The following is a 57,002-nucleotide window of genomic DNA, read 5'->3' as shown; positions in this document are numbered from 1 at the left end:
CTGGGCAAAGTCAATATGGACGAATTTGCGATGGGTTCATCGAACGAAACCAGCTTTTACGGCCCGGTACGCAATCCTTGGGACACGCAAACCGTGCCTGGCGGCTCGTCCGGCGGCTCGGCGGCGGCGGTCGCGGCTGGCTTGGCGGTCGCCGCGACAGGGACTGACACAGGCGGCTCGATCCGCCAACCCGCCGCGTTTTGCGGCATCACAGGCTTGAAACCGACTTACGGGCGCGTGTCCCGTTACGGTATGATCGCCTACGCTTCCAGCCTGGACCAGGGCGGGCCGATGACGCGCAGTGCCGAAGACGCGGCAATCTTGTTACAGACGATGGCGGGGTTTGACCCTAAAGACTCCACCAGTGCCGATGTCGCCGTACCGGATTATCTCGCCAGTCTCGACCAACCATTGGCAGGTTTGAAAATTGGCTTGCCGAAAGAATTTTTCGCGGAAGGTCTGGATAACGGCATTGCCAGCGTCTTGCAAACCGCGTTGGCGGAATACCAAAAACTGGGTGCGGAATTGGTGGACATTTCCATGCCCAATCTCAACGTCGCCATCCCGACGTATTACGTCATCGCCTGCGCCGAAAGCTCGGCGAATTTGTCCCGCTATGACGGCGTGCGTTTCGGGCATCGCTGCGAAAACCCTGCCGACTTGACCGATTTGTACACCCGTTCACGCGGCGAAGGCTTTGGTAAAGAAGTCAAACGCCGGATTTTGATGGGCACTTACGCGCTATCTGCCGGCTATTACGATGCTTACTATCTAAAAGCGCAAAAAGTCCGCCGCCTCATCAGCGACGATTTCCAAAAGGCTTTGGCGCAAGTCGATGTCATCATGAGTCCGGTCGCGCCCACCACCGCATTCGGTATCGGTGCGAAAATGGACGACCCCATCGCCATGTACCTGGCGGACATTTACACCATCGCCATCAATTTGGCCGGTTTGCCCGCCATGTCCATCCCCGCCGGATTCAGTGGCGGAATGCCCGTGGGTTTGCAACTCATCGGCAAGCATTTCGCCGAAGACCGTTTGCTGAATATCGCCCACCAATATCAACAAGTCACGGATTGGCATCAACAAACACCTAAACTATGAGGTAGCAACTATGGCGCAGATCACCGAGCTTTCGCAATTGGACATGGATGGCACTTACAGCTACGCCGATTATCTGACGTGGCAGTTTGAAGAAACCGTCGAGCTGATACGCGGCAAGATTATGCTGATGGCGCCGGCGCCAAATCTAAAACATCAGCGGATTTCACGCGATTTGTTACGCCCGATCAGCAATTATTTCCACAAACACCCTTGCCAAGTTTTCCATGCTCCCTTCGATGTCAGCCTTTACGACAGCCGCAAATCCAAACTGGCGGATCGGGAAATTTTCAGCGTCGTACAGCCGGATTTATGCGTGATCTGCGATCCTGACAAGCTCACCGTGCAAGGCTGTAGCGGCGCACCGGACTGGGTGATAGAAATCCTCTCGCCCAACAATTCCAAACGCGATGCCCGTATCAAATTCGATTTATACGAAGAAAACGGCGTGAGCGAATATTGGCTGGTTTACCCCTACGAGCAATCGGTCTACCAATTTGTGTTAAACGACGACAGCCAGAAATACCAATTACATGGCATGTACGCGCAAGACGGGTTGGCTGTGCCTTATTTGTTCCCCGATTTGCCGATTGATTTGGCGGATGTGTTTGCGGAGTGAGCCGCGTTATTGCCGCAAATCCCATCAAGTACGCAGCAAGATTATGGTGAAGATGCCATGACGGGCAGTGTCCGCATCGCCACCCGCCGCTACCAAGACCCATTGGCGCGGGTGTGGCTGGCTTGTGCCGAACAAATCGGTTTCCGCGTCCGGCGCACCACCGGGGCGTATGCGTCCAGCGACGGGCGCGGCACATTATTGATCGCTGACGACGGCTTATTCGACCCTGACGACTCGCTCGCACAAATGCTTTTCCACGAGCTTTGCCACGCGCTGGTCGAAGGCGATACGGGCGAAAGCCGCGAAGACTGGGGGCTAGGTTACGGAATTGGCAGCAACCCGTGGCGGGAACATGCCTGCTTGCGCCTGCAAGCCTATCTGGCGGGCGGCGTCGGCTTGCGTGATTTTTTCGCCCCGACTACGGACTTCCGCGTCACATTTTGGAATAGCCTACCAGAAGACCCGTTCGCCGCCGCCCAAGCAGTGGGCGGACGAAGAGAGCGCAGTTGCATCGCCGCGCGTATCGGCGCATGGCGGGCCTCCTTGCCGCGCTGGCAACCATTGCACCAAGCGTTGGCGGCGAGTTCAGCGATAGCCTCCGCCGTCACTCCGCGCCAACTTGCCGATGACCGCCGCACAGATTCAGACACATTGCCGTTGCCTTCTTTATGGACTGATGCCGCCTCGCCATCCGCACTACATCCGGCAGGCCACGCCCCCATCGCCGAGTATTTTCAGGGCCACGGTTGCGCTGACTGCGCCTGGCGTTTTACCGACGGCCCCCATCAGCATTGCCAGCACGCACCGGATGTGGCACTGCCCGACACCGCCCCCGCCTGCCGCCGCTGGGAAGCCGCCGCCGAACTCGATTGCCTTACCTGTGGCGCCTGTTGCCGCGAAGCCTACGATGCCGTCGAAGTAACCGATGACGAAGCCGTCAACCACTGCCATCCCGAATTGATCATCACCGACGGTAGCCGCCGCAAGCTTCGGCGCACCGGTTCGCGTTGCGCCGCCCTGTCAGGCGGTCACAACGCCCACGAAATCTACGCATGTACCATCTACCCTGGCCGCCCGCGCACCTGCCGCGACTTCACCTTGGGCAGCGAAAACTGTTTGGATGCCAGAAAACGGGTTGGGTTGTCGTTGTGAAATGGCAGTTCCTTAGCGTTGTTCATCCGCTTCTAAACGGTCAAACTTAAAATCCGCAGGTAATCGCCCACGAAACTGGCGTAATCGTGCTAGTAATTCGGCGGTATCGGATTTCTTTGCCAATGCGAAAAGCCGTTCTCCGGCGATTTGGATTTCTATGTCGTCCCCTTCTTTCAGCCCAAGGGCTTCAACAACGGCAACAGGTAATCTGACAGCAAGGCTATTGCCCCATTTGGCGACTTGCATGATGGTCTCCTAAAAAATAGACAAGGCGCATTACGTTATCGCTAATGCGCCCTACCTATAAAATCGCTATTTAATTATGCGATTGGCAATAATCTCCTCCACCACCGACGGGTCGGCCAGCGTGGAAATGTCGCCGAGATTGTCCAGCTCATTGCTGGCGATTTTGCGTAAAATGCGGCGCATGATTTTGCCGGAACGGGTTTTGGGTAAGGCGGGCGCCCATTGCACGGCATCGAGCGTGGCGATGGCGCCGATTTCGTTCCTGACCAGGGCGACCAATTCTTTTTTGAACTGCTCGGATGGCGCGACACCGACTTGCAAGGTGACAAATGCGTAGATGCCTTGGCCTTTAATGTCGTGCGGAAAACCGACGACGGCGGATTCGGCGACAAATTCATGCAAATCCAGCGCACTTTCGATTTCCGCCGTACCCAAGCGGTGACCTGAAACATTCAACACATCATCAACCCGTCCGGTTATCCAGTAATAGCCATCGGCATCACGCCGTGCCCCGTCGCCGGTGAAATAATAGCCTGGATAGGTTTTAAAATATGTGTCGATAAAGCGCTGATGGTCGCCGTAGACGGTACGCGCTTGCCCGGGCCAAGGGTGGCTGAACACCAATGCGCCTTCGGCAACCCCGTGCAACACTTGCCCGTTGCTATCGACAATGTCCGGTCTCGCACCGAAAAACGGCAAGGTTGCCGAACCGGGTTTTAATGCGGTTGCCCCAGGTAGCGGGGTGATCAGGATGCCGCCGGTTTCGGTTTGCCACCATGTATCAACAATCGGGCAACGTCTTTCACCCACGGTGTGGTAGTACCACTCCCACGCTTCCGAGTTGATCGGTTCGCCGACACTGCCCAAAATCCTTAAGCTGCTACGGTCGGTCCGCTCCACATAATCATTGCCTTGCGCCATCAGGGCGCGGATCGCGGTCGGGGCGGTGTAGAAAATGTTGACTTGATGTTTGTCGATGACTTGCCAAAAACGGTCGGCTTCGGGATAAGTCGGTACACCTTCAAACATCAGTGTGGTCGCGCCATTACACAACGGCCCGTAAAGCACATACGAATGTCCGGTAATCCAGCCGACATCGGCGGTGCACCAGTACACATCGCCATCATGATAATCGAAAATATATTTGTGCGTCATCGCCGCATAGAGCAAATACCCCCCCGTACTGTGTTGCACACCCTTGGGTTTGCCAGTGGAGCCGGAGGTGTAAAGGATGAATAGCGGATCTTCGGCATCCATCATTTCGGGTTCGCAGTCGGCGGAAGCTTCCGCCATTGCTTCGTGATACCAAACATCGCGTGAGTCCTGCCAGGCAACGGCTTGTCCGGTATTTCGGATGACGATGATTTTTTCCAATGCCGGGCAGTGGCTGGCGGCCTTATCGACCGTGGCTTTTATCGGGATGATTTTGCCGCCACGGTAGCCTTCATCGGCGCAAATCAAATAATGGCAATGCCCATCCAGGATGCGGTCTTTTAAGGATTCGGCGGAAAAACCGCCAAACACCACCGAATGCACCGCGCCTATACGCGTACAAGCGAGCATCGCCACCGCCGCTTCAACGATCATCGGCAGATAAATGCACACATGATCGCCTTTCTTTACGCCTTGTGTTTTTAAGACATTGGCAAATTTGCAGACTTCCCTATGCAGTTCGTTGTAGGTGATTTTTTTGTCCTGGTCTGGATTGTCGCCTTCCCAAATAATCGCCACTTGGTCGCCGCGTTCCGCCAAATGCCGATCTAGGCAATTGGCGCTGACATTGAGCTTGCCGCCTTCAAACCAGCGGATGTAAGCCGTCGGATAGTCATAGTCCATGACCTTGTCCCAACGTTTCTGCCAGGTCAAAAATTTACCCGCCTGTTCGTCCCAAAAGGCTTCTGGCTGGTCTATCGACTGTTGATAAAGTGTCTGGTAAGTTTCGGCAGTGATGTGCGCCCGTGCCGCGATTTCGGGTTTGACGTGGTAAATATGGGGGTCTGACATGGCTTTTTCCTGGGATTTAGACTGTAGTTGCAGGCTACGCTGCGCGTGGCTTTTTAAAGTACACCGACCCAAAAAGGTACGCACAGCATAGCAGCCTACAACACGACAACACGGGTTGGTTTGTCATTTACGCATAACGCGGCACGGAACTGTCGCAATACAAAGACCAGGCGTCAATACCACCTTCGAGATTGGTGACATCGTTAAATCCTACGCTGACCAAATAATTGGCGGCGCGTTTGCTGCGCATGCCATGATGGCAAATCACGACTATGGCTTGGCCCGCATCCAGTTCATTGATCCGCTCAGGGATTTTGTTCTGCGGAATCAACACGCTGTTGGGGATGCTGGCATATTTATATTCGTAATCTTCCCTGACATCGAGCAGAAACAGCGGCTCGCCTTGCTCAAGTCTGGTTTTTAATTCAATTGCAGTGATGGTTTTGACGGTCATAGATATTTATCCTTTGTTGATGAATCTTTCCAGGCGTTGCATGGCGACAGCCATTTTATCGACAGTCGTGGTATAGGCAAACCGTAAATTATGATGGGCGTGATGGCTGCCAAAATCTTTGCCGGGAGTGATCGCCACGGCTTCTTGCTCGAGAAAATCCAACGCGAATTGGTAACTGTCATCGGTAAAGCGTGAACAATCGGCGTAAATGTAAAACGCGCCTTCGGGTTTGACAGGAATCGTAAAACCCAAACGCAACAACTGCGCGTAGAGAAAATCACGCCTTGCCGCCAGTTCTGCGCGGCGGCATTCCAGTTCCGCCAGCGTTTCAGGGTCAAACGCGGCTAAGGCGGCGTATTGGGAATGGGTGGACGTGGCGATAAAGATATTTTGCGCCAATTTTTCCGCCGCTTCGACAAATTCCTCTGGCACGACCAGCCAACCGATACGCCAGCCGGTCATGCCAAAATATTTTGAAAAACTGTTGATGACAAACACATCGTCACTGTATTGCAGGGCGGTGGCGACGGTTTGCCCGTAAACCAAGCCGTGATAAATTTCATCGGAATAAAAACAGCCACCTAAAGCGTTGGTTGTTTGGACTACGGCTTGCAAGGCTTCTGGAGAAACCAGGGTTCCGGTGGGGTTGGATGGCGACGCAATCAACACGCCTTTGCTGTTACCGCGCCAGTGGTGTTTTATCTGGGCGGCAGTCAATTGGTAGGCACTGTCCGCATCGACCGGCAAGCTACGCGCAATTGCACCATACAAGCTGGCAAAATTGCTGTTGCAGGGGTAACAAGGGTCAGCCATCAGCAGTTCTTCGCCTGGATTCAAACTGATGCCCAAGGCCAGTAAAAATGCCCCGGATGCGCCAGGCGTAATAAAAATCCGTTCGGCGGCGACGTCCACAGCGTATTGGCTTTGATAAAAACAGGCGATTTTCTGCCGTAATTCAGGCAATCCAGCGGCGGGCGTATATTTCACATCGCCAGTTTGCAATAAGTTGATACCTGCGGCGATTATCGTCGGTGGCGTGGGGAAATCCGGTTCGCCGATTTCCATGTGGATCACGTCCCTGCCCAAGCTTTCCAGTTGTTTCGCGCGATTGAGCAAAGCCATCACATAAAACGAAGAAATGTCTTGCATACGCTTGGCGATTTTTGAACTCATGTCGGGATTAATGAAAAGCTGGATTTATTAAAAGTGCGGATGATACCAATAATTCTTGCTAACGGCCTGCTATTCTGCTAAAAATGCGCGGTTTTATTTAATCTTGTAGGAGTTAATGGATGGCTACTGGTTCTAACGTGGTTGCGTCGCCTTTTACCTTTACGCCTTATGTGCCAGCAGAAGGCGAAGAGTACATGAATGAAGCTCAATTGAAACATTTTGAGAATATTTTAAAAAACTGGAAAGCCGAACTGATGCAGGGCGTGGATCGTACTGTAAACCACATGCAGGACGATGCCGCCAATTTTCCTGACCCTAACGACCGTGCCACCCAGGAGTCTGAGTTCAGCCTTGAATTACGGACCCGTGACCGTGAACGCCGTTTAAGCAAGAAAATTGATGACGCCCTGAAAGAAATTGAATCCGGCGATTATGGTTATTGCGAGTCTTGCGGCATCGAAATCGGCATCCGCCGCCTTGAGGCACGGCCTACTGCAACACTTTGTATTGATTGCAAAACTTTGGACGAAATCCGCGAAAAACAAATGGGTTAAAGCCATTTGTTAGCCCGATTGCCGTGCCAGAAAAGCAAACTGTCATAGGCCGGTTTGCACCTTCGCCGACCGGCCCTTTGCATCTAGGCTCCCTCTACACCGCGCTTGCCAGTTTTCTGCAAGCCCGTTCCCAACAAGGCCGCTGGCTGCTGCGCATAGACGACCTGGACACCCCGCGCAACCGCCCCGGTTCGGTTGCTTCCATCCTCGACACCTTGGACAAACTCGGTTTGCATTGGGATGGCGGCATCGCCTATCAAAGCCGGCAACTAGCGTGTTATCAGGATAAGCTCGACTATCTCTTACAAAACCACTGGCTATACCGTTGCGGCTGTAGCCGGAAAATGCCCGGCTCTGAAAATTATTCAGGACATTGCCGAAACCATCATGTTTCCCCTGGCATCCCCCATGCCTTACGGTTAAAAACCGACACATGGCAGGTTATTTTTGATGATTTGCTGCAAGGCTTGGTCACTGAACAACTATCCGGGCCGCATAGCGATTTTATCGTCAAACGCAAAGACCATGTCATCGCCTACCAATTTGCCGTCGTTGTTGATGACCATCTGCAACAAGTCAACGAAATCGTACGCGGTTGCGATTTGCTTACCTCCACGCCCAAGCAAATCTATTTGCAGCAATTATTAGGCTATCCGACGCCACGCTATGTGCATGTCCCGGTGATAATTGACCGATACGGTTTCAAACTCAGCAAACAGACCCTCGCGACTGCGGTGGACACCCATAATCCGTCAGCACTTATTTTTAATTTGCTGGACTTGTTGAAACAACAACCACCAAAGGCATTGACGGGGGCTTCAGTTACTGAGTTATTGAATTGGGCGGTTGCACATTGGCATCCAGAAGCATTGAAAAATACGCAAACGCTTAGTATTTCTTAAACCAGTTTTTTCTGCCAAAACATGGCCTTGCCCATTTTCGGATGCAATTCATAAGCGTCGAAACCACAATCTCTATAGACTCTTTGGGCAACCGTGTTACCTTCCAGCACTTCCAGCGTCAGTTTGCAACAGCCTAAATTGATGGCGGTTTCTTCGGCTTTTGCCAGTAGCCGCCTGGAAATACCGCGCCCCCTATAGTTTGCAGAGACGATCATATCGTGGACATTCAATAGCGGTTTACAGGCAAACGTCGAGAAGCCTTCAAAGCAGATCGCCATGCCGACCGCTACATCGTCCTGCATCGCGATAAACACATGGGCGTCTTGACGTTTTCTCAGTTCGGCAATCAAATTGGCTTGGACGAACGCGGGCAATCCAGCACCGCCACCCATCGGATCTTGGGCGTATTCATTCAAAAGGGAAACAATGGAATCCGCGTGGGCGGGCAAAAACAAATCCGCCAAGACAATAGTCGTCATGATTGGCCCTTTTGGGTTGATGGGGACATAAACGCAAAGGAATAATAATCTGTCCTAGCCGACGTCAAACCATCCCGTTTTAACAAACCGCACGGTTACTCCGCCAATGCCAATACCCGCAAGACGCTATCATAGTCCGGCTCATTCGCCAGCTCGGCGACCAGTTCGGTATAGACGACCTTGTCGTGTGCGTCGATCACCACCACCGCCCGTGCCGTCAATCCTGCCAGGATGCTATCAGTCAGGCGTACGCCGTAATCATCGGCAAAACTGGAGCGGAAAGTCGATAAGGGAATCACATGTTGCAAGCCTTCGCTAGTGCAAAAACGGCATTGCGCGAACGGCAAGTCGGCGGAAACAAGCAGCACCACGGTGTTGGCAAGGCTGGCGGCTTTTTGGTTGAACAGGCGGGCGGAAGCGGCACAAGTGGGCGTATCCAGGCTGGGTACGATATTCAGCAGTTTTCTTTTACCTGCGTAAGCCGCCAGACCTACGTCTTTTAATTTACCGTTGACAAGTTTGAAATCGGGGGCCGGGCTGCCGATGCTAGGCAACTCGCCGCTGGTGTTAATGGGTTTGCCTTGGAAAGTGATGCTTGCCATGATGTAGATTTGCCGTATTGAAAATCGATTTAGGGTGCTGGCTTTGAAATGGTTTGGTTTTTAACATCTAATCGCTTAAGGACGGCTCATCTGAAACCGCCAATAAATCTGAATTCCGTAATTTTTTAGGCCTGTAGGGAATAATTTCTTGCAGATTGATCTTTTCTTCAAGCAGTGCCAACTGCTGTTGAATGTCGGAAGCCATGTCAATGCCGCGAAAATCCGGGAAGGCATAATTCCACCAACCAATACTCAAAAGTTGTTCAATTGTCTGTTCGGGAAACCTATATCTGATAAGGCGGGCGGGTGCGCCGCCAACGATGGCATAGGCGGGGACATTTTCAGTCACTACGGAGCCGGCGGCAACCACAGCCCCATTCCCTATCGTAATGCCCCGTCCGAGCAACACATCGGCGCCTACCCACACGTCATGGTTGATAATTGGCGCCAGATTTCTTGTGGCGGGGACGATAGGGTCACCAGCAGATTGAAAACCTATCCCAAGATCCTCACAGGCTTGGCTAAATATTTTATGCGTTAAATCATAAGTAAAAGGCGATGAAGACAAACGATTTAAGGGATGGTTTTCCCCGATCACTTTAACGCCTGTCGCTATGGAACAGTATCTCCCCACCTTCGTATCAGTAGGTAAAAACGAAAATGAGTACGAAAAAGCACCCATAGGCCAAAGTGCGTATCCGCCAAGATGTGCATCAGGCCTTACCTCCACATGAAGATAGGCTACGTAAGGCTCCACTTCCACATTCGGCAACCAACTGAGTTTCTGATTAATATTGGGCCGCGTACCGCTTCTGTAGAAATAGATGTGCTTAGCTGCCAGCCAGTTTAGTTTAGCCTCGTCCAAAACGATTACTGTCATAGTAATTCCTAGCTATTAAGTGTTACCAAAATTGTACCAAGAAGTTTGGAATGTAATGGAGGTTTGATAACAAAATCTAACCCTTTACTTTATGGCTTTGTAGTGACCGGACTGTCTAAGGCAGACCCGTCTGAAACCGCCAACAAATCTGAATTCCGTAATTTTTTAGGCCTGTAGGGAATAATTTCTTGGCTCTCGATCTTTTCTTCAAGCAGCGCCAACTGCTGTTGAATGTCGGAAGCCATGTCAATGCCGCGAAAATCCGGGAAGGCATAATTCCACCAGCCAGTACTCAACAGTTGTTCTATTGTCTGTTCTGGAAATCTATATCTGATAAGGCGGGCGGGTGCGCCACCAACGATGGCATAGGCGGGGACATCCTTAGTCACTACAGACCCGGCGGCAACCACCGCACCTGTCCCAATGGTAATGCCCCGTGCCAGCAAAACATCGCTACCTATCCACACGTCATGTTTAATAATTGGAGGTGCTCTTCTTTTGGGAGGGATAGAAGTGTCTCCGGCAGCTTTAAAACCCATTCCAAAATCTTCGCAGGCCTGGCTATATATTTTATGCGTTAAGTCGTAAGAAAAGGGCGAGGTGGAAAATCGATGCAAGGGATGATTTCCGCCGATCACCTTGACACCCGCCTCTATGGAACAGTATCTACCCACCTTCGTATCGGGAGGTAAAATTGACCATGAGTAGGAAAAAGCCCCCATATGCCATAGTGTGAATCCGACAAGATATGCGGCATAAGGCTCCACCTCCACATGCGGCAACCAACGGAGCGACTGGTTAATCTTAAGCCGCGTACCGCCTCTGAGTTCGAAATAGATGCGGTTGGCCACCAGCCAGTTTAGTTTAGCTTCATCCAAAGCGATGACTGTCATAATGATCTCCAATATTAAGCATCACGGAATTGTAAATCACAAGATTTTTAGCACAAGGGCAATTTGACAAAAAAGTCGTCCAGCCTTTTGCTTTTAATAGCGTTTACTTTTTACTTTTAACCCGCTTCATCAAACGCTCTTTACGTTGCACTTGCCAATCGGTGACTTTCTTTTTCTGCCCGCTAAAGGGATTGACCGGCGATTTGAATTCCAAACGTATCGGTGTGCCGGATAATTTCAGTTTTTCGCGGTAATAATTGGTCAAATAGCGTTTATATGAAATTGGCAAGGCATCGGTTTGGATGCCGTGGATTATAACAATCGGCGGGTTACGTCCGCCTTGGTGGGCGTATTTCAATTTAATGCGGCGACCATTGACCAACGGTGGCTGATGGGCATCGGTGGCTTCCTTGAGGATGCGCGTCAAGACGGGCGTTGACATATTGATCATCGCCGACTCGTACAAGGTATTGACGACATCGAACAACTTGCCGACGCCACTGCCATGCAACGCGGAAATCGGATGTTTTTCGGCAAATTCCATAAAGCTTAACTTAACTTCCAGTTGCCGCTTGATGGTGTCTTTTTGATGTGCGTCCAGGCCGTCCCATTTATTCAAGCCAATAATCATCGCCCGTCCGGCTTCGATGATTAAGCCTAATAAATGCGCGTCCTGGTCGGTCACGCCTTCACTGGCATCAATCAGGTAAATCACGACATGGGCTTTTTCAATCGCTTGCAGGGATTTGATGACGCTGAATTTTTCGATGGTTTCGGCGATTTTTGAGCGGCGGCGCATACCGGCGGTGTCGATCAAGGTAAATTGTTTGCCATTGCGCTCAAAGGGAATATAGATGCTGTCACGGGTGGTGCCGGGCTGGTCATAGACGATGACCCGCTCTTCGCCGAGCAGTCGGTTGACTAGCGTCGATTTGCCGACATTAGGACGACCCACGATGGCGATGCCTACGCCTTTACGCTCGCCTTCATCGTCCACCAGATCAGCGGCGGCGGGCAGCAATTTATTGACGCGCTCCAATAATTCTGGGACACCACGCCCATGCGAGGCGGCAATGGGTGAGGGTTCACCTAATGCCAACGAGTAAAAATCGCTGGCGGCAAGATTGGCATCCAGACCATCGACTTTATTGGTCACTAAAATGATGGGCTTCGCCAGTTTCCGTAAACTTTCGGCAATGGCCTTATCAGACGCGCTCAAACCTTCACGGGCATCAACCATGAACAAGACAATATCGGCTTCTTCCAGCGCGACTTGCACCTGCTTTCTGGAAAAGCTTTCTATGCCTTCGGCATCATCGGCGATACCGCCAGTGTCAACGACCAGGCAAGGCCGGATGCCATGTTTGACGCGCCCGTATTGGCGGTCACGGGTCAAGCCAGGAAAATCGGCAACCAGGGCTTCGCGGCTGCGCGTCAGATAATTGAACAGGGTGGATTTGCCGACATTAGGCCGTCCGACCAAGGCGATGACAGGTAGCATGATTATTGGACGGTTAAAGCGGCAAGTGTGCCGTCTTTTGCGTAAACGTAAACCGTGTTGTCCACGACGACCGGTTTCGCTTCGATGGGGCTGTCAGAAATTTGCACACGCCCCAACTGATGGCCGTCGATGGTGCTTAACCAGTGGACATAACCTTCAAAATCACCGACCACGACATAATGGTCATAAACCGCAGGTGCCGATGTGCGCCGCTGGTGCAAATCTTTTTGTTTCCACAATGACGAACCGCTACGCAAATCCAATTGCCACACATCACTTTCGGTGTCGGACAAATACAAATACCGCCAATCGTTGCTCAAGCCCGTGTATGACGATACGCTTTCATTGCGCCAGACCACTTCGCCATCGACTTCTGATATGGCGCTGACCCCCCCGTGATAGGCGGCGATATAAACCGTACCCGCCGCTTCCAGTGGATCGGTATCCAGATCGACCAGCCTTTCCACTTCGGAACGGCCCTTAGGCACAGCGACGCTGCTTTCCCAAATATATTTGCCGTCTTTCAATTGCAAGGCCATCAGTTTGCCATTGTCATAACCGCTGATGACTTTATCTTCGATGATCACAGGCGTAGCCGAGCCACGGATGCTCAGGGCGGGGACGTTGACCTCATAACTCCACAATTTGGCTCCGGTACTTTCGTTAATGGCAATGACTTTGCCATCGGCGGTATGCACCACGACGATGCCATTGGCAACGACCGGAACCGCCAGCACTTCGCTGGAGACTTTGATTTTCCAAAGCTGGCTGCCGTTGTCGGCACTGAGGGCCACCACTTCGGCATCGCTGGTCCCCAGTATCGCAGTGTTCCTGCCGACCCCTGGCCCTGCCGAAAACGGCAGCCCGGTTTTTACTTCCCAGATTTCATCACCGCTAATCAAGTCCCGTGCCTGGACGATACCGTTCCTATCGGCCGCTATGATCCGCGCGCTACCGATGGCGGGCACCAGTTTCAGCATTTGTTCGTCGGCACCGTCTCCAACCGATTCTTTCCAACGCACGTCGATTTTTATTTCAGGAGTGTATTCGACCAAAGCATGGGGGGGGTCGGCATTGTCTTCACCGCCACCAAAATAATCGCTAATGCCGGAAAAGGATTCGCCAAGGGTATCCCAGGCGGCACAGCCCGCCAAACTCAAACATAACAATAGCAGCGTAATTAAGCGCATTATTTCTTATTTTCTATCTTTTCAGGAGGAGTCAGATCATCAAGCTTCATTTGCAACAATGGCGATTGCTGGCCATTACGCAACGCATTTTGATACGAGGTACGTGCCTGATCAACACGGTCCAAAGCGACATATAAATCACCGGTCAATTCGTCATACTGGCCCGAAAAACTGGCCGATGTGGCGGGATCTATGTCGTTGATCAATTTCAAGCCTTGTTCGTATTCCTTATTCGCCATCAGCAAACGCACCAATCTAATCTTGGCGATATTGCCCAATTCCTTATTCGACGCCTTGGCAACTTTTTCAAGGATTTGCCTGGCAGCCGCCAAATCGCCTTGATCAACCTTAACTTTAGCCGCCATCAACTCACCAAATAAGACATAGTCACTGCCTTTGAACTGGGTTTCCATTTGTTCCGCCAGTTTAGTGACCGAGTCTTTTTGATCTGACGCTTGTGCTTTCAGCAGTTGGGCATATAAACCAGCGGCTTGCCCGGCTTGTCCGTGTTGATAATCCTGCCAGTAATTCCAGCCCAAAATCACGGCAATGCCCAGACCTAGACCGATCAAGGTTGCTTGCCCGTTTTCCTTCCACCAAGCTTTGAGGGCCGCAACCTGTTCTTCTTCTGTTTCGTAAATTTCCACGCTATTTCTCTTGTTCGTTTATTAACTATTTGTAACTTAAGATTATTTGCGGCTTGCCAGATAATTTTGAAAAAACGCAATCGCCAAACTGTTGGGCAGGGTTTGTTGGCCTTGCTCGTCCCGCAGGGATTTAATGCTGACTTCACCTCGACCAGCTTCGTCATCTCCGATGATAATCGCATAATCAGCCCCGCTTTTGTCGGCTTTTTTAAATTGGCTTTTAAAACTGCCGCTGTCGATGTTGACTTGTATTTTCAAGGCCGGAACCGCTGTCCTCAAGGCTTCGGCAAACTGCAAACCCGCCCGTTCGGCTTGTGTGCCGACCCGTACCATGTAGACATCAACCGGTTTGGCAAGCACGATGGTGTCCAAGGTTTCCATCAAGGCCAACAAGCGTTCCATGCCCATCGCAAAACCGACGGCGTAGTTGGCTTTGCCGCCTAGCTGTTCGATCAGGCTGTCATAGCGGCCACCGGCACAGACCGTGCCTTGTGAGCCTAGCTCATCAGTAACCCATTCAAATACGGTTTTGCCGTAATAATCCAGACCACGCACCAAACGCGGATTGATTTCATAGGGGACGCCCAAGCCTTCCAAAACCGACGTAATCCCCTGGAAATGCTGGCGGCTGCCGTCGCCTAAGAACGCCATCAATTCCGGCGCTTTGGCGACCACGTCCTGCATTGCCGGATTTTTGGTGTCAAGGATGCGCAACGGGTTGGTGTGCAAACGGCGTTGGCTGTCTTCGTCCAGTGCGTCCAGATGTTGCTGGAAATACACCACCAGTTCTTCACGGTAAGCTTTGCGCTCTTCTATCGTCCCTAATGAATTCAGTTGCAAGCGGACTTTGTCACGTATCCCCAAGCGTTTCCATAAGCGGTCCATTAACAAAATCAATTCGGCGTCAATATCCGAACCCGCCATACCATAAGTTTCCACGCCGAGTTGGATGAATTGGCGGTAACGGCCTTTTTGCGGACGTTCATGGCGGTACATCGGGCCGTAATACCACAGTCTATGCACTTGACCGTTCAACAGGCTATGCTCCAGGCAAGCCCTGAGGCAACCCGCCGTACCTTCGGGACGCAAGGTCAACGAATCGCCGTTACGGTCATCAAAGGTGTACATTTCTTTTTCGACAATATCGGTGACTTCACCGATGGAGCGTTTGAACAATTCGGTTTTTTCAACTATCGGCAAGCGGATTTCGCTATAGCCATAAGCCGCCATGACATCCCTGATTATGGTTTCCGCGTATTGCCACAGTGGAGTTTGTTCAGGAAGCACGTCGTGCATCCCGCGTATTGCTTGTATTGTGTTTGCCATGCTGATTAAGGTTGCTTGGTTACTACCGTACGTTTATTGGACAGACTCGACTTTTTTTGCTTCATTGGAAAGGGGGAAGTTTTCCAGCAACAGATTTTTATATTCCTGCGCCAGGCCATCATTGCCTAAAGCGCGTTCGGTCTGCATCCCATACCACAAGGATTCGGCAGTATGTTGGGCAGCCTCCAGATAACGTTGTAAAAAGGCTTTGGCGGGCCAGTATTCGCGGTTTTGATAACTGATTTTCTGCATTTCCAGTAAAGCCGGCGCATAATTCGCGTTCATCATCAATGCCTGCTTAAAATAAGCCTTGGCGCGTGTTTTTTGCCCTGCCTTCATCTGGCAAAGGCCGGCATTGGTCAACGCCATCCACGGACGTTCATTCAGCAAATTGGCAATCGCCTTGTTCAACAGCTCCATGCCCCCCCCAACTTCGTCGTGTTCGCAAAGAAAACGCCCGTAGTTGTTAAGCGCCCCCAAATCTTCGGGAGCCAATTTCAAAGCCGTCTCATATTGCGCTTTTGCTTCAGGGATTTTTTCAATCTTTTCGTACAAAAACGCCAAGGCATTATGCACCTGGACATTGCCGGGATCATTGTGCAAGGCTTTTTCCAAATTTTCTTTGGCAATTTCCAAGCGGTTCATATTCATATAGCGCACACCCAATTGCAAATATGTGTCCGTTTTTTCATTTTTTTCCGCCGTGGTCGCACAAGCAGCCAAGACCAAAACAGTGCTTAGGATAAAAGGAAGCCTAAGTAATTTTGCAATTTCAAACCACACTTTCAGCACCTGCTAGTTTGAGCTTAAGATGACGACGGCTTTTGTCCTTAACTTGTCCGACCAGTTGCCCGCAAGCGGCATCAATATCTTCACCACGGGTTTTGCGGACGGTCGTGACTATCCCCGCATCGTTCAGCAAGGTTTTAAACTGGTGGATACGGTTGTTGCTGGAACAACGATAAGACGACAACGGAAAAGGGTTAAACGGTATTAGATTGATTTTCGCAGGGACGGTGCTTAACAAATCAACCAAACCATGTGCATCTTCCAGGGAATCATTGACACCATCAAGCATGACATATTCAAACGTGACAGTGCGGCGGGGTGCGAGCTTGGCATTTGCGCGGCAGGCTTCCATCAATTCCTTTAACGGGTATTTTTTATTGATGGGCACCAGTTCATCGCGCAATTCGTCCGTCACCGCATGTAAGGACACCGCCAGACTGACATCACAGACTTCAGTCAAACGGTACATGGCGGGGACTACGCCCGACGTGCTGACGGTCACACGGCGTTTGGAGAGGCCATAAGCAAAATCATCCATCATCAGGTTCATGGCGGCGACCACATTGTCGAAATTCAAGAGCGGCTCGCCCATACCCATCATGACCACATTGGTGACCCTGGCCTCTTTTCCCAAACGGTTTTGCGCGACATAGACCTGACCAATAATTTCAGAGGTGCTTAAGTTACGGTTAAAGCCTTGTTGTGCGGTCGAACAAAACGTACAAGCCAAAGCACAACCAATTTGCGACGATACACATAAAGTACCTCGCCCTTCTTCGGGGATGAACACCGTTTCAACGCGATTGCCGCAATGCGTTTGCAAGGCCCACTTGTACACGCCGTCACTGGCATGTTGTTCAACGACAATTTCGGGAGTTTCCAAGCAGCAGTTCTCGGTCAAAAAATTGCGTAAGGGTTTGCTTAAATTGGTCATCAGGTCAAAGTCAGTGAGCCCTTCCTGATAAATCCATTTCAGCAATTGCGTCGCCCGAAATGGTTTTTCACCTAAATCGACAAAAAAAGCCGCGAGGCCTTTTCTGTCGAAATCGAGCAAATTGGTTTTTTTAAGCTTAGCGGGTTCTGGCACAGAGTTCATCGGCTGGGAAGAAGTAAGCTATTTCACGCTCGGCAGTTGCCAATGCGTCTGAGCCGTGGACAGCGTTTTCATCAATGCTGTTGGCAAAGTCGGCGCGGAGTGTGCCTGGAGCGGCATCTTTAGGATTGGTTGCACCCATGATTTCACGGTGTTTGAGAACGGCATTTTCGCCTTCCAATACTTGCATGATGACTGGGCCGGAAATCATGAAAGCCACTAAGTCATTAAAAAATCCACGTTCGCTATGTTCTGCGTAAAAACCTTCCGCTTGTTCTTTAGTCAAATGCAACATTTTGGCAGCAACGATTTTCAGGTCATTTTTTTCAAAACGGCTGTAAATTTCGCCAATGATGTTTTTTGCCACTGCATCTGGTTTAATGATTGAGAAGGTACGTTCGATTGCCATTGTTTCTAAAACTCCAAGGGATTGATAAAAAGTGATTGTCAATTATAGCCGAATAAAATGACAGGTGTTGTTAATCGTGCTTTACGCAGCCTTTGCCGCTTTAAATGAATTGGATGTCCACGAAATACACGAAAATGCGGCAGTTGGCTTTTTGGCTGTCGCGTATGATAACCCGCAAAGTGGCGGACAAGATGTCCGCGCTCCAGACAAAAACCGCTGTCTACGTACTTGGTTTTCGTGTTTTTCGTGGACAATAAAACGGAGTTAAACAACCAGCGGCTAAGGCAAATTGTCCAGATGCTCTGATTTCGCGGCAGGAATCAAATCTTGTGGGCTGACCCCCAAAATCAAGGCCATCGGGCTGGCGATGAAAATGGATGAATAAGTGCCGAAAAATACGCCGAACAACAGCACGACCGCAAAACCGTGGATGACTTCACCACCTAAGAAAAACAGCGACGCCAACACCAGGATCACTGTCAACGATGTCATGATCGTGCGGCTCAAGGTCACATTTACAGAAATATTCATCATTTCTTCGGTAGTTTTATTCCGTAGCAAGATGAAATTTTCTCTGATCCGGTCATAAACCACGATGGTGTCGTTCAGCGAATAGCCAATCAAGGCCAACACCGCCGCCAACACCGTCAGGTCAAATTCCATGCCCAGCAACGAGAACATACCCAAGGTGACGATCACATCATGCAAGGTCGCAATGATCGCGCCCAAAGAAAATTTCCATTCAAACCGCCACGCAACGTAAATCAAAATGCCGATAGTGGAATAGAGCAGGGCTAAAAAGCCGTCTTGTGCCAAATCGTCACCGACTTGCGGGCCGACAAACTCAACGCGTCGCAAACTGGCGGGTTCGGCGGTATGTTTGTTGATCGCATCCAATACTTTGGTGCTTAAATCGGCACTACTGACGCCTTCTTGCAACTTCAAGCGAATCAACACATCCTTCGCCGTGCCGAAATTTTGTACAGTCGCATCAGGAAAGCCGGATTCGTCCAGCGTGGCGCGTAACACGGTCAAGTCCGCCGGTTTTTGGTAACCGACTTCAATCAGTGTGCCACCGGTAAAGTCGATGCCCATCTGCAAGCCCTGCACGGAGAGCGCGACGATGGAGATGAGCGACAGCAAGCCGGAAAAGATCAGGGCTATGTTGCGGTTGCCTATAAAATTAATATTGGTTGTTTTCATCGTTTGTTTTTAACAGTTTTCAGGTGAAAATTCAAAATCGTGTGGATTTAAAGGGATTTTTATGCCGCTTGCTTGTCCAGTCCAACAGCTAACATGCTGGCGATGCTCAAATGATAATCCAATCCAGGCCATTCAATACCACTGCCCTTGCAGATAAATTGAAAATCCGCAAGTTGCTTTAAGGAAGCTTCTTGCAATTCTTGGTACCAAGACATGGGCGTTGAGATGATCCGTCCGTCTTCAAGTTCAACATGCAAATAACGGTCATCAAAATGGACAGATTTACCTTTGGCTAAAATAGTCATCCCATTTCCTTGCAAATTCTTCTTTGTGGTCGGCGATAATATCCAGCGCTTTCTTAAGGTCTTTTGGTTTCATGCAGTTTTGGACTACCCGCATGGAGGCCAATTCAACCTTGGCAAAGTCACCACCTTTCATAACGTGAATATGTTTTGGCTCATGCTCATTGGCATAAAAGAAAAACTTAAAACCATCAACTGTCAATAAGGTAGGCATTGCAGAGGCAAGTTGCTAAATCGATAATTTCTCAACCCGACGGTCGCCATAAATCCAGTTGATGACCATACGTGTGCCAGTAATCGCCGTGAACATGGAAGACAAGATACCGATAATTAAGGTCACGGCAAAACCCTTGACCGAACCGGTACCAAACGCAAACAACACCACGGCAACAACGAGGTTAGTGACATGGGAGTCCAAAATGGTCGCAAAGGCTTTTTCGTAACCGATAAAAATACTCGCGGCCGGCGAATTGCCGTTCCTGATTTCTTCTTTAACCCGCTCGAAAATCAAGACGTTGGCATCGACCGACATACCTACGGTCAGAATGATCCCGGCAATGCCCGGCAAGGTCAATGTCGCCTGAAGCATGGATAAAATAGCGACGACGATGACCACGTTAAACGCCAACGCGAAATTGGCGATCAGGCCGAACAAACGGTAATACACCGCCATAAACAAGACGACCAAGACAAAGCCGACGACAAATGACAAAAAGCCTTTGTCAATATTGTCCTGACCTAAACTTGGGCCAACAGTACGCTCTTCAACAATATCCACCGGAGCCGCCAACGCGCCAGCCCTTAGTAGCAAGGATAAATTGCGGGCTTCTTGCGGGCTATCCAGACCAGTGGTTTGGAAACGCTTGCTGAACACGCCCTGGATGGTCGCGACACTGATGACTTTCTCAACCTTTTCCTTATGGCGGACTTTTTCACCATTAATTGTTTTGGTGTCAACTTTATATTCGATAAACACGACCGCCATCGGCTTGCCGACATTGGCCTGGGTCAGCTTGCCCATTTTTGCCGCACCGACGCCATTCAATGAAATAAACACCGCCGGACGGCCATCCTGGTCTATACCCGAAGACGCATCGACAATTTGGTCACCGGTGACAATAATCTGGCGGTTCAACAAAATCGGCTGACCATTTTTATCGTAATACAAACGGCTGCCGACGGGCGGATGGCCTTCGACGGCTTTTTGCACATCATGTTCGACATCGACCAAACGGTATTCCAGGGTCGCCGTCGTACCCAAAATTTCTTTGGCGCGAGTGGTGTCCTGAACTCCGGGCAATTGCACCATGATGCGGTTTTCACCTTGCTGTTGGATCACCGGTTCGGCAACACCCAATTCGTTGACACGGTTACGCAAGGTGGTCATGTTTTGTGCGACGGCGTTCTTTTTGACTTCCTTGACTTCGCGTTCGGTGATTTTCACCCACACTTCATCCTTGGCTTCCGGCTCGGTCACTTCGAGCGAATGGAAATCCTTGTCCAATAGGCTCAATAATTTGGGTTTCTCATCAGCTATTTTCAGCTTGATCTTAATAAAGCCGTTGTCTTTGGCAACCGATTGGTAACGCAGGTTCGCGCCTCTTAATGCCAGGCGCAAATCGTCGTTATAACGCTCTTCCGATTGTTTCGCCGCCGCGTCCATATCGACTTCGAGCAGAAAATGCACACCACCGCGTAAATCCAGGCCCAGATACATCGCGTCCGCACCCAAGGCGCGTAACCAGCTAGGCGTGGTGGGGGCCAGGTTTAACGCCACCGTGTAATCACTGCCCATTTTGTCGCGGAGCAAATCGGCAATTTTCAGTTGCTCATCGGTATTGCCGAACCTTGCCAGCACACGGCCATCTTTAAATTCAAAACCTTTTAATGGGGTGTTTGAACTTTTGATCGCTTCCTCAATTTCGCTCGCCTTGGTTTGCGCCAACGGTGTCGCGCGGTTTGATGACACCTGGACAGAAGGGTCTTCGCCGTATAAGTTCGGTAATGCGTAAATAATGGCGACCAGAAAGATCAGCAGGATTAAGGCATTTTTCCAAAGTGGGTAACTGTTTTGCATTATGTTCTTCCAATCATTAAACCGCGCCGGAAGTCGTCGGCGGTGTTGCCCTTAAGCAGGCGATTATTCTTTTGTTATGGATATTTTTTTGGTGACCGCTTTGTAAGTGCCTTTCGGCATCATGTTCTCAACGCTTTGGCGTTGCACTTGGATGAAGGTGTTGTCGCAAATTTCGATTTTGACGAAATTATCATCCAGATCAACCACTTTCCCTAAAATGCCACCGGACGTGACGACTTCGGTGCCTTTTTTTAAGGTCGCCATCATTTCTTTCTTTTCTTTAGTGCGCTTGGCTTGGGGGCGCAAAAATAAAAAGTAAAAAAACACCAGGATACCCAGCGGGAACAGCATCCCCTCAATACCCGGTTGGGAGGCGGCAGGCGCGGCTTCAGCCAGTGCGTCGGAAATAAAGAAACTCATGATTGTCCTCAATGTAATCGTTAAATAAAAAATTTCGCCATTATGCCATAGTCGGCAGACGTTTTCCTTTTAGTTGGAAAATTTCTAGGGCGACAACATGGTCTTATACTACCCGCCCTATTATCACGAAATAATTGTGGTTTTAGGGGTTACAGCCATTTAATCATTCAAGCAGTAAACTTTCGCCAACAGTTTTTCGACACGTTGCAAATCTTCCAAGGTATCGACACCAGCAGGCGGCGTTTGCGCGACGGTTTGCACCCGCACCGCTTCGCCTTGCCACAAGATCCTAAGCTGTTCCAACGACTCCACGGTTTCCAATACCGAGGCGGGCCACTGGCAATAGCGTTGCAAAAAGGCAACCCTGTAGGCATATATGCCGATATGGCGCAGATAAGGCATTTTTCCTGATGGCGTACCGCCCGTAGCAGAAAAGTTGCCGCGTTCCCACGGAATCGGCGCACGGCTGAAGTACAAGGCGTAGCCGTGTTGATCCAGTACGACTTTGACGGCGTTGGGATTGAAGATTTCGTCCGCGTCGATAATCCCGGCGGCTAGCGTGGCGATTCCGGCGTGTTGCTGTCCGGCGAGGGCGGCGGCGACATCGCGGATGTAATCGGGCGGAATCAGCGGTTCGTCACCTTGCAAATTGACGATGACCGTATCCTCCGCCCAGCCGCGTTGCTGCGCCACTTCGGCAATGCGCTCCGTACCGCTTTGATGGTCGGTACGGGTCATCACGGCATTGAATCCGAGATCCTGCACGGTTTGCATAATCCGCCCGTCATCGGTGGCGACGATAATCTCTTCCGCCCCCGCTTCACTGGCACGCTTGCAAACATGGGCGATCATCGGCAGCCCGGCGATGCCCAGCAAGGGCTTGCCGGGCAAGCGGGTGGACGCGTAACGGGCGGGGATGACGACTTTAAACGGCTGGCTCATTGATATAAGGCTTCGGTTTCTTCATAGCTTAAAGTACGCGCTTCGTCTTCAAGCATGACCGGGATGTCATCGCGGATGGGGAACGCCAAACGGTCGGCTCGGCAAATCAATTCTTGCTGTTCCTTTTTATAACGCAAAGGGCTTTTGCAGATCGGGCAAGCGAGAATGTCTACTAATTTTTTATCTATCATGGGTTTTGCTCTGGATTAAGTTTATTTGCTCTGGATTAAGTTTAAAAGTTGCACGGCAAAATCAGCGTCAGGCACGGCCTGTACGGGAACAAACCAATGCTGTGAGGTGGCGAATGCGTTGCATTTTACCGCGTCTTTTTCGGTCATAAACACAGGATGCTGGTCGGCGAAAACAAGGTCGCTTTGTTGGTAAAAATAATGGTCAGGGAAAGGATGGTTTTTACAAACCAAACCAGCTGCGGCAAGTTGCTTGAAAAACCGTTCGGGATTGCCTATACCTGCAACCGCATGGCAAGGGCTGCCTGCAAAACCGGACAACGGCTTGCTGGCACCTGTGGCCAGATTGACGGCCTTATCACCTTGCAGGTGCATGGCATATTCATTTTCTTCTGCTTTTTCGCCATTGACGATGACGAAATCTACGCTTTGCAAGCGATGGATAGGCTCGCGCAAAGGCCCGGCGGGTAGGCAATAGCCATTGCCAAAACGCCGCTCACCATCGACCACGGCAATTTCAATGGTCCGGCCCAGGGCGTAATGTTGCAGGCCGTCATCGGACAAAATGATGTTGCAATCATGATGCGCCAGCAAATACTGGGCAGCAGCGACCCGTTTTGGGGAAACGACCAAGGGGCAAGCGGTTTGTCTGACGATCAATAAGGCTTCATCACCGACTTCGGTGACGGGGCTGTCCGGCTGCACAGCCTGAGGTGCTTGGGATTGTCCGCCATAACCTCGGCTGATGATGCCCGGGCGAAAACCTGCCGTTTTCAGCATCTGTGCCAGCCAGATTATCAACGGTGTTTTACCAGTCCCACCCACGGTGATATTGCCAACGACGATGACCGGAACGGGCAGTTTGTGGATTTTCAACACCCCAATCCGGTACAACCAGGCACGAAAACGCGCGATGTCGCTGAACAGAAAACCTAAGGGCATCAGCCAAGTGCCGATAAATTGGTCTTTATACCAAATTGTTTCGATACAGCGGGCAAGTCTTTTTTTCATGGCACGGGCTTAGCTTCGGTGGCGAAGCTGATGTGGCTGAATCCGGCGGCACTGGCGGCTTCCAAGGCGGTTATGACGGCCTGGTGGGGGGTTTTGCCATCGGCATTGATGATAAAAGGCACCGGGCTAGCCTGGTTATTGCGTTTGCGTAAAGCCTGTAGCAAGGTTTCCCGTTTTTGGTTGAGCAATTCATGCGTCATGCCGTCATTATCGTCAAGATAATATACCCCCCTGGCGTCAATAGTCAGTTTGACGGTGTCAATAGCGGCCTCCGTTTCTGCACCATTCGCTTCGGGCAATTTGATCTTAACCTGTGTTTGTTTGTTAAACGTGGTGCTGACCATAAAAAAGAACAGCAATAGCAACACCACATCCACCATCGACGTGACGGAAATATCCTGCAAAGGGCGTTTTTTACGATGGAATTTCATAACGCCGCCTCACGGTCACCGTGCAGGATCTCGATCAGTTTAAGGGCTTCCGCTTCCATGCTGACGACATATTCATCGACCAGCCTTTCAAAATACCGATGGAAAATCAGGCTGGGAATCGCGACGGTCAAGCCCGTCGCCGTGGTGATCAGGGCCACGGAAATTCCGCCCGCCAGTATGGTCGGATCGCCCACGCCCTGCTCGACTATCGCCGAAAATGCCTGGATCATCCCCACCACCGTACCAAGCAATCCCAATAGCGGGGAGATAGAGGCGATGGTGCCCAGCGTGTTCAAAAAACGTTCCAGCTCATGCACCACTTGGCGGCCCGCTTCCTCGACACACTCTTTCATGACATCACGGCCATGATGGCTATTAGCCAGCCCCGCCGCGAGGATAAAACCCAGTGACGAGCTACTTTTTAGGCGGCGCAGGGTAGTGTCGTCCAGTTTATTGTCGCGGGCAATGCGCCAAACTTGCGATACCAGCTCAGGCGGCAACACTTTCTTTTTCTGTAACGACCAGAATCGTTCGGCAATGATCGCCATAGCGATGATGGAACACAAAATGAGTGGCAGCATCAACCAGCCACCGCTTTTTATAATTTCAAACACGGGATGTCCTGATGGGGGAAAGTTAAAATACAAATGACCCTAAACTGCTATTAATTTTCCAATTGGTTCTTGCATGACCGCCTATAAAACCCAGGCTAAAACTTATGGAACAATGAATATATTACCACCTTCCCTACCTATCCAAAGATAAGCAATCAGCAAGGCCAATGCACAACAAAACGCGGCGGCGGTGTAAATGCCGGTGGCTCCGATAGCGTCGAAATAATAGCCGCTGGCATAGCTGCCGACCATGCCGCCTAATCCGGCACTAAAACTGTTATACAAAGCCTGGCCTTTGCCTTGGTGTTGGCTGCCGAAGTAGCGATGGACCAGGTGTATGGACGCGATATGCGTCCCGCCGAAAGTCATCGCATGCAATAACTGCGCGGCCAGCAGCCACACGGTTGAATCGGCAAGATAGGCAATCAGCAACCAACGCACGATGGCTAGGCTGATACTGGCCAGCAACAAGGCCCGCAGGGAACAACGCGCCAATAAGCGGCGCATGAAGATGAACAAGACAATCTCTGCAACCACACCCAAGGCCCAAAGTCCGCCAATAATGGTTGATGAATAATGGTGTTGTTTCAAGACGATGGAATAAAACACATAGTAGGGCGAATGCGCGGTTTGCAACAACATACAGACGACAAAAAACGCAATGACTTCGGGGTTTTTCAGGATGCGCCAAAGCTTTAACGGTTGGTTGTCATGGCTAATCGCCCGCGCTTCAGGCACGATTAAAGCCGCAGCACCTATGCCAGTCAACAGCGCGATCATGATGGCGGGCAATATTGTCAACGGCTGCCAGTCGATCAATGCACCGAGGCCCAGCACGGCGGCAATAAAGCCTACCGAACCCCAGAGCCGGATTTGGCTGTAACGGTGCGCTTCGGTCTTCAAATGCGCCAGCGTCGCCGCTTCAAATTGTGGCAAAGCGGCACTCCAGAAGAAACTGAACACCAGCGTTGCCGAGATATATTCACTGTAATTGTGGGCGTATAAAAACCCGCAAAATCCCAAGGCGGCTAAAAAAGACGCCAGACGGACAAGTGGCAAGCTCTTACCCGTATGGTCGGCAAGCCAACCTAAACAATTCGGTGCGACTATCTTACAGCCCACCAGCAAAGCCGAAAGCTGGCCTATCTGTACAGTATCGAATCCAGCCTGTTTAAGATACAGCCCCCAGTACGGGATAAAAGCGCCTAAGGCGGCAAAATAAAACCAGTAAAAGCTCGAAAGCCGCCAATAAGGTATGGACATAGGATACTGCTTGCGCTAATAGGCACTTATTCGCCAAACCGCTCTATCATTTTCTCCACTTGCTCTGCAAACTCTTCCAGATTGCCCCTCTTGACAGTTTCAACCGGAATCACCAGCGCGGTGTCCAAGCTGAGATAAAGGTATACATACGCTTTGCCATATTCGACCCTAAGCAATTCTTCCCAAGCCATCTTATTTTTGCCGCTAGGGGATTTTTCCAAGAGATACTTGGGATTGGCAGGGTCTATAGTCAAAATATACATGCCAAACAAATTGGCTTTTTCACTTTCCGAGTAGCTTTTTAAAATCTGCCGATGTAAATCCAGCTTCATGATTTTTGGCGATAGCACAGCCCACAACAAAGCGATCACCAAGACATAAGCCGTTGCCTGCACATCGTGGTAGTAAAAATAATAAAAAAAGCCAATCAAAAAAATCACGCCAGGGACGATGATGCGGTTCTTTTTTATGTTGTGTTGAATCTCGTCATTTTTAGCGAACTGTAATTCGTTAAAATGGATCAGGTCGCGTTCGCGGAATTCGTATTCGATTTCAAACATATTGTTATTTTTTTTAATTGGTTGTTATTTTTCTAATTGTTATTAAGGAAATGGTTAGTGCATTTTTATTTTGATATAAACGCTGCGTCTAAAGGCGTTGGACAATGTCAACATGGCGGTGCGGAAATAGCCGTGTATGGCAATCTGGTGCATTTTATACAACGATAGGTAAACGACTTTGGCGATAAAGCCGCCGATACTGACCGTACCCATCAAGTTGCCCATCAAATTGCCGACCGTGGTGTATTTGCCCAAGGACACCAGCGAGCCGTAATCATAATACACAAACTCCACAGGCTTACCGCCCTGCAAGCGGTTGATGATGGTTTTTCCCACGGCGGTGGCTTGTTGGTGTGCGGCTTGGGCGCGGGGCGGGACATTGCCTTTATGTCCAGGCCAGACACAGGCGGCGCAATCACCTATCGCAAAAATGTCGTCATCGTTGGTTTTTAAGCTGCTATCGACAACCAGTTGGTTGATATGGTTGGTTTCCAGGCCATCGAGGTTTTTTATCCAGTCAGGTGCCTTGATGCCTGCCGCCCACACTTTGATATTGGCTTCGATGAATTCACCATCGTGCGTGGTGATGCCTTCGGGCGTGACTTCGGTCACCCGGCGTCCTAGTTTCAAATCGACACCCAGCTTGACCAATTGTTGCTGCGTCGCCAAAGCCAGTTTATCGGGCAAAGCCGGCAACAGGCGCGTGGCGGCTTCAATAATCGTAAGCTTGACATCGCTGGTTTCATTTAAGCCATAAATCGCCAGCACGTTGGTCACTTCATGCAATTGCGCGGCAAGTTCCACACCCGTTGCCCCCGCGCCGACTATGGCAATTGACAGCGGCTTAACATTGCCGCTTTCTTTACCGATATAATTTTTTATATACGATTCAAATAATTGTTTTTGAAATTTAAACGCTTGTGACGTGGTGTCGAGAAACAAACAATGCTCGGCGACACCTTTAATATTAAAAGTATTGCTGACACTGCCGACCGACATGACCAAGGTATCATAGGCAAACGTGCGGCGTGGAATCAGCTCTTCGCCAGCATCATTAAAGGCCGGGCTGACATAAATTGCTTTGCTGGCACGATCCAAACCTTCCATCTTGCCCAAACGGAAACGGAAATGGCTGCGGTGCGCCTGTGCCAGATATTCCACTTGTTCCGACTCATCCAGCGTCCCTGCCGCCACTTCATGCAGCAAAGGTTTCCAGATATGCGTGGTCGTGGCATCAATCAAAGTCACTTCCGCCAAACCTTTTTTGCCCAGCTTATGCCCCAATGCGGTCGCCAATTCAATTCCTGCGGCACCGCCACCGACGATGACTATTTTATGTTTGGTGTTGATTTCATTCGCCATAACCCTATCCCCTCAATCTGTGATTACCTACGTTACGCATTATAGCGAATCCATGCCCGGCTGCCTGACTGATTTTATCCATAGGTCAATTGTTTTGAGCCTATTTTTTTCTGACAGGCGGGCCATTGGTGTGCTAATTTTCCCTATAAAAACAATATCGCAAATATAAGGTTACAATGACGCCATGAAAACATCTCTTGCACCTTTTTCTGCGCTAACCCCTGACATCATCCTCAACGCGCTGGATGCCATCGGCTTGCCTTGCGATGGGCGCATGTTGGCTTTAAATAGTTACGAAAACCGTGTTTATCAAGTTGGGATTATTAATGCGCCGGCTTTGGTGGTCAAATTTTACCGCCCTGAACGCTGGACGGATAAGGCTATTTTGGAAGAACACGCTTTTGTCCAGGAATTATACGAAGCAGAATTGCCGGTTGTGCCGACCTTGGCATTCGACGGCGACAAGTCCCTGCATCATATTGATGGTTTTCGTTTTTCCGTGTTCCCCAAACAAGGCGGGCGCGTGCCGGAACTCGAAAGCCGGACAAAACTGGAATGGATGGGAAGGTTACTGGGCAGGATACATGCCACCGGCGCATTAACTCCTTTCAAGGAACGTCCGATATTGGACATCAACAGTTTTGGTGATACGCCAAGAGCCTATCTGTTGGACAATGATTGTATTCCTGCCGAATACGTTGAGACTTACCAGGCCATCAGTGCCCAAGCTTTGGCGGGTGTGCATTCATGCTTTGAAAGGGCGGGAGAAGTCCGGCAATTACGTTTACATGGCGATTGCTACCCAGGAAATATTTTGTGGACCGATGACGGGCCGCATTTTGTCGATTTTGACGATAGCCGCACAGGGCCGGCAATACAGGATTTGTGGATGTTGCTGTCCGGCGGACGGGCGGAGATCACCGTGCAATTACAGCATTTATTGGCTGGTTACCGGACTTTTTATGATTTTGAGCCAAGGGAGCTGCATCTCATCGAGGCGTTACGGACGCTTCGCCTGATCCATTATGCGGCGTGGATTGCCAAACGTTGGGACGACCCCGCATTTCCTGCGGCGTTTCCGTGGTTTACCATGCCCCGTTACTGGCAAGACCGAATCACTGAATTGCAAGAACAAATCGAATTAATGGCGGGGCCGCCATTAACCATCAATCAATTTGACGGCCCGCCATTTTTTGCCGGAGCAGCCAAGTTTTTAACGGATTAAAGGATTTGCGGTGGATGTCCAGAAACCCAAACTGGCTAATTTCGGCTAAATGCCGGGCCGTACCGTAGCCTTTATGCTGGTGGAAAGCAAAATCGGGATAGCTGCTATGGTAAACATCCATAAGCTGGTCACGTTCAACTTTGGCGAGTATGGAAGCGGCGCTAATGGCGGGGATTTTACTATCGCCTTTGACTATCGCCTGGGCCGGCATGGTCAGTTTGGGCAAGCGGTTGCCATCGACCCAGACTTCATCAGGTTGCAGGTGCAAACCGCCAACCGCACGCTGCATGGCGAGCAAAGTGGCTTGCAAAATATTCAGGGTATCTATTTCTTCCACACTGGCGGAGGCGATGGCCCAACTGAGCGCGTGCCGCTTGATCAAACCGGCAAGCATTTCCCGCTTGTCCGCACTCAGGGTTTTTGAGTCGGCCAACCCCATTATCGGTTGCAGTGGGTTTAGAATGACGGCAGCCGCCATGACTGGCCCGGCTAGAGGCCCACGGCCTGCTTCGTCAACTCCGGCGAGCATCATTGCTTAGATTGTGTTGCGCAAAGTTAAACAGTGGGTACAAAAAACCTGTCTTTTTACTCACATCCCCTCCAATTTTGCGTAATCCAAAAGCGGATCAACGCATGATGCCCCGGGTGACGTTACGCAAAAAACTTACCATATCAGAGACTTGCTTGCTGTCACCTGCCATATCTTCCATCTGCTCTATCGCATCTTCCAAGCGCAAGTTCATTTTATAAATAAGCTTGTAAGATTTTCTGATCAGACGGATATCCTCGGCGGAGATGCCATTGCGTTCCATGCCCACGGAATTGATGCCATGCGGACGTGTCGGTTTGCCACCGACCATAATGAAAGGCGGGATGTCTTGGGTGATGGCGCTGCCCATCGCGGCAAAACTGTACTGGCCTATCTGCGTAAATTGGTGCACCAACGTGAAACCGCCAAGTATGGCATGGCTGTTCAAGCGGACGTGGCCCGCTAAAGATGCACCGTTTGCCATGATGACATGGTCGCCGATCACACAATCATGGGCGACATGGGTATAAGCCATAAACAAGTTATCGCTGCCGATGTGGGTAAGGCTGTGGTCTTGCTTAGTGCCTCTGTGCAACGAGGTGAATTCACGGATGGTGTTCCTGTCACCAATTTCCAGGCGGGTCACTTCGGCGGCATATTTTTTGTCTTGTGGGTCTTCGCCAATAGATGAAAACTGGTAAATGCGGTTGTCTTTACCTATGGATGTGGGGCCTTTGATGACGACATGTGAACCGATGACCGTACCGGAAGCAATTTTCACCCCGGCACCAATAACAGAATAAGCACCGACGGAAACATCGCCAGCCAATTCTGCATCGCTATCAATGAGGGCGGTAGGATGTATCAAGGTTAATCCACCACTGCCGCACAACGGATTTCCGCGCTGGCGACAAATTCGCCGTCGACTTCAGCGCAACATTCAAATGCCCAGATATTGCGTTTGCTTTTGACAAAGTTGACTTTGAGCATCAATTGGTCACCAGGGACGACAGGGCGTTTGAATTTGGCCTTATCAATGCCGACCAGATAATAAATCATACCATCCAATTCGTCGCCAGCCGTTTCAGATGCCAACAAGCCGGTGGCTTGGGCCAATGCTTCCAGAATCAAAACCCCAGGCATAATCGGTTTTTGCGGAAAATGCCCTTGGAAAAAAGGTTCGTTATAAGTGACGTTTTTGATGCCGGTTAAACTAACCCCAGGTTTACACTCGACTACTTTATCAACCAAAAGAAAAGGATAGCGATGCGGTAAAAATTCTTGTATTTGAAGAATATCTAATGTGATAGACATAGTTAAGGTGCTTTATCTAGGGGTTAGTGTGCGTATGCGGGGAATGGTCAAATCAATCTGGCATACCGGCGAGTTTTTGCTGGACTTGGGTCGTCACGTCAATTTTTTCACTCGCGTAAATCACACCGTCAGTAAGCAATAAATCAAAATTTTGGTCTTTGGCGATGGCGCGGATCGCTTCGACAATCCGGCGTTGCAATTTGCCTAATTCTTCATTACGGCGGGCATTAAAATCTTCGCTGAATTCCTGTTGTGAGCGTTTGGCGTCGCGTTTTTTATTGATGATGTCTTTTTCCAGGTTGGCACGTTCCGCATCGCCCATAACGGAGCCATCGCGGGTCATGCGTTCTTCTTTGGTTTGTATTTCTTTTTGTTGGGCAACCAATTGCCGGTCGCGTGGGGAAAATTCTTGTTCCAGACGTTTTTTGGCTTTTTCCGCTTGCGGGGCTTTCTCAAGAACGGCAGGGATGTTCACGAAACCAATTTTCAAGTCGGCAAAGCCCGCAGTGGCGTTTGCAGTCAGTAACACGCCTAAAAATAATCCAATTTTGTTTTTCATTGTAAAATCAATCTCCAAAGGTAAATAGTAAATGTTGTTACTGATATTACAATCCCATCAGTTCTTGCACTGCATCCTAATCATGCTAAAGCAAGAACTGATGGGATTGTAATATCCATTCAATTAAGTATCGTCAAATTATAGGGGATAAGCGAAGCAAACCAAAAGAACTAATACTAGAAATTCTGGCCGAAGTTGAATTGGAACAACTGGCTTTGATCTTTTATGTCAACGGAATTGCCATCGTTGTTAATGTAAGTGGTGTTGCCGACATTTAAAGGCTGGGCGACACTGATAGACAATGCCCCAAAAGGCGACAGCCATTCGCCCGACAAACCTGCGGCATATTTTAAATTGTCCAAATTGAAATTGTTGGTGATCGTTCCGGCATCCATAAACGCGCCTAAACGCACGGATTTGACATCTGATAAAAACGGCACGGGGAAAAACAATTCTGCATTACCAATAATTTTTGTCGAGCCACCCAATGGATACCCGTTTGAGTCACGCGGCCCCAAGGTATTGTTCCTAAAACCACGCACAGAGCCAGTTCCGCCGCCATAGTAATTTTCGAAAAATGGCAAGCTTTTAGTTTTGCCGTAACCGTGCCCATAGGCAGCTTCAGCTTGCACCCGAAAAGTGAAGTCTTTCGCTAGCGGGAAATAAAGCTGATGTTTGTAACTGACTTTATAGTATTCCAGGTCGCTGCCAGGCACGGTGACTAACCCGGACAAACGTTGCTGGCCGCCACTGCTGGGAAATATCGCCCGATTGAGCGTATCGTGCGTCCAGTTTAAGGTCGGGGATATGGTCAGAAAACTGTCGCCTTCTTTATCAATAAAATCTTTGATTTGTTTTGATGAATAATTAGACGTACTCAATTGGGTGTGCTTGCCTTCCAAACCAAAACGCACTTGGTCGAATTCGTTTAACGGGATACCAAAATCCATACCCGCGTTCAACACTTCGGTCGAATAATTGGCGATGTTGATCCGCCCCGCATTCCGTTTGGTGTAACCCGCATTGTAGCCGACACTGACACCGTCAGTGGTGAAATAAGGGTTGAAAAAACCCAGTTGGTAACTGGTCAGATAGTTGCTGTTGTTAAATGCCAGATTGATCCTTTTACCTGAGCCGAACACGTTGTCTTGGGAAATATTGGCATTCAAAACAATGCCTTGTACTTGCGAAAAACCGATGCCGGCGGACAGGTTGCCGGAGGCTTTTTCGACCACGGAGAATTTGACATCAATCTGGTCGTTGGTGCCAACCACTGGCGGCGTTTCAACATTGACCGATTCAAAATATCCCAAACGCTCCAGCCGCGTTTTAGAGCGGTCAATCTTGGCGCTGGATGCCCAACTTGACTCCATTTGCCGCATTTCGCGGCGCAACACTTCATCGCGGGTTTTGGTATTGCCGCTCATATTGATTTGGTGGACGTAGGCACGTTTGCCAGGGTCAACGAAAAAAGTCATATCAACCGTTTTTTTGGCTTCGTTGATGTCCGGCACCATGTTAACGTTGGCGAACGCATAACCATCATTGCCCAAACGGTCAGAAATGGCTTTGGAGGTTTCCGTAGCGCTTTTTCTGGAAAAGACTTCACCGGGGCCAATGCCGACCAATTTAACCAGCTCTTCCGGGGGTGCGACTAAATTGCCTGCCAATTTGACTTTCTCTAGCGTATAAACATCGCCTTCCTTGACATTGATGGTGATGTAAATGCCTTTTTTATCAGGAGTGATGGCGACTTGGGTGGAGTCGATGGCGAAATTGATATAACCGCGATCCAGATAATAAGAGCGCAAAGTTTCAAGGTCGGCGGACAGTTTTTGTTTGGAATACTGGTCATCCTTGCTGTAAAACGACAACCAGTTGGTCGTGCTTAATTCGATGGTGTCCAGCAAGGTTTTATCATCGAAAGCCTGGTTGCCGACGATATTGATTTGTTGGATTTTGGCGACCTTGCCTTCAGATATGTTGATGTGTATCCCTACCCGGTTGCGGGTCAGCGCGGAGACATCGGTTTTGATTTTTAAGCCATATTTGCCGTGGCTGAGGTACTGGCGGTTCAATTCTTGTTCAACTTTATCAAGCACCTGCCTATCAAAAATTTTGCCTTCCGACAAGCCGATTTTGTCGAGCGCCTTTTTCAAATCATCTTTGGATAAATCTTTGTTGCCTTCAAATATAATTTTGGCAATCGACGGGCGTTCCACGACATTGACCACCAATGTTGAGCCGACTTTTTCCAAGGCAATGTCTTTAAAAAATCCGGTTTTGAACAAGGCCCTGATCGCCGGGGCAACTTTTTCCTGGGAAAACCTCTCGCCCACATTCACGGGCAAATAGTTATAAACCGTCCCTAGTGAAATACGTTGCAAGCCATTAACTTTTATATCGCTGACAATAAATTCTTCGTCACTTTTAACTGTCTGGGAAACAAGCAAACCTAGCAATAACCAGCGAGAAAAATGATGTAATTTCATGTCAACGGAAAAAGTAAAACATTAATATTGAAAGAATAGATAGGCGGCGATTATAACACAGTAACAATTGAAACCGCCTTACGCCCTATCTATGGAGAAACTCAGGGTCTCGCTGATGGCTTTAGCATGGCCCAAGACCATAAGCAAGCGATCCAATCCGATAGCAATCCCTGAACAATCTGGCAAACCCGCAGCCAAAGCCGCCAGCAAACGCTGGTCTTTGAATACAGGAGCCAAGCTTTGTTCCTGCCGAACCTGGATTTCTTTGGTAAAACGGCGATCCTGCTCATCGGCATCGGTCAATTCATAAAAGCCATTACCCAATTCAATGCCATTTATAAACAATTCAAGCCGATCAACGGTGTCTGGATTATCGGCACTGATTCTGGCCAGCGACGACTGGCAGGCCGGATAACCATAAACCATGCACAGGGCATTATCTCCCAATAAGGGCTGGACTTTATGGCTGAATATGAAATCCAGCCACAACAGGTGATTGTCAGTGCAAAGGCCAACGGCTTCCGGCAAGCCATTTGCCACGGCATAAGCACAATAGTCTTGATGGCAAAACTGTAAAGGATCCAGGCCCGTGTGCTGCTGGAACACGGCTTGGTAACTCATCCGCCGGGCCGCCTGCAAACCGTAGCCGTTAAACAAACCGGCAAACAAGGCTTCAATCTCATCCATCAGTTGCGGCAGGGTAAAGCCAACCCGATACCATTCCAGCAAGGTAAATTCAGGATTATGGAAGCGTCCCGACTCACCATTTCTGAACGCCTTGCAGATTTGATAAATTGAACCACTGCCAGCGGCAAGCAGGCGTTTCATGGCGAATTCCGGCGAGGTTTGCAAGAATAACCGCTGTTGCAGGGGCGTCCGGCAAAACTCTGTCGAAAAAAAAGCTAATTGCGGATCGGTTCCTGTACAGTCGCCGAGTAAAGGCGTTTCTACTTCAAGTACCGAGCGTCCGTGAAAAAAACGGCGGATGTCATGCAGCAATTCTGCCCGCAAACGCAATAATTCCAGACTGCACGAGGGCTGCCAATCTTGCTGCACTATTCTTTGACGCGGGAAATATATTCGCCAGTGCGGGTGTCAACCTTGATGACTTCGCCCGTTTGGACAAACAACGGAACCCGAACCACCGCCCCTGTAACCAGTTTTGCCGGTTTACCGCCGCCACCTGAAGTATCGCCACGGACACCGGGATCGGTTTCAACAATTTCCAATTCCACGAAATTGCCTGGCGTAACCGCCAAAGGCGCGTCATTCCATAAAGTAACGAAGCAAAAATCCTGGTCTTTTAACCATAAAGCCGCATCGCCGACGATTTTTGGATCAGCTTGGTACTGCTCAAAAGTATCCTGGACCATAAAATGGCGGAATTCACCGTCGTTATAAAGAAACTGCATTTCCACATCGACAACGTCAGCGCCATCCAGCGACTCGCCCGACTTAAATGTTCGTTCAATCACACGGCCTGTTTTTAAGTTCCTGATTTTAACCCGGTTAAATGCCTGGCCTTTGCCTGGTTTGACAAACTCATTTTCAATAATTGCACAAGGGTCATTGTCCAGCATGACCTTCAACCCCGCCCTAAACTCATTCGTGCTATAAACAGCCATGTTATCCTCAATTTTATAGTAATTGGACACAATATTTAAAAGTCGACCATTATAATGGAGGCATTGCTTGAGAGAAACTTTAAATCCCCACCCCATGACCGAAAAACACGACGAAACCGAACATCTTGCCCAAAATTGGCAACAACAACTGAGTGGCGCATTCACTTGCATAGACGATTTGTGTGGCTATCTACGCTTATCAAAAGATCAATTGCCCCTTTCCACAGCAGCAAGCCAAAGCTTTGCCTTGCGGGTTCCATTAAGCTTTGCCGCCAGCATGGAAAAAGGCAACCCCCAAGATCCTTTGTTGCGCCAAGTGCTGCCAGTTGCAGATGAATTGCACCTATATCCTGGTTTTAGCGACGATCCGGTCGGCGATTTGTCGGCAGTTGCCGAAATCGGCGTACTGCACAAATATCAAGGCCGCGTGTTGTTAATCAATACCGGCAGTTGTGCCATCAATTGCCGCTACTGTTTCCGCCGTAATTTTCCTTATGCACAAATCCAATTGGGCAAACAAAAACAACAAGCGGCCTTGGATTATATTGCCGCCGACCACAGTATCACCGAAGTGATTTTAAGTGGCGGCGACCCTTTGCTGTTAAACGATGCCCAGCTTGGCGGACTTATCCAACAGATCAACCCTATCGGACATGTCCAACGCATCCGCATCCACAGCCGCTTGCCAATTGTATTGCCGGCCCGCATCACCGACGAACTGGTGGCTATCCTGGCAAGCAGCGGCAAAACGATCATTATGGTTGTGCATTGCAACCATGCCAATGAACTCAGCCCGCGCGTGACGACCGCACTTAAGCTCTTAAAAAGCCACGGCATCACGGTGTTCAACCAAGCCGTGCTGCTTAGTGGCGTCAATGACGATGCCAAGATACTCTGCCAGCTTAGCGAACAGCTCTTTAAGCATGGCGTTATTCCGTATTATCTGCATTTGCTGGATAAAGTGCGGGGTGCCGGCCATTTTGAAGTGGGCCTGACTGAAGCCTTGCGCCTGATGCAAGAAGTCCAGACGGCCTTGCCTGGGTATCTTGTGCCCAAATTAGTGAAAGAACAGGCGGGAGCGGCTTATAAACGTTATGCCCATGATTTGCTATAAGCCCCAGGATTGGCAATAACCAACATAACCAATTAATAAAATAACTACGACAAATACCAGCAGGATCAAGCGATTGGCTGCTACGGTTCCACACGACAGGCAAAAACCACAGGCACACAATAGCCATTTGTCAATGTTAATATTACCAATCCAAGCTAATTGCAATATAAAAGCCTGAGACTAGACTTTAGACTGGATAGCAGGCGGCCCCATACATTTAAAGCCACCTTGCTTATCCCACCCGCCTAACGGCTTGTCCTTAAGTTTATTCCGCAATTGGAGGAAATATGAAAAAGTTAATCATGCTGTCCTTGCTGGGTTTAATGTCTTTTACGCTGCCTGTGTTTGCCGCACCAGTCAATATCAACACCGCCGACGCCAAAACCATTGCTGATGCCTTAAATGGCATTGGCCTGAAAAAAGCCGAAGCCATAGTGCAATACCGCACTGAAAAAGGCCCGTTCAAAGCTATTGAAGAATTGGCAAATGTGCCGGGTATTGGTGAGAAAACCATTGAAAAGAACAAGGCTGATCTTTTATTGGGTGATGCGGCTGCCGTACCGTCAAAACCGGTGGCTGAGAAAAAAGCCAAATAAGTTGTTGTAAGCCTCTTCGAGGCGGCTATCTAGCCGTCTCGAAGTTTGTTGATGGGAAAAAACAAAACTGATTGGGCATTGCCTATCTGCAATCAGAATCAAGGCCAACCAGTTCATATCCCTCAAAATCTGCAAGTTTAGGTGTGAAATCCGGCAATAAGTCTTTGCTGACTATTCCCCAAACCCCATCGCCTGTTTTGCCAACGCGGTTTTGGCGGCGGGGATATGGTCTAACAATGCCAATCCGAAATTTCTGGCGGCGGCGATTGCCAGCCAGTCATTAGAGAATATTTTCACGACACTGTCGGTAAAGCCGATGACGCGGGCATGGTCTTGCTGCCTCGCTTGGGTGTAGGTGGACAGCACTTCGTTGCAACCGATGTCTTGCTGGTTTTGTGCCGCGCTGGTCAAGTCGGCGGCTAGCTGCATGACATCGCGCAAACCTAAGTTAAAACCTTGTCCGGCGACGGGGTGCAGTTGGTGGACGGCGTTGCCGATGATGACGGCACGGTCACGCTGCATGGTTTCGGCACGGATTAACGACAAAGGAAACGCGCGTCTGGGATCGGTCAACATCAATTCGCCTAAGCGATAGCCAAAACAATTTTGCAATTCGTCACGGAAATCCTTTTCGCTGCCCAACATCAGGGCTTCGGCTTCTTCGGTGGTGCGGGTCCAGACGACCGAGCTGTGGGATTTGCCTTGTGGCAATAAGGCCAAGGGGCCGGAGGTGGTGAAGCGTTCGTAGGCGGTGTTACGGTTCGGTAGCGTAGATTTAACGGTGGTGACCAGGGCGGTTTGCCGATAGTCGGTGACGTGCTGCGGGATGTCCAGCAAGGTACGCACAGAAGACAGGCCGCCATCGGCACCGACCAGCAGTTTCGCGCTGAGGTTGACGGATTCATTATCTTGCTTGAGGCTGACATTGATTTCATCGCCGCCGGACATCAACCCGACCAGCCTCGCCGGGGCAATGATGTCGACAGGGCTTTGCCCGACCAACTCGGCGACATGGCCTTCAATGTCGCGGGCGATAATGACATAGCCCAAGGCGGCGACCTGGGCTTTTTCCGCCGATAAACGGGTTTTGCCAAAATGTCCACGGTCAGAAATGTGGATGTGTTTAATCGCGGTGGCTTTATCGGCGATGCCTTGCCAAATGTCCAAAGCTTCTAAGGCATTGACCGTACCTGCCGCCAAGGCCAAAGCGCGGTCGCCAGCGGGTGCGGCTTGCAGTTGGGCGCGGGTGTTGGACTCGATGATGGCGATACGCAAGCCGCTGTCCTGCAAGGCCAAAGCCAGGCAATTGCCAGCCAAACCGCCACCGACAATAATCAGGTCATAATCATATTGCATCAACGGGCCTGCTGCATCAGTGCTTCAATTTCCGCGATGGTTTTTGGCACGCTACGGGTCAGGACTTCGTTGCCGTCTTCCGTAACCAGCACATCGTCTTCGATGCGGATACCGATGCCACGCCACTTCGCATCGACTTTTTTGCAATCGGCGGGGATGTACAAGCCGGGTTCGACGGTCAGCACCATGCCGGGTTCCAGCACACGCCATTCATCGTTGATTTTATAATCGCCGACATCGTGGACATCCATACCCAGCCAGTGTCCGGTGCGGTGCATGTAAAAGGCTTTGTATTTTTCATCTTTGATCAGCTTTTTGACGCGGCCTTTGAGCAAACCCAGTTTGACAAGGCCACGGGTCAGCACTTCCACAGCGGCTTCATGGGGTTGTATCCAGTCCGCGCCAGGTTTGACTTGGGCGATGGCGGCAGTTTGGGCATCCAAGACCAATTGGTAAAGCTGGCGTTGCGCGTCACTGAACGTGCCGGACACGGGGAAGGTGCGGGTGATGTCCGCCGCATAATGGTCGCATTCCGCCCCGGCATCAATCAGCAGCAAATCGCCGTCTTTCAAAATGTCAGTGTTGCCGGTGTAATGTAAGGTGCACGCATTTTTACCACCGGCAACGATGGACGGATAGGCGACGGCACGAAGCCCCGCCTGCATGAAGTGGTAAACCAGTTCGGCTTCGATTTGATATTCGTAACGTCCGGCGCGGCAAGCCTGCATGGCTTTGATATGGCCTTGCGCGGACACGTCGGCGGCAAGGCGCATCAGTTTCAGTTCGGCGGCGGATTTGAACAAACGCATTTCGTGGAGGATTTGTTCAATCGCGCTGAGTTCGTGCGGTGCGGTGGCACCGGAGCGGGCTTTTTCGCGCAATTGCTTAAGCCAATCCAAAACGCTGGCGTCCAACTCGGCATCGTGGCCTAGCGGATAAAACACCTTGCGTTTGCCCGCCAGCAATTCGGGCAATTTTTCATCGACTTCGTTGATTGAAAACGCTTCGTCGGCGGCATAGTGTTTAGCCGCACCTTCCAGACCCGCATGTGCGCCTTCCCACAGGGCTTTGGTTTCGTCAAATTCGCGGCAGAACAGGATGTATCCGCCTTCTTCCCGCCCAGGCACGAACACCGCCAAGGCATCCGGTTCATTGAATCCGGTCAGGTAATAAAAATCGCTGTCTTGCCGGAACGGATAATCGACATCGCGGTTGCGGGTGTGCATTCCGGCACTGCTTATCAGTGCGATATTGCCGACACCGACACTTTGCAACAATTGTTGGCGGCGTTTTTTAAATTCGTTGGCTTTCATGTCCACCTCCTAGTGTATGGTCGTGTCGCGCTCATCTTCCAGTTCATCACGCAGCAACATCACCGCCGACCTGAGATATTCGGTTATTTCTGCAAACGCCGCTTCGTCTTCTTCACCTTCTGCGTTAGTGTCCAGTCTGGTGAATTCGGCAACGTCCTTAAGAATGCTTTGTGCATCCCCGCCCAAAGCCTTGCGGATTTGCCCACAGCCGATGCCAAACAAAAAACCTTGGCACCAGCTCTTCAAAGCAAGCAAACGCCCGGACAGCAATTCGTCATCATCAGGCAACAGCAAGTCAAATTCGAATGACTCACTGGCAAGCAAGCGGCGGGTTTCTTCAAACAGGCGGACCAACAATTGGCTTGCCTCAGCCTGCAAAGATTGGCCCTCATCGAGCAACTCTTCCAACCAATAGGCGGAAGTGGTTTGCGGGTTGACACACAACAGCCCCGCCGCCATGCCATGCGCTTCAGCGGCATTCAGGTCTGGGCTGTGGGCTGCCAAAAAGTTATTTATCGTTGAGTAGGGCATGGTTCCAATAATAATTGCACTATCGCTAAAAGAAAAATTCCGCTTATGCTACCATTGATTATTCAGTTGGATAACAGTTTGTTTACCCCGAACCGCAACGTATCAGCCCCTGTCATGAACCCATCACTTATTGACCAACCCCTAGCATTACAAGAACTTGAAGAAAAGCTTGACCAGCTCATCGAACACTATCAGGCGATAAAAAAAGATAACCAGTTGTTGCGGCAACGCCAGCAAGAATTGCTGGAAGAGAAAGCCCAACTTCTGGAAAAATCGGCATTGGCAAGAAGCCGTGTCGAAGCCATGATTAGCCGTCTGAAAGCGATGGAGGAAAAGTTATGAACAACAAACCCCATGCCGTCTCCATCATGATTATGGGCAAGGAATACCGGATTGCCTGCGCCCCTGACGATCAGGATGAATTATTGCAATCCGCACTGGAGTTGGATGCACAAATGCGCAAAATGCGTGATTCGGGCAAAGTCAACGGAGCTGACCGCATCGCCGTCATTTCCGCGCTAAATTTGGCCCATGAATTGCAGGTCTCCAAAAATCAAAATACCTTGCTTAAACGGCAATTGAACGACTGCCTTGCCAATATCAGCAACAAAATAGAAAACGTTTTGGAAAATCCCCAAACACGTTAAACTATAAACCTGCATCTCCTACCGTGTTTGACAGTGTGCTGGGTGTTTCCTGAACCTGTATTAACCCCGGGGGCTGTTGCCTGGTCATGGTGCGCATGCTTGTTTTAGACAAGAAGCCTGATTGATCCGCCGTGCCCCCACTTGAACCATTGGTTCAAGGACGAAAGCGCGTATCGGCACAGGCGGGAGATGCACTCACTATCCTACCTGCTTTACCCCTCCCTGAATCCAGGTTTCCAGCTAGACTTGCGCTTCAAGCGCGTCTGTCAGTTACGTTAAGTGCTTACCCTAAAGTTTTCCAGACTTTTTTAAATCAATCGGGAGTACAAACCCAGGTTTGTACTCCTAAATACTATTTGAAAACTTATGTTTAATGACTTAATGCCCCCCTGTTTCTGTTTTATACCACTCTCCCATAAGTGCTTGCCGAAACCATTTTAGCGAAAAAATCTGTTTCTAATACATACACTTATGAAACAATCAATAGCCTCGAAATTACTCTACAGTGCGCTGGACTTGGTGCTTTTGCCAGGTTTTTATACCGCTTTTGCATCCAGCTTTCCATTCTAGGCGTATTAAGGTTAATGAGATAACTATGAACGGATATTCCGGCACTGAACGAGATAAGCGGATGGACAATGGCCTAGCGGATGTCCAGGATGATTCCGTAAGCGCATTTTCCACGGCATTGCCTGACGCTGGCGAGCAACAATTACAGAGTTTGATTGAGCGGATTATGGAACAGGATCAACAGGCATTTGCCGCTTTGTACGGGCAATTGCTGGAGCGTGTTTATGGTTTGGCCCTTAGGATCACCCGCCATGCCCAGCTTGCCGAAGAAGTCACCGAAGATGCGTTCTGGCAAGTCTGGCGGCAAGCCCCGCGTTTTGATGCACAACGTGGCGGCGTGGTCGTCTGGGTGATGACCATTGCCCGTAGCCGGGCACTGGATGCACTACGCCGCCAAGATGCCGTGGAGTGTGAAGAAGCCACGGAGACAACAAATCTTGCCGGAGACAATCCGCAAGATTTGTTGTCAGCCACCGAAGAAAGCAGCCGCGTCCATGACGCATTGGCGCAACTTGACCCGCTCCCCCGGCAATTAGTGGCACTGGCTTTTTTTCGCGGCTTAAGCCATGACGAAATAGCCCGGCACATGGATTTGCCGCTGGGCACCGTAAAATCGCATATCCGCCGCGCCCTACTCAGCCTTAAACAAACACTGGCTACTGCCGCCGACTATTGATTATGAAGATATGACAAGTAAAACCGATCCTTCAGAAACGACTGAATCTACGCTGGAACAGGCCGAACTCGCCCGCCTGCTGACTGGACATATCGCGCCGCTCATGCCTGATGCGCGTATCCAACAGTCATTATCAGCACGCTTGCAGGAGCGGGTGGCGCGTAGCGTTATCGAACACAGCCGATTGTTGACGGTCAGGGCCAAAAACGGAGTTTGGCAAACACTCAAAAAAGGCGTCCGTTTCAAGATGTTGTGGCAAGGCGACCAAGGCAATTCGGTACTGATTGATTTCGCGCCAGGCGCGGCATTGCCTGTACACCGGCACAATTGGCTGGAAGAAGGCATCGTCTTGCGCGGCGGTTTGCAAATGGGCGGCTTGGAACTGGATTTATATGATTATCATGTCTCGCCGCCCAACAGCCGCCATGAAAGCATCCGATCCCGGCAAGGCGCGTTGGCTTATTTACGCGGCACCTCGCTAGGACATGCGCCAGCCGTAACCCGCGAACTACTGGGCGGCTTGTTGCCATTTGGCGGCAACTTGGGCGAAAGCGTTTTTGCCCATGACGACGGCGACTGGCATCCCATTGCTGACGGCGTTTCCAGAAAAATCCTGCATACCGATGGGACACTTTCATCCTCTATGTTTCGTCTGGAACCCGGTTCCAGTGTCGGTCTCCATGCCCATACCCAACACGAGGAATGTATGATGCTCAGCGGCGAGTTGTTTTTAGGGGATATTTTATTACAGGCCGGCGATTACCAACTGGCTCCTGCGGGAACCCTACATGGGGAAGCGTTCAGTGATGTGGGTGCCTTGCTGTTTGTACGCGGGTCGGCGGATTGATTTTAAGTACCCATGCAAAAAATTTTTGTGCAAACCTGTCAGGTCTTAAAGACCTGACAGGTTTTAATGCCTGAAAACTTATGCGCGGGTACTTATAAAATACCAGTGCAGCGGATTTGCTACTGAAACACGGGCCTACCGGATACGCCGCAAGGTTTCGGCAATATCCTGGGCCAGTTTGCTCAGGCATTGGCTCTGGGCCTTGACCATCACCTCGTAATCGCTAGTAGATGCCGGAAATTGATAGACGGAGCGTTTGTCGATAGTGGTTTGGTCTTTACGCTTGATAAACCACTGCGCGATCAATCGGCTCCGGCCACTTTCATCAACATTGAATTCCACTATATCAACACCGATTTGATAATCAATTTCCTGCCGTTGCGGCCACGGATAACGCACAATCCGCTCTGTTCCGAGCAAACCGGGCAAGGCTTTGAATAAGGCCAGGGAAATATTTTTATCCAGCTTTTCCGCCCAGCGGTGGTCTTCGGAAAGCCGGTACTGGTTTTCCGTGACGGCGATGAGCATTTGCGGGCGGGCCAGATACTCAGGGATGTGTATCGGTCCCAAGCCTATCACCGGATCAACCGCCGCGCCTGGTTTGGTGGCCGAAAGCGGCGCGGCGGTGTCCGAATCGGCGGTCAGCCGATAAAACTGCACCGGCTTGCTATCAGTGTGCATACAACCGCTCAAAAGTATCGGAAACATCAAAACAAGCAGGCCCATAATTGACCGATAGGCTATCGCAGGATCATTCAAGCATTTCATACTGGTTCCACTCTCATACTGGTTTCACTCCTTTCCATAAATCAACGAATCGGGATGGCGCTGGAGATAATCGGTCAACTCTTTGGTGGATTGCGCCGCATCACGCAAGGCATCCAGCGATTGCCATAAGGGCGCATCCGGCGCAGCAAGGGTTTCCACGGAATTCAAGGACTGTTTGGACTCCAGTAATACGCTGTTGGCGGTATTTAGCGTCTTTTCGGTGGCAAGCAACACCGGCTTTATATCGCGGGTAAACTGTTGCACCAACGCCTGGGAGTCAAGCACCGTAGCATTCATATTTTTTAGCAGCGGCACTAAATCGTGGTTCATATTGGCGACAAGTTTTTCCGTCTCATTAAGGGTTTTGGCTAAGGCCACGCGGCTTTTTGTCAGATCGTCCGACGTGACCAAATCACGGACGGCTTTTAGCGTCGCGGAAAGGTCGTTGACGATGGCTTCTAAGGGTAGCTGGCGAAATTTGGTCAATATTTCATCCGCCGTGTTTCTGATTTGATCCTCCGTCGTCGGTACAGAAGGCAACTCCATCAGACCTTTATAATTAAGCCCTGTCAATTTCAGCGCTTGGTTGCGATAAAAATTAAATTCCACATATAAAAGCCCGGTCAGCAAGCTTTGGGTTTTAAGCTGGGCTTTAAGACCGGCGTCGATCAGCCGTTTAGTCCTTTGCCGGTTTTCTTGCAAGCCTGTTACAGACGGGTATGAATCTCCGCTGGTATCCAGCACCCGTTCTGGATCAATTTCAATCACCACCGGTTTGGCAATCTGCAAGGATTTTTCATTCATCTCCAAAGAAATTTCTTTGACCCTGCCAATCTGCACACCCTGCAACGTGACCGGCGCACCGACATTGAGTCCGTTTAAGGCGGAATCGAAATAAACGACATATTCCGTTTTTTTCTCGAATAACTGACCGCCGCCAAAAATCAACACGGCGGCGACCAGTAAAGCCAGCGAACCCACCAAAAAAGCACCGATACTGAAAGGATTGACGGCTTTGCTCATAGGTCACACGGTTCCTGATGATGGGTTAGGATTGGATTGGATTGGATTGGTTTATGCCGATTTGCCGAATCTTCGCGGGTTAGAAAACGGATGACTTTCGGGTCGCGGGATTCCGCCAACAAGCGTTTGGGGTCGCCGGACGCGATCATGGTTTTGGTTTCCGCATCAAGAAATGCCGAATTGGTGCCGATAGCCAAGATGCTGGCCAGCTCGTGGGTCACCAAGACGATGGTTGCGCCCAGATGGTCGCGCAGGCTACGGATCAAATCGTCGAGCAACTTGGCACTGACTGGGTCAAGCCCCGCCGAAGGTTCATCGAAAAACAAGATTTCAGGATCCAAGGCCATTGCCCTTGCTAGTCCTGCACGTTTTTGCATACCGCCGCTAAGCTCGGCGGGATAATAGCCCTCAAAACCCGCCAAACCCACCAAAGCCAATTTATAAGCCACCAATTCGCGGATGCGCTGTGGACTCAGACGGGTGTGTTCAGTAAGAGGCAGGGCGACATTCTCGCCCAAGGTCATGGAACTTAACAACGCGCCGCCCTGGAATAACACGCCGGTGCGTTGCAAAATACGTTTGCGGGCATCGGGTTCTGCTTGCCAAAGGCTTTCCCCGCCATAGAACACATCACCTTTGGCCGGCCGCATCAAACCGATGAGATTCATCAACAAGGTGCTTTTGCCGCAGCCACTGACACCCATGACGACGAAAATATCACCCCGATTGATCGTGAAATTGAGATCACGCTGGATGATGAAATCACCATAGGCCAGGGTCATGTTGTCAATGGTAAGGCATGGCGTGGTCATGGCTTAAATCCCCAGACGATTGCACATCAGCGTGATCAAGGAATCGGCGATGACGATGAACACAATGCTGGTCACCACGGCAGACGTGGTGGCATCGCCCACAGCCGAAGCACTACGCCCGCATTGCATGCCGCGCATACAGCCGGAGAGCGCGATCAACACGCCGAATACCGCGCATTTGACGATACCGATCATGAAATCCATAAGATGGATGGCGGTGGCGGTCCGATCCAAATATTGCAACAGGGAGACATCGAAAAAACTCACGGTCACGATGGCGCCGCCGACTATGCCCATCAAATCGGCATACAGGCAAAGCAAGGGCATAATTAGCACCAGTGCCAATATGCGCGGCAACACCAGAAACTCCATAGCCTCAAAGCCCATGGTCTTGAGCGCGTCGATCTCGTTGTTCACCTGCATGGTGCCAAGCTGCGCCGCGTAGGCGGCACCGGTACGCCCCGCCATGATGATGGCCGCCATCAAAGCCCCCATTTCCCGCGTCATGCCCAAACCCACCAAATTGGCGATATAGACTTGTGCGCCGAACAATGCCAATTGGACTGCACCCACAAAGGCCAGGATCAAACCGACCAGCAGGCTGATCAAGGTGACGATAGGCAAGGCCGAAGGGCCACAGTCCTGGATATTCAACCATAAATCCATCCGGCGAAAATGCGCCTTGCCACGCATCAACGCGGTGAAACTTAACGCCATTTCACCGATAAAAACGACAAAGTCCTGGGCATCTTTAAACAAATGCAAGCCTGCCTTGCCCAAGGCTTCCAACCAAGAATCCCGAGTTTCCTTGCGCCGCGCCCCTACCCGTTCGGGCACGGCATAAACCAATCTTAACAAACCCTGGATGCCTTCAGGCAAACTCGTGGTGTCAACTTGTACGCCCTGTGCCGCCCCATAATCAATCAGGCGTATCAGTTCAGTCATCAGCAAACTATCCCAACGGCCTAGTGCCTGGGTAGCAAACACCAGCCGCTTGATCCCGGTACCATCATCCAGTTGCGATAAAACCGCTTCCAGGGCCGGAATTTCCGCGTCCAGTACCCAATCACCTACAAAAGCGGCTTCCAAGGTGTTGTCCTTACGGCTCACATTGATGGAACAGGGGGTTTTGTCTGTCATGATAGGTTTTAGTGTTGGTTTTTTTCCAAAGCCGATAGTTATAGCCAGCTACCCGCTTTAGGAAGTCTTGCAATGCAAGGTCATTCCCCTTCTTGCATAAGTTGCTGGCGGATGGTTAATAACTCCTGCTGGCGGCTGGCATCGGCTTCGGGATAGCTCATTTTCAATGCCTTAAGCGTATCGAGGATAATTTGGGCGATAATCAGCCGGGAGTTCTTCTTGTCATCGGCGGGCACCACATACCAAGGCGCTGTTTTGGTGCTAGTCGCACCCAGGCAGGCTTCATACGCCTGCCTGTACTGTTTCCAGAATTTGCGCTCCTCAAGGTCGGCGACACTGAATTTCCAGTATTTTTCAGGCTTGTCGATGCGTTCAAGAAAGCGTTTGCGCTGCTCTTCCTTGGAAAGGTGCAGGAAGAATTTGATGATCCGTGTGCCGTTCCGGTGCAAATGCTTTTCCAAATCCACAATGGAACCGTAACGCTCCTGCCAGATGGTTTTTTCATCGAGCAATTCATCCGGCAGCCCCTGGCTATGCAGGATTTCAGGATGCACACGGGCGATCAGCACTTCTTCATAATAGGATCGGTTAAAAATGCCGATACGACCACGTTCCGGCAAACACTGGGTGGTGCGCCATAGAAAATCATGATCCAGTTCCATCGCACTGGGGTGTTTAAAGCTGAACACTTGGCAACCTTGCGGATTGACACCCGACATGACGTGCCGGATGGCGCCATCTTTTCCGGCGGCATCCATCGCCTGGAAAATCAGCAACATGGCATAACGGTTGGACGCATACTGTAGGCGTTGCAGCGAACTCAGCTCATCGACTTGTTCATCAAGAAGTCTGCGGTAATCTTCCTTTGATCCGTAAACCGGCTCGATAAGCGTCGGCCACTTTTTAAGGTCGATTTTTTCACCTTCCTGAATCCGAAAATCTTTGCCATTGACCTTCATCTTAATTCCTTTGTTGGGTTATCTATGCCTTAAGCCGTTTTATCCCGTCCAACCAGGCCGAATGACCTGAATGATGGACGGAGGTTTTGATCGTTTGAGTTTATCCCAACTCAAACTGCCGTGCGACTTTATTCTCAAACCAGTTTCACGCTCAAACCAGTACGGGCGGCGGCCTTAACCAGCCGTTTGTCAGCAGGATGAAAACATCGGCGTGTAGGGCTACCGCACTGCCGCGTGTTCTATCGTAAATATTAAAAAAGTGCGGTCTTATTGGCGGACAGAGCCAGCCTGCCAAATTGATAAATTGCCTGTAAGCCAGAAGTGTCCGTCCGGCGAACGCTAGGAAACGGCATACCGGACATAAAAGAAAACGGCCTACAGGATAATGTCTTTCGGATAGAAAGACATCCTTCAAGCTGGCCCTCCTATTCAAGCCATAAAATTGACCCATTATCCCTCTGTGCTGCAAGCTTTACGACGGCCCCCCTTTGTCCCCCCGGTGTTTTTAATACTGAACATAGCAAAGACTGGGGTGTACCCGCAGGGCATAAAACGCAAGAAACCCCGGCAGAGTGGCTTGTGGTGCTGGGATTGCGCTATCGCTTCATCCCAGCCTACGACACTGAACATAGTGACGGGTTAAAAATTTCTTTGCATAATACAATAACAGTGTTAAATTAACATCGTTATTCAAATAAACACGACTTATATGCCCCCCAAAATAAAATCACAACAAGACCGCGAACAACTGCGGTTGCTTATCCTCGATGCCGCCCGCAGCTTATTTGTCGAGCGCGGTATCGAGTCGGCATCGATGCGCGAGATCGCCAAGCAAATCGGCTATTCCGCGACGACCTTGTACAACTATTTCGCCGATAAAGAGGCGTTGCTGCAAGCCTTGTGCGACGCGGATTTTTTGGCTCTGGCGGCAGGGATGCGGGAAATCATGCAAATCCCCGACCCTATCCAACGCATCCAAGCTTTATGTAAAGGCTATTCCCAGTTTGCGCTGCAACATCCTAGCCATTACCGGTTCATGTTCATGACCCCACGCGCACCCACGAATATGGACATTACCGATATAGAACAGGGCAATACCGAGCAAGATGCTTACGCGCAATTGCAAGTGATCGTACAAGCAACGTTTGACGCAGGCTTGTTCAGGGCGGATTTGCAAGACAGCGAATTGATCGCCCAGACCTTGTGGGCGGGGGTGCATGGGGTTTGCTCGCTAGAGATCGCGCTGGGCAATGATATTTGGATGCAGTGGGCGGATATCGAGGCCCGGATCAGCTTGATGCAGGACGCGTTGTTGCGGGGCTTGTTGCGGGATTAACCCGGTGTCATAACAATTTAACCAATGCCGCCACTAAGCCCGCTTGCGCCAGCAACATGCCGGCAATCCATTTCACCAAATCGAATTTGATGTCATTGATTTTTGCTTCAAGGCGCAGTTCCAGCTCACGCAAGTCTTGCTTGGTTGACAGATCGGCTTCGCCGGAGGCTTCCTTAAAGGCACGGGATACCGCTTCGGCTTGTTTGGCATCAAAACCCGCTTCAATGAGCGTGCTAATAAATTTATAGGTATCGAAAGTTATTGTAGCCATAAGTAGGGTTGCCCCAATTTTCCGGTTTTAATAGATATTTGATGGAAAATTATCCCTGTTACCTGTGCATGTCAATATTGAAATTAGTGTTTTACTCCCATTTGACTGAAAACCGTATACCTTTGTAGAGCAATAACCTTTGATTTAGAAGATATTTTCTTATTTCAAAGTTGTACGTTTTCAAAGTGGGATGGGAGTAAATGCCTGTACAAAAGTTCTATGGCTACGACAGCCCGTCCTCAAAGGACGCGCAGTCGTTTTGTACCGAAAAACTTATTCACCATTAACTTATCGTTCCATACCGTTAGACATTTATCCCAACCCAACAGGATACCCCACTATGCGACACTTACGTTTTGGCTTACTGGCGCTGCCGCTACTGGTAGCTTGCGACAAACCCGTGGAAGCCCCGCCGCCGCCCCGTCCGGCCTTGGTGATGAAAGTCACCGACACCGCCACCGACACGGCGATGACCTTGGTCGGCAGGGTGCAGCCACGTTATGAATCGGCGCAAGGTTTCCGTATCGCCGGCAAGATTGTCGAGCGGCGCGTGGAGATGGGTTCAAAAGTCAGCAAAGGCCAAGTGCTTGCGCGGTTGGATGCCACCGACAGCCAACTGAACGTAGCGGCGGCGACGGCGGAAGTCGCGGCGGCACAAGCTAGCCACGCGCTGGCGGTGGCGGAAATCAACCGTCAGCGACAGTTGTTTGCCAAAAAATTCATTTCCGCATCCGCCTTGGACATCCACGAAGCCGAGCTGAAAGCCTCCGGTGCGCGTTTGGCGAAAGTCAAAGCCCAGGCCAATATTTCCGGCAACCAAAGCCAGTACACGACATTGACCGCCGACCGCGACGGCGTGGTCAGTTTCATCCAGGCCGAACCGGGGCAAGTGGTGGAAGCGGGCGACGTTATTGTGAAGATTGCTGACACGCGCACCGTCGATGTAGTGGTCGCCGTGCCGGAATCGCGCATGGCGGAAGTCAAACTGCAAGCCTCGGTTTATCTAAAGCTATGGGCGGACCAGCAAAAACTGTACACCGGCGTGATACGCGAAATCGCCCCTGAAGCCGATACGGCGACGCGCACGTTTAACGTCCGCATCACGCTGGAACAGGCCGATACGTCCGTCAAATTCGGCATGACCGCCGGTGTCAAATTCCCCGTACCCAGCACGACAAACCCAGGTGGCGTGATCGTCCCCAGCCGCGCCGTCACCGCCAACAACGGCAAAAGCCAAGTCTGGGTGATTGCCGATGACAACCACGCCCATGTGCGTGACGTGCAAACCGGCGCATTCCGCGAAGATGGCGTGGTCATCTGCAGCGGCTTAAATACCGGCGAGACCATCGCCATTGCCGGTGTGCATACCCTCACCGAAAACCAATTGATCCGTCCTATCATGGAGGCACAACCATGAGCCTGATGCCCGAAGACGAAAAAGCCACAGCCAACGCCGGATTTAACCTGAGCAATTGGGCTTTGACACATCAAACCCTGGTTTTGTACCTGATGCTGGTGCTGACGCTGGCAGGCTTTATGGCCTACACCAAACTGGGGCAATCGGAAGACCCGCCGTTCACGTTTAAAGTCATGCTGGTACGCGCCACTTGGCCGGGTTCCAGCGCGGAGGAAATGGCGACACAAGTCACCGACAAGCTGGAAAAGAAAATCCAGGAAATAGCGCATCTGGACAAAGTCACCAGTTTTTCCCGGCCCGGCGAAACCATGATTTTTGTCATCATTAAAGATGACACGATGTCCGCCGAGATTCCTGAACTCTGGTACCAAGTGCGCAAAAAAATTGGCGACATCCGCCATACCTTGCCGCAACAACTGGAAAGCCTGACCTTTAACGACGAGTTCAGCGACGTTTACGGCAGCCTATACGCGCTGACGGGAGACGGTTTTGATTACGCGGCCTTGAAAGCAAACGCCGAACTGATCCGCACCGAATTGCTGAAAGTGAAGAATGTCGCCAAAGTGGAGTTTTTCGGCGAACAAAAACAACGGCTGTTCATCGACCTTTCCAACGCCAAATTAGTGACCTTGGGCATCAGCACGCCGGAACTGATCCAGACCTTACAGAACCAAAACGCCATCGTGCGTGGCGGCACTTACGAATCCGCCGACGAGCGCATCCGTATCGCCGTGTCAGGCCGCTACACAAAACTGGAAGACTTGCGCGAGTTGCGCTTGCGGGCGCATGGGCAGGATTTCCGGCTCGGCGATGTCGCCAAAGTCTATCGCGGTTACGAAGACCCGCCGCATGACAAAATCCATTATCTGGGCAAAGAGGCCTTGCTGTTGGGCGTGAGCATGACCGAAGGCGGCGATGTCATTGAAATGGGGCATAATCTTGACGCAGCCCTCAGCCACATCAAAGAAAACTTGCTGGTCGGTTTGGAACTGGACACCGTCACCTCGCAGCCGCATATCGTCGCGCATTCGGTCAATGATTTTGTGCAATCGCTGGCTGAAGCCTTGGTGATTGTGTTGGGCGTGAGCTTGCTGTCGCTGGGCTGGCGTAGCGGCATCGTGGTGGCCATCACCATTCCGGTGGTGCTGGCGACGACCTTTGTGTTCATGCAGCAAATGGACATTGGTCTGCATAAAATTTCCTTGGGCGCGTTGATTTTGGCCTTGGGCTTGTTGGTGGACGACGCCATTATCGCCGTGGAAATGATGTCGGCGAAAATGGAACAAGGCTGGGACAGGCTAAAGGCCGCGTCCTTCGCTTACACCTCCACCGCCATGCCGATGCTGACCGGAACTTTGGTCACGGTCGCGGGCTTTTTGCCGATAGCCACCGCCGCCTCGTCCACGGGCGAATACACGCGCTCGATTTTTCAGGTGACGGCGATTTCTTTGCTGGTGTCGTGGTTTGCGGCGGTGATTTTCGTACCCTACATCGGCTATCACTTGTTGCCGGATTACGGTCAAGCGCCGCAACCGTCAAAACTGGGTCGCTGGTTCCGCTCGGTGTTTAAGATTGAAAGCCAGGCGGCGGAAGTCCATCATCACGACATTTACGGCTCGGTGTTTTACCAAGCCTTCCGCAAACTCGTCACCGCTTGTGTGCGTTACCGCAAAACCGTGGTTGCCATCACCTTGGCAATGTTCGTGCTAGCGATAGTCGGCTTCGGCAAAGTCCAGCAGCAATTTTTCCCCGATTCCACGCGTTTGGAATTGATCGTCGATTTGCGCCTGACCGAAGGCGCATCGTACACCGCCACCGAAACCGAAACCCAAAAGCTGGAACAATGGCTGCTGGCCTGGAACGAAAAACACCACGGCATTGAAAACTTTGTCGCCTACATCGGCAGCGGTGCGCCGCGTTTTTATCTGCCCTTGGACATCCAATTGCCGCACCGTGGCTTTGGGCAGTTGGTGATTTTGAGCAACACGCTGGCAGACCGTGAAGCTTTGCGTAAAGACTTGCTGGCCTTGTTCGACCATGAGTTTCCGGCCTTACGCGCTTCGGTGTTGCGTATGGAAAATGGCCCGCCCGTGGGTTTTCCGGTGCAGTTCCGCGTCAACGGCAGCGATATTGCACAAATCCGCACCGTCGCCCACCAAATCGCCGACATCATGCGTGGCAACAGCCACCTCAGCAACGTCCAGCTCAGTTGGGACGAGCCTAGCAAAGTCGTGAAAGTCAGCGTGGATCAAGTCAAGGCGCGTCTGCTCGGCATCAGCTCGGTCGATATTGCCACGGTGTTGAACGGCGGCATCCAGGAGCTGTACATCACCGAATTCCGCGAAGGCATAGAGCGTATTGACCTGGTCGCCCGTGGCCCTGCGGAGCAACGCAGCCGTTTGTCGCATTTGCAAGATTTGATGATCAACACCCAAACCGGCGTCGGTGTGCCATTGGCGCAAATCGCCACCATCAGCTACGAATTTGAGGAAGGCGTGATCTGGCGGCGCAACCGTGTGCCGTCTATGATAGTGCGCGGCAATTTGAACGGCAACGTGCAAGCGCCGCTGGTGTCAGGCCAAGTCGAAGAAAAACTGGCGGAGTTGAAAAGCCATCTACCGTTGGGCGTGGACATTGAAACCGGCGGCGCGGTGGAAGAATCGGCGAAAGGCGGCGCGTCGGTCGCGGCGGGGGTTCCGCTGTTTCTGATCGTGGTGCTGACGGTGCTGATGCTCCAATTGCAAAGCTTCTCGCGGGTGGTGCTGGTGTTCCTGACCGCGCCGCTGGGTTTGATCGGCGTGACACTCGCCTTGTTGCTGTTCGACAAACCGTTCGGCTTTGTCGCCATGCTCGGCACGATTGCCTTGTCCGGCATGATTATGCGCAACTCGGTGATTTTGGTGGATCAAATCGACCAAGACCGTGCGGGCGGGATAGAGCCGTGGCAAGCGGTGGTGGAATCGACCATCCGCCGTTTTCGCCCGATAGTGCTGACCGCAGCGGCGGCGATACTGGCGATGATCCCGCTGACCCAGAGCGTGTTCTTCGGGCCGATGGCGGTGGCGATCATGGGCGGTTTGGCGGTGGCGACGGTGTTGACCGTGCTGTTCTTGCCCGCCTTGTATGCCGCGTGGTTTCGGGTGGAAATGCCCAAGCCGTAGGGTACGCAATGCGTACCTTTTACATGGCTGGCAATGATGAATTTTTGAAAAGGTACGCAATGCGTACCCTACAACTGAATGATGCCAACGCCTTAACCCATTACTCCAAAGGTTTACCCACTATGCACCCAATCTTCTTACTCATTACCGCCTTGTTTGCAACCGCCGCAATAGCCAACTCAACTGGCACGGCATCCAAACCGCAATCCTTAATGGCTATTTACAACCTAGCCCTAGCGCACGACCCCACTTTGGCTTCGGCCCTGAACGCCAACAAAGCCGCGCAAGAGTTGATCGAACAGGCCAAAGCCTTGTACCGCCCCATCGTCAATTTCAGTGCCGGAGCCAATGCCTCCCAAACTGATGTACGTTACAAAGGCACAGGCATTCCGTTCCCCAACGGCGTGCGTTCGTATGAAGGCTACCAAGTCGGCGTGGAAGCGCGGCAACCCTTGTTCCGCAAACAAAATCTGGTGCAAATGGAGCAACTGCATACCCAAGTCAGCCAAGCCGACAAACAATTGCATTTGACGATGCAAAACCTGATGCTGCGCACCACGCAAAGCTATTTTGAGACGCTGGTCACGCAAGACAAGCTCGATCTTATCGGGGCGCAAAAAGCCGCCATTTTAAGCCAGTTAGAACAAGCGAAAGCCCGTTTCGACGTCGGTAGCGCGACCATCACCGACACCAACGAAGCCCAAGCCCGTTTCGATTTAACCATCGCCCAAGAAATCGCCGCGCAAAACGCCTTGGAAATCGCCAAACGCAACCTGCAAGCCATTACCGGCGAGTTGCCTAGGCCATTGGCAAAAGTCAGGGCCGACTTGAAACCGAATGCCTTGACCCAAAAACTGGATGAATGGTTGAAAGTGGCGGCCGACAGCAATTTAAACATCCAAATCCAGCAAGACCTCGCCACACTGGCCGGGCAAGAAATCGAGCGCAACCAAGCCGGACATCTGCCCACCGTCGATGCCGTCGCCAGCTACACCGAAACCTCCACCAACGGCAGCAACTTTGGTTTCGGCAGCGACATCAACACCGGCACCATTGGCGTGGAACTGAACCTGCCGCTGTACCAAGGCGGCGCGACCAGCTCACGCATCCGCCAAGCGGTGTTGAACAAGCAAAAAGCCCTAGACGACGTAGAAATCGCCCGCCGCCAAACCGAGTTGGACACGCAAACCGCGTATCTGAATTTGAATTCCAGCATCGCCCAGGTCAAAGCCTACGAACAAGCTCTAAGCAGCAGCCAGAGCCAATTGGATTCCACCCAAACCGGTTACGATGTCGGCATCCGCACCGGTGTCGATGTGCTGGACGCCCAACGGCAATTGTTTGCAGCGAAACGGGATTTACTGGAAGCGCGTTACCAGTATTTGCTGAATATCATCCGCTTGAAAGCGGCGGTGGGGGTGATTGGGGATGAGGATTTGGCGGATGTCAACCGGCAGTTGGAGGGGATGTTGTAAAGAGGCGGCAACCGCCCGTTGCAGATGCCCTAAAATTCCTTACAGCCAGAAAAGCCATGATGCAGGTTTGCAAATCAAGTTTTTATCATAGAAACTGTCAGCCATCGAACTAAAGAAATACTGGAGAAAAAACATGACCGAGACAGCACCAGCGGCTAGCAAGTTTATCCAACATAGAGGGCTTAGCGTCCCGACTTTTCTCTACGGGACGGCCTGGAAAGAAGACCAAACCGAAGCCTTAACCTACAACGCGATCAAAGCCGGATTTTTGGGCATAGATACCGCCAATCAACGCCGCCATTATTTTGAAGCGGGGGTCGGCAACGCGGTCAAGCGAGCCATCGCCGAACAACTCCTGCAACGTTCCGAGTTGTTTTTGCAGAGCAAATTCACTTTTGTGTCCAGCCAAGACCATCGCCTGCCTTACGATCCCAAGGCTGATTACGACACTCAAGTCCAGCAATCGTTTGCCAGCTCCTTAGAGCATTTGCACACGGATTATCTGGATTCTTATATCCTGCACGGGCCGGCTGTCCGTGATGGCTTGAGCGATGCCGATTGGGAAGTCTGGCGGGCGATGGAAAGCTTGCATAAATCCGGCGCGGTGAAGCTGCTGGGGGTTTCCAATGTCAGCTATGGACAATTGCAGGGCTTATTTAAACAGGCGGAAATTAAGCCCGCGTTCGTGCAAAACCGTTGTTACGCGCGTAGCCAATGGGACGCCCAAATCCGCCAGCTATGCCGGGAAAATGACGCCCTCTACCAAGGCTTTTCCCTGCTGACCGCGAATGCAACGGAATTACAAAAACCCGGGATTGCCGGCATCGCCAAACGGCTAGGTTGTACTATGCCGCAACTG

Annotated in this window: 61 protein-coding genes and 1 other RNA gene (1 of these 62 running past the window's edge); 18 read left to right on the top strand and 44 right to left on the bottom strand. The window is 50.9% G+C overall.

Annotated features, from left to right (window positions below):
• The 3 genes in view from gatA to PHH59_RS11640 are tightly spaced (at most 10 nt apart) and all read left to right on the top strand, a layout consistent with a single transcriptional unit that may run on beyond the window.
• Positions 1–1,104: the 3' portion of an Asp-tRNA(Asn)/Glu-tRNA(Gln) amidotransferase subunit GatA gene (gene gatA, locus PHH59_RS11650; RefSeq protein ID WP_300016043.1), read on the top strand. 342 nt of this gene lie to the left of the window's left edge; only the last 1,104 of its 1,446 coding nucleotides appear in the window; its start codon lies beyond the left edge, outside the window; the stop codon is at positions 1,102–1,104.
• A 10-nt stretch (positions 1,105–1,114) separates the two neighbouring features.
• Positions 1,115–1,720 (top strand): Uma2 family endonuclease, encoded by a 606-nt coding sequence (locus PHH59_RS11645; RefSeq protein ID WP_300016040.1) that lies wholly within the window; start codon positions 1,115–1,117, stop codon positions 1,718–1,720.
• A gap of 9 nt (positions 1,721–1,729) precedes the next feature.
• Entirely contained in the window at positions 1,730–2,872 is a 1,143-nt protein-coding gene (locus tag PHH59_RS11640; RefSeq protein ID WP_300016037.1) for a YkgJ family cysteine cluster protein, read from the top strand.
• A gap of 12 nt (positions 2,873–2,884) precedes the next feature.
• On the opposite strand, the gene PHH59_RS11635 is transcribed toward PHH59_RS11640, so the two are convergent.
• The 4 genes from PHH59_RS11635 to PHH59_RS11620 all read right to left on the bottom strand — a co-directional run bounded on the left by PHH59_RS11635 (position 2,885) and on the right by PHH59_RS11620 (position 6,749).
• The gene (locus PHH59_RS11635) at positions 2,885–3,118 is read right to left on the bottom strand and encodes an AbrB/MazE/SpoVT family DNA-binding domain-containing protein (protein ID WP_300016034.1); all 234 of its coding nucleotides are present in this window, start codon (positions 3,116–3,118) and stop codon (positions 2,885–2,887) included.
• A 66-nt stretch (positions 3,119–3,184) separates the two neighbouring features.
• Positions 3,185–5,122: an acetate--CoA ligase gene (gene acs, locus PHH59_RS11630; RefSeq protein ID WP_300016032.1), complete on the bottom strand. Its 1,938-nt coding sequence runs from the start codon at positions 5,120–5,122 to the stop codon at positions 3,185–3,187.
• Positions 5,123–5,249: 127 nt separating this feature from the next.
• A complete protein-coding gene (locus PHH59_RS11625) occupies positions 5,250–5,576 on the bottom strand; it encodes a rhodanese-like domain-containing protein (protein ID WP_300016029.1) in 327 nt (108 codons plus the stop codon).
• A gap of 6 nt (positions 5,577–5,582) precedes the next feature.
• Positions 5,583–6,749 carry a pyridoxal phosphate-dependent aminotransferase gene (locus PHH59_RS11620; protein ID WP_300016027.1) on the bottom strand — a complete coding sequence of 389 codons (1,167 nt, stop codon included), beginning with the start codon at positions 6,747–6,749 and terminating at the stop codon, positions 5,583–5,585.
• Positions 6,750–6,868: 119 nt separating this feature from the next.
• On the opposite strand from PHH59_RS11620, the gene dksA reads away from it, so the two are divergent.
• Positions 6,869–7,303, top strand: coding sequence for an RNA polymerase-binding protein DksA (dksA, locus tag PHH59_RS11615; protein WP_300016025.1), 435 nt, complete (start codon positions 6,869–6,871; stop codon positions 7,301–7,303).
• A 23-nt stretch (positions 7,304–7,326) separates the two neighbouring features.
• Positions 7,327–8,205, top strand: coding sequence for a tRNA glutamyl-Q(34) synthetase GluQRS (gene gluQRS / locus PHH59_RS11610; protein WP_300016022.1), 879 nt, complete (start codon positions 7,327–7,329; stop codon positions 8,203–8,205).
• On the opposite strand, the gene PHH59_RS11605 is transcribed toward gluQRS, so the two are convergent.
• From PHH59_RS11605 to PHH59_RS11490, 24 genes are all read right to left on the bottom strand, one after another.
• Positions 8,202–8,684 carry a GNAT family N-acetyltransferase gene (locus tag PHH59_RS11605; RefSeq protein ID WP_300016019.1) on the bottom strand — a complete coding sequence of 161 codons (483 nt, stop codon included), beginning with the start codon at positions 8,682–8,684 and terminating at the stop codon, positions 8,202–8,204. The two genes, gluQRS and PHH59_RS11605, sit on opposite strands and share 4 nt — an antisense overlap.
• A gap of 95 nt (positions 8,685–8,779) precedes the next feature.
• Positions 8,780–9,286 carry a thiol peroxidase gene (gene tpx, locus PHH59_RS11600; protein ID WP_300016016.1) on the bottom strand — a complete coding sequence of 169 codons (507 nt, stop codon included), beginning with the start codon at positions 9,284–9,286 and terminating at the stop codon, positions 8,780–8,782.
• A 67-nt stretch (positions 9,287–9,353) separates the two neighbouring features.
• Positions 9,354–10,166 carry a CatB-related O-acetyltransferase gene (locus PHH59_RS11595; protein ID WP_300016013.1) on the bottom strand — a complete coding sequence of 271 codons (813 nt, stop codon included), beginning with the start codon at positions 10,164–10,166 and terminating at the stop codon, positions 9,354–9,356.
• 89 nt (positions 10,167–10,255) lie between these two features.
• Positions 10,256–11,059 (bottom strand): CatB-related O-acetyltransferase, encoded by an 804-nt coding sequence (locus PHH59_RS11590; RefSeq protein ID WP_300016010.1) that lies wholly within the window; start codon positions 11,057–11,059, stop codon positions 10,256–10,258.
• Positions 11,060–11,162: 103 nt separating this feature from the next.
• Positions 11,163–12,560, bottom strand: coding sequence for a ribosome biogenesis GTPase Der (gene der / locus PHH59_RS11585; protein WP_300016007.1), 1,398 nt, complete (start codon positions 12,558–12,560; stop codon positions 11,163–11,165).
• 2 nt (positions 12,561–12,562) lie between these two features.
• Positions 12,563–13,750, bottom strand: a complete 1,188-nt coding sequence (gene bamB, locus PHH59_RS11580) for an outer membrane protein assembly factor BamB (protein ID WP_300016004.1) — start codon at positions 13,748–13,750, stop codon at positions 12,563–12,565.
• A complete protein-coding gene (locus PHH59_RS11575; RefSeq protein ID WP_300016001.1) occupies positions 13,750–14,397 on the bottom strand; it encodes a tetratricopeptide repeat protein in 648 nt (215 codons plus the stop codon). Before PHH59_RS11575 ends, bamB begins: the two co-directional genes overlap by 1 nt.
• A gap of 42 nt (positions 14,398–14,439) precedes the next feature.
• Complete coding sequence (gene hisS, locus PHH59_RS11570; RefSeq protein ID WP_300015998.1) at positions 14,440–15,723, bottom strand: histidine--tRNA ligase; 1,284 nt, start codon at positions 15,721–15,723, stop codon at positions 14,440–14,442.
• 33 nt (positions 15,724–15,756) lie between these two features.
• Entirely contained in the window at positions 15,757–16,506 is a 750-nt protein-coding gene (gene pilW, locus PHH59_RS11565; RefSeq protein WP_300015995.1) for a type IV pilus biogenesis/stability protein PilW, read from the bottom strand.
• The gene (gene rlmN, locus PHH59_RS11560) at positions 16,496–17,608 is read right to left on the bottom strand and encodes a 23S rRNA (adenine(2503)-C(2))-methyltransferase RlmN (protein ID WP_300015992.1); all 1,113 of its coding nucleotides are present in this window, start codon (positions 17,606–17,608) and stop codon (positions 16,496–16,498) included. Before rlmN ends, pilW begins: the two co-directional genes overlap by 11 nt.
• On the bottom strand, positions 17,583–18,014 hold the full coding sequence (gene ndk / locus PHH59_RS11555; RefSeq protein WP_300015989.1) for a nucleoside-diphosphate kinase: 432 nt from the start codon (positions 18,012–18,014) through the stop codon (positions 17,583–17,585). Before ndk ends, rlmN begins: the two co-directional genes overlap by 26 nt.
• A gap of 279 nt (positions 18,015–18,293) precedes the next feature.
• Positions 18,294–19,217, bottom strand: coding sequence for a protein translocase subunit SecF (gene secF, locus PHH59_RS11550; protein ID WP_300015986.1), 924 nt, complete (start codon positions 19,215–19,217; stop codon positions 18,294–18,296).
• Between the two features lie 59 nt (positions 19,218–19,276).
• The gene (locus tag PHH59_RS11545) at positions 19,277–19,522 is read right to left on the bottom strand and encodes a DUF2442 domain-containing protein (RefSeq protein ID WP_300015983.1); all 246 of its coding nucleotides are present in this window, start codon (positions 19,520–19,522) and stop codon (positions 19,277–19,279) included.
• Positions 19,500–19,733 (bottom strand): DUF4160 domain-containing protein, encoded by a 234-nt coding sequence (locus tag PHH59_RS11540; protein ID WP_300015980.1) that lies wholly within the window; start codon positions 19,731–19,733, stop codon positions 19,500–19,502. The genes PHH59_RS11545 and PHH59_RS11540 overlap by 23 nt, the downstream gene beginning before the upstream one ends.
• 15 nt (positions 19,734–19,748) lie before the next feature.
• Complete coding sequence (gene secD, locus PHH59_RS11535; RefSeq protein ID WP_300015977.1) at positions 19,749–21,596, bottom strand: protein translocase subunit SecD; 1,848 nt, start codon at positions 21,594–21,596, stop codon at positions 19,749–19,751.
• 63 nt (positions 21,597–21,659) lie between these two features.
• Complete coding sequence (yajC, locus tag PHH59_RS11530) at positions 21,660–22,016, bottom strand: preprotein translocase subunit YajC (RefSeq protein ID WP_300015974.1); 357 nt, start codon at positions 22,014–22,016, stop codon at positions 21,660–21,662.
• Positions 22,017–22,175: 159 nt separating this feature from the next.
• A complete protein-coding gene (kdsB, locus tag PHH59_RS11525) occupies positions 22,176–22,958 on the bottom strand; it encodes a 3-deoxy-manno-octulosonate cytidylyltransferase (protein ID WP_300015971.1) in 783 nt (260 codons plus the stop codon).
• Positions 22,955–23,146 carry a Trm112 family protein gene (locus tag PHH59_RS11520; RefSeq protein ID WP_300016095.1) on the bottom strand — a complete coding sequence of 64 codons (192 nt, stop codon included), beginning with the start codon at positions 23,144–23,146 and terminating at the stop codon, positions 22,955–22,957. The genes kdsB and PHH59_RS11520 overlap by 4 nt, the downstream gene beginning before the upstream one ends.
• Before the next feature lie 24 nt (positions 23,147–23,170).
• On the bottom strand, positions 23,171–24,157 hold the full coding sequence (lpxK, locus tag PHH59_RS11515; RefSeq protein WP_300015968.1) for a tetraacyldisaccharide 4'-kinase: 987 nt from the start codon (positions 24,155–24,157) through the stop codon (positions 23,171–23,173).
• Entirely contained in the window at positions 24,154–24,588 is a 435-nt protein-coding gene (locus tag PHH59_RS11510) for a biopolymer transporter ExbD (protein WP_300015965.1), read from the bottom strand. The genes lpxK and PHH59_RS11510 overlap by 4 nt, the downstream gene beginning before the upstream one ends.
• Complete coding sequence (locus tag PHH59_RS11505; RefSeq protein ID WP_300015962.1) at positions 24,585–25,202, bottom strand: MotA/TolQ/ExbB proton channel family protein; 618 nt, start codon at positions 25,200–25,202, stop codon at positions 24,585–24,587. The genes PHH59_RS11510 and PHH59_RS11505 overlap by 4 nt, the downstream gene beginning before the upstream one ends.
• A 102-nt stretch (positions 25,203–25,304) precedes the next feature.
• Entirely contained in the window at positions 25,305–26,465 is a 1,161-nt protein-coding gene (locus PHH59_RS11500) for an MFS transporter (protein ID WP_300015959.1), read from the bottom strand.
• Positions 26,466–26,491: 26 nt separating this feature from the next.
• Positions 26,492–27,025, bottom strand: coding sequence for a YcxB family protein (locus PHH59_RS11495; RefSeq protein WP_300015955.1), 534 nt, complete (start codon positions 27,023–27,025; stop codon positions 26,492–26,494).
• Between the two features lie 54 nt (positions 27,026–27,079).
• A complete protein-coding gene (locus PHH59_RS11490) occupies positions 27,080–28,387 on the bottom strand; it encodes an NAD(P)/FAD-dependent oxidoreductase (RefSeq protein ID WP_300015952.1) in 1,308 nt (435 codons plus the stop codon).
• Between the two features lie 184 nt (positions 28,388–28,571).
• Between PHH59_RS11490 and PHH59_RS11485 the strand changes: the two genes are divergently transcribed.
• Complete coding sequence (locus PHH59_RS11485; protein ID WP_300015949.1) at positions 28,572–29,612, top strand: serine/threonine protein kinase; 1,041 nt, start codon at positions 28,572–28,574, stop codon at positions 29,610–29,612.
• On the opposite strand, the gene rnhB is transcribed toward PHH59_RS11485, so the two are convergent.
• The 7 genes from rnhB to efp all read right to left on the bottom strand — a co-directional run bounded on the left by rnhB (position 29,554) and on the right by efp (position 36,131).
• Positions 29,554–30,141 carry a ribonuclease HII gene (rnhB, locus tag PHH59_RS11480; protein ID WP_300016092.1) on the bottom strand — a complete coding sequence of 196 codons (588 nt, stop codon included), beginning with the start codon at positions 30,139–30,141 and terminating at the stop codon, positions 29,554–29,556. The two genes, PHH59_RS11485 and rnhB, sit on opposite strands and share 59 nt — an antisense overlap.
• Before the next feature lie 97 nt (positions 30,142–30,238).
• On the bottom strand, positions 30,239–31,009 hold the full coding sequence (gene lpxA / locus PHH59_RS11475; RefSeq protein ID WP_300015945.1) for an acyl-ACP--UDP-N-acetylglucosamine O-acyltransferase: 771 nt from the start codon (positions 31,007–31,009) through the stop codon (positions 30,239–30,241).
• A 2-nt stretch (positions 31,010–31,011) separates the two neighbouring features.
• On the bottom strand, positions 31,012–31,455 hold the full coding sequence (gene fabZ / locus PHH59_RS11470) for a 3-hydroxyacyl-ACP dehydratase FabZ (protein ID WP_300015941.1): 444 nt from the start codon (positions 31,453–31,455) through the stop codon (positions 31,012–31,014).
• 52 nt (positions 31,456–31,507) lie between these two features.
• Complete coding sequence (locus tag PHH59_RS11465; protein WP_300015938.1) at positions 31,508–32,014, bottom strand: OmpH family outer membrane protein; 507 nt, start codon at positions 32,012–32,014, stop codon at positions 31,508–31,510.
• A 176-nt stretch (positions 32,015–32,190) separates the two neighbouring features.
• Complete coding sequence (gene bamA / locus PHH59_RS11460) at positions 32,191–34,506, bottom strand: outer membrane protein assembly factor BamA (protein ID WP_300015935.1); 2,316 nt, start codon at positions 34,504–34,506, stop codon at positions 32,191–32,193.
• Positions 34,507–34,584: 78 nt separating this feature from the next.
• Entirely contained in the window at positions 34,585–35,562 is a 978-nt protein-coding gene (epmA, locus tag PHH59_RS11455; RefSeq protein WP_300015932.1) for an EF-P lysine aminoacylase EpmA, read from the bottom strand.
• On the bottom strand, positions 35,562–36,131 hold the full coding sequence (gene efp, locus PHH59_RS11450) for an elongation factor P (RefSeq protein ID WP_300015929.1): 570 nt from the start codon (positions 36,129–36,131) through the stop codon (positions 35,562–35,564). Before efp ends, epmA begins: the two co-directional genes overlap by 1 nt.
• A gap of 94 nt (positions 36,132–36,225) precedes the next feature.
• Here efp and epmB point away from each other — a divergent pair, with 94 nt between their 5' ends.
• Positions 36,226–37,245 carry an EF-P beta-lysylation protein EpmB gene (gene epmB / locus PHH59_RS11445; RefSeq protein ID WP_300015925.1) on the top strand — a complete coding sequence of 340 codons (1,020 nt, stop codon included), beginning with the start codon at positions 36,226–36,228 and terminating at the stop codon, positions 37,243–37,245.
• Between the two features lie 287 nt (positions 37,246–37,532).
• Positions 37,533–37,841 (top strand): helix-hairpin-helix domain-containing protein, encoded by a 309-nt coding sequence (locus tag PHH59_RS11440; RefSeq protein WP_300015922.1) that lies wholly within the window; start codon positions 37,533–37,535, stop codon positions 37,839–37,841.
• Positions 37,842–38,012: 171 nt separating this feature from the next.
• Here PHH59_RS11440 and ubiH read toward each other — a convergent pair whose 3' ends face one another.
• Genes ubiH through PHH59_RS11425 form a run of 3 tightly spaced genes read right to left on the bottom strand, consistent with a single transcriptional unit; the run spans position 38,013 to position 41,014 of the window.
• The gene (ubiH, locus tag PHH59_RS11435) at positions 38,013–39,197 is read right to left on the bottom strand and encodes a 2-octaprenyl-6-methoxyphenyl hydroxylase (RefSeq protein ID WP_300015919.1); all 1,185 of its coding nucleotides are present in this window, start codon (positions 39,195–39,197) and stop codon (positions 38,013–38,015) included.
• Complete coding sequence (gene pepP, locus PHH59_RS11430; protein WP_300015916.1) at positions 39,197–40,510, bottom strand: Xaa-Pro aminopeptidase; 1,314 nt, start codon at positions 40,508–40,510, stop codon at positions 39,197–39,199. The genes ubiH and pepP overlap by 1 nt, the downstream gene beginning before the upstream one ends.
• 9 nt (positions 40,511–40,519) lie before the next feature.
• Complete coding sequence (locus PHH59_RS11425) at positions 40,520–41,014, bottom strand: UPF0149 family protein (protein ID WP_300015913.1); 495 nt, start codon at positions 41,012–41,014, stop codon at positions 40,520–40,522.
• A gap of 141 nt (positions 41,015–41,155) precedes the next feature.
• Here PHH59_RS11425 and PHH59_RS11420 point away from each other — a divergent pair, with 141 nt between their 5' ends.
• The 5 genes from PHH59_RS11420 to PHH59_RS11400 all read left to right on the top strand — a co-directional run bounded on the left by PHH59_RS11420 (position 41,156) and on the right by PHH59_RS11400 (position 43,781).
• Positions 41,156–41,383: a TIGR02449 family protein gene (locus tag PHH59_RS11420; RefSeq protein ID WP_300015911.1), complete on the top strand. Its 228-nt coding sequence runs from the start codon at positions 41,156–41,158 to the stop codon at positions 41,381–41,383.
• Positions 41,380–41,688 (top strand): cell division protein ZapA, encoded by a 309-nt coding sequence (locus PHH59_RS11415; protein ID WP_300015908.1) that lies wholly within the window; start codon positions 41,380–41,382, stop codon positions 41,686–41,688. Before PHH59_RS11420 ends, PHH59_RS11415 begins: the two co-directional genes overlap by 4 nt.
• A gap of 12 nt (positions 41,689–41,700) precedes the next feature.
• Positions 41,701–41,881, top strand: a non-coding RNA gene (gene ssrS, locus PHH59_RS11410) — 6S RNA.
• Between the two features lie 402 nt (positions 41,882–42,283).
• Positions 42,284–42,934 carry a sigma-70 family RNA polymerase sigma factor gene (locus PHH59_RS11405; RefSeq protein ID WP_300015905.1) on the top strand — a complete coding sequence of 217 codons (651 nt, stop codon included), beginning with the start codon at positions 42,284–42,286 and terminating at the stop codon, positions 42,932–42,934.
• A gap of 10 nt (positions 42,935–42,944) precedes the next feature.
• Positions 42,945–43,781 carry a cupin domain-containing protein gene (locus PHH59_RS11400; protein WP_300015902.1) on the top strand — a complete coding sequence of 279 codons (837 nt, stop codon included), beginning with the start codon at positions 42,945–42,947 and terminating at the stop codon, positions 43,779–43,781.
• Positions 43,782–43,916: 135 nt separating this feature from the next.
• On the opposite strand, the gene PHH59_RS11395 is transcribed toward PHH59_RS11400, so the two are convergent.
• From PHH59_RS11395 to PHH59_RS11375, 5 genes are all read right to left on the bottom strand, one after another.
• Positions 43,917–44,549: a membrane integrity-associated transporter subunit PqiC gene (locus tag PHH59_RS11395; protein WP_300015899.1), complete on the bottom strand. Its 633-nt coding sequence runs from the start codon at positions 44,547–44,549 to the stop codon at positions 43,917–43,919.
• Between the two features lie 24 nt (positions 44,550–44,573).
• Positions 44,574–45,572 carry an MlaD family protein gene (locus PHH59_RS11390; RefSeq protein ID WP_300015896.1) on the bottom strand — a complete coding sequence of 333 codons (999 nt, stop codon included), beginning with the start codon at positions 45,570–45,572 and terminating at the stop codon, positions 44,574–44,576.
• Positions 45,569–46,384, bottom strand: coding sequence for an ATP-binding cassette domain-containing protein (locus tag PHH59_RS11385; protein WP_300015893.1), 816 nt, complete (start codon positions 46,382–46,384; stop codon positions 45,569–45,571). Before PHH59_RS11385 ends, PHH59_RS11390 begins: the two co-directional genes overlap by 4 nt.
• 3 nt (positions 46,385–46,387) lie before the next feature.
• Complete coding sequence (locus PHH59_RS11380; protein ID WP_300015890.1) at positions 46,388–47,524, bottom strand: ABC transporter permease; 1,137 nt, start codon at positions 47,522–47,524, stop codon at positions 46,388–46,390.
• Between the two features lie 80 nt (positions 47,525–47,604).
• A complete protein-coding gene (locus tag PHH59_RS11375; RefSeq protein WP_300015887.1) occupies positions 47,605–48,483 on the bottom strand; it encodes an ADP-polyphosphate phosphotransferase in 879 nt (292 codons plus the stop codon).
• A gap of 709 nt (positions 48,484–49,192) precedes the next feature.
• Here PHH59_RS11375 and PHH59_RS11370 point away from each other — a divergent pair.
• A complete protein-coding gene (locus PHH59_RS11370) occupies positions 49,193–49,819 on the top strand; it encodes a TetR/AcrR family transcriptional regulator (protein ID WP_300015884.1) in 627 nt (208 codons plus the stop codon).
• A gap of 7 nt (positions 49,820–49,826) precedes the next feature.
• Here PHH59_RS11370 and PHH59_RS11365 read toward each other — a convergent pair whose 3' ends face one another.
• The gene (locus PHH59_RS11365; RefSeq protein WP_300015881.1) at positions 49,827–50,090 is read right to left on the bottom strand and encodes a DUF1640 domain-containing protein; all 264 of its coding nucleotides are present in this window, start codon (positions 50,088–50,090) and stop codon (positions 49,827–49,829) included.
• Positions 50,091–50,430: 340 nt separating this feature from the next.
• Here PHH59_RS11365 and PHH59_RS11360 point away from each other — a divergent pair, with 340 nt between their 5' ends.
• The 4 genes from PHH59_RS11360 to PHH59_RS11345 form a co-directional block, all read left to right on the top strand.
• Positions 50,431–51,507, top strand: a complete 1,077-nt coding sequence (locus PHH59_RS11360; protein WP_300015878.1) for an efflux RND transporter periplasmic adaptor subunit — start codon at positions 50,431–50,433, stop codon at positions 51,505–51,507.
• Positions 51,504–54,668, top strand: a complete 3,165-nt coding sequence (locus tag PHH59_RS11355) for an efflux RND transporter permease subunit (RefSeq protein ID WP_300015875.1) — start codon at positions 51,504–51,506, stop codon at positions 54,666–54,668. Before PHH59_RS11360 ends, PHH59_RS11355 begins: the two co-directional genes overlap by 4 nt.
• Positions 54,669–54,676: 8 nt before the next feature.
• Positions 54,677–56,143 (top strand): TolC family outer membrane protein, encoded by a 1,467-nt coding sequence (locus tag PHH59_RS11350; RefSeq protein WP_300015872.1) that lies wholly within the window; start codon positions 54,677–54,679, stop codon positions 56,141–56,143.
• 133 nt (positions 56,144–56,276) lie between these two features.
• Positions 56,277–57,002: aldo/keto reductase (locus tag PHH59_RS11345; RefSeq protein ID WP_300015869.1), on the top strand; the 726-nt coding region annotated here is incomplete at its 3' end.

Origin of the sequence: Methylovulum sp., from assembly GCF_028687615.1 — a bacterium.
Classification (GTDB): domain Bacteria; phylum Pseudomonadota; class Gammaproteobacteria; order Methylococcales; family Methylomonadaceae; genus Methylovulum.
This window is presented reverse-complemented; position numbering and strand designations above follow the sequence as displayed.

Coding starts and splice junctions, on each gene's coding strand:
- PHH59_RS11400 (WP_300015902.1), top strand. CDS start 42,945: ATGACAAGTAAAACCGATCCTTCAGAAACGACTGAATCTACGCTGGAA.
- PHH59_RS11620 (WP_300016027.1), bottom strand. CDS start 6,749: ATGAGTTCAAAAATCGCCAAGCGTATGCAAGACATTTCTTCGTTTTAT.
- PHH59_RS11635 (WP_300016034.1), bottom strand. CDS start 3,118: ATGCAAGTCGCCAAATGGGGCAATAGCCTTGCTGTCAGATTACCTGTT.
- secD (WP_300015977.1), bottom strand. CDS start 21,596: ATGCAAAACAGTTACCCACTTTGGAAAAATGCCTTAATCCTGCTGATC.
- kdsB (WP_300015971.1), bottom strand. CDS start 22,958: ATGAGCCAGCCGTTTAAAGTCGTCATCCCCGCCCGTTACGCGTCCACC.
- PHH59_RS11350 (WP_300015872.1), top strand. CDS start 54,677: ATGCGTACCTTTTACATGGCTGGCAATGATGAATTTTTGAAAAGGTAC.
- tpx (WP_300016016.1), bottom strand. CDS start 9,286: ATGGCAAGCATCACTTTCCAAGGCAAACCCATTAACACCAGCGGCGAG.
- PHH59_RS11510 (WP_300015965.1), bottom strand. CDS start 24,588: ATGAAATTCCATCGTAAAAAACGCCCTTTGCAGGATATTTCCGTCACG.
- PHH59_RS11370 (WP_300015884.1), top strand. CDS start 49,193: ATGCCCCCCAAAATAAAATCACAACAAGACCGCGAACAACTGCGGTTG.
- PHH59_RS11595 (WP_300016013.1), bottom strand. CDS start 10,166: ATGACAGTAATCGTTTTGGACGAGGCTAAACTAAACTGGCTGGCAGCT.
- PHH59_RS11500 (WP_300015959.1), bottom strand. CDS start 26,465: ATGTCCATACCTTATTGGCGGCTTTCGAGCTTTTACTGGTTTTATTTT.
- PHH59_RS11365 (WP_300015881.1), bottom strand. CDS start 50,090: ATGGCTACAATAACTTTCGATACCTATAAATTTATTAGCACGCTCATT.
- PHH59_RS11465 (WP_300015938.1), bottom strand. CDS start 32,014: ATGAAAAACAAAATTGGATTATTTTTAGGCGTGTTACTGACTGCAAAC.
- PHH59_RS11645 (WP_300016040.1), top strand. CDS start 1,115: ATGGCGCAGATCACCGAGCTTTCGCAATTGGACATGGATGGCACTTAC.
- secF (WP_300015986.1), bottom strand. CDS start 19,217: ATGAAAACAACCAATATTAATTTTATAGGCAACCGCAACATAGCCCTG.
- ndk (WP_300015989.1), bottom strand. CDS start 18,014: ATGGCAATCGAACGTACCTTCTCAATCATTAAACCAGATGCAGTGGCA.
- PHH59_RS11420 (WP_300015911.1), top strand. CDS start 41,156: ATGAACCCATCACTTATTGACCAACCCCTAGCATTACAAGAACTTGAA.
- PHH59_RS11590 (WP_300016010.1), bottom strand. CDS start 11,059: ATGACAGTCATCGCTTTGGATGAAGCTAAACTAAACTGGCTGGTGGCC.
- epmB (WP_300015925.1), top strand. CDS start 36,226: ATGACCGAAAAACACGACGAAACCGAACATCTTGCCCAAAATTGGCAA.
- PHH59_RS11625 (WP_300016029.1), bottom strand. CDS start 5,576: ATGACCGTCAAAACCATCACTGCAATTGAATTAAAAACCAGACTTGAG.
- der (WP_300016007.1), bottom strand. CDS start 12,560: ATGCTACCTGTCATCGCCTTGGTCGGACGGCCTAATGTCGGCAAATCC.
- hisS (WP_300015998.1), bottom strand. CDS start 15,723: ATGGCAAACACAATACAAGCAATACGCGGGATGCACGACGTGCTTCCT.
- PHH59_RS11485 (WP_300015949.1), top strand. CDS start 28,572: ATGAAAACATCTCTTGCACCTTTTTCTGCGCTAACCCCTGACATCATC.
- PHH59_RS11605 (WP_300016019.1), bottom strand. CDS start 8,684: ATGACGACTATTGTCTTGGCGGATTTGTTTTTGCCCGCCCACGCGGAT.
- rlmN (WP_300015992.1), bottom strand. CDS start 17,608: ATGAACTCTGTGCCAGAACCCGCTAAGCTTAAAAAAACCAATTTGCTC.
- PHH59_RS11385 (WP_300015893.1), bottom strand. CDS start 46,384: ATGACCACGCCATGCCTTACCATTGACAACATGACCCTGGCCTATGGT.
- PHH59_RS11490 (WP_300015952.1), bottom strand. CDS start 28,387: ATGGCGAATGAAATCAACACCAAACATAAAATAGTCATCGTCGGTGGC.
- bamA (WP_300015935.1), bottom strand. CDS start 34,506: ATGAAATTACATCATTTTTCTCGCTGGTTATTGCTAGGTTTGCTTGTT.
- PHH59_RS11360 (WP_300015878.1), top strand. CDS start 50,431: ATGCGACACTTACGTTTTGGCTTACTGGCGCTGCCGCTACTGGTAGCT.
- pepP (WP_300015916.1), bottom strand. CDS start 40,510: ATGAAAGCCAACGAATTTAAAAAACGCCGCCAACAATTGTTGCAAAGT.
- PHH59_RS11355 (WP_300015875.1), top strand. CDS start 51,504: ATGAGCCTGATGCCCGAAGACGAAAAAGCCACAGCCAACGCCGGATTT.
- PHH59_RS11545 (WP_300015983.1), bottom strand. CDS start 19,522: ATGACTATTTTAGCCAAAGGTAAATCTGTCCATTTTGATGACCGTTAT.
- ubiH (WP_300015919.1), bottom strand. CDS start 39,197: ATGCAATATGATTATGACCTGATTATTGTCGGTGGCGGTTTGGCTGGC.
- PHH59_RS11380 (WP_300015890.1), bottom strand. CDS start 47,524: ATGACAGACAAAACCCCCTGTTCCATCAATGTGAGCCGTAAGGACAAC.
- PHH59_RS11395 (WP_300015899.1), bottom strand. CDS start 44,549: ATGAAATGCTTGAATGATCCTGCGATAGCCTATCGGTCAATTATGGGC.
- PHH59_RS11375 (WP_300015887.1), bottom strand. CDS start 48,483: ATGAAGGTCAATGGCAAAGATTTTCGGATTCAGGAAGGTGAAAAAATC.
- PHH59_RS11390 (WP_300015896.1), bottom strand. CDS start 45,572: ATGAGCAAAGCCGTCAATCCTTTCAGTATCGGTGCTTTTTTGGTGGGT.
- lpxK (WP_300015968.1), bottom strand. CDS start 24,157: ATGAAAAAAAGACTTGCCCGCTGTATCGAAACAATTTGGTATAAAGAC.
- PHH59_RS11440 (WP_300015922.1), top strand. CDS start 37,533: ATGAAAAAGTTAATCATGCTGTCCTTGCTGGGTTTAATGTCTTTTACG.
- efp (WP_300015929.1), bottom strand. CDS start 36,131: ATGGCTGTTTATAGCACGAATGAGTTTAGGGCGGGGTTGAAGGTCATG.
- bamB (WP_300016004.1), bottom strand. CDS start 13,750: ATGCGCTTAATTACGCTGCTATTGTTATGTTTGAGTTTGGCGGGCTGT.
- fabZ (WP_300015941.1), bottom strand. CDS start 31,455: ATGTCTATCACATTAGATATTCTTCAAATACAAGAATTTTTACCGCAT.
- PHH59_RS11415 (WP_300015908.1), top strand. CDS start 41,380: ATGAACAACAAACCCCATGCCGTCTCCATCATGATTATGGGCAAGGAA.
- rnhB (WP_300016092.1), bottom strand. CDS start 30,141: ATGCTCGCCGGAGTTGACGAAGCAGGCCGTGGGCCTCTAGCCGGGCCA.
- yajC (WP_300015974.1), bottom strand. CDS start 22,016: ATGAGTTTCTTTATTTCCGACGCACTGGCTGAAGCCGCGCCTGCCGCC.
- PHH59_RS11540 (WP_300015980.1), bottom strand. CDS start 19,733: ATGCCTACCTTATTGACAGTTGATGGTTTTAAGTTTTTCTTTTATGCC.
- dksA (WP_300016025.1), top strand. CDS start 6,869: ATGGCTACTGGTTCTAACGTGGTTGCGTCGCCTTTTACCTTTACGCCT.
- acs (WP_300016032.1), bottom strand. CDS start 5,122: ATGTCAGACCCCCATATTTACCACGTCAAACCCGAAATCGCGGCACGG.
- PHH59_RS11405 (WP_300015905.1), top strand. CDS start 42,284: ATGAACGGATATTCCGGCACTGAACGAGATAAGCGGATGGACAATGGC.
- PHH59_RS11495 (WP_300015955.1), bottom strand. CDS start 27,025: ATGTTTGAAATCGAATACGAATTCCGCGAACGCGACCTGATCCATTTT.